Annotated in this window: 59 protein-coding genes and 1 pseudogene (1 of these 60 cut by a window edge); 36 read left to right on the top strand and 24 right to left on the bottom strand. The window is 73.5% G+C overall.

Going from position 1 to position 53,776, the window contains the following annotated elements; translation table 11 throughout:
* Positions 1-678, bottom strand: the beginning of a protein-coding gene (locus ACFQ11_RS10005; protein WP_378297722.1) for a serine/threonine-protein kinase. The gene continues 975 nt to the left of window position 1, outside the view; the window shows 678 of its 1,653 coding nt (coding positions 1-678); the start codon lies at positions 676-678; its stop codon lies beyond the left edge, outside the window.
* Positions 679-810: 132 nt separating this feature from the next.
* Positions 811-1,341, bottom strand: a complete 531-nt coding sequence (locus ACFQ11_RS10000) for an NADAR family protein (RefSeq protein ID WP_378297721.1) — start codon at positions 1,339-1,341, stop codon at positions 811-813.
* On the opposite strand from ACFQ11_RS10000, the gene ACFQ11_RS09995 reads away from it, so the two are divergent.
* Positions 1,340-3,559 (top strand): glycohydrolase toxin TNT-related protein, encoded by a 2,220-nt coding sequence (locus ACFQ11_RS09995; protein WP_378297720.1) that lies wholly within the window; start codon positions 1,340-1,342, stop codon positions 3,557-3,559. The two genes, ACFQ11_RS10000 and ACFQ11_RS09995, sit on opposite strands and share 2 nt — an antisense overlap.
* On the opposite strand, the gene ACFQ11_RS09990 is transcribed toward ACFQ11_RS09995, so the two are convergent.
* Positions 3,552-4,190, bottom strand: coding sequence for a cysteine--tRNA ligase (locus ACFQ11_RS09990; RefSeq protein WP_378297719.1), 639 nt, complete (start codon positions 4,188-4,190; stop codon positions 3,552-3,554). The two genes, ACFQ11_RS09995 and ACFQ11_RS09990, sit on opposite strands and share 8 nt — an antisense overlap.
* A gap of 31 nt (positions 4,191-4,221) precedes the next feature.
* A complete protein-coding gene (locus tag ACFQ11_RS09985) occupies positions 4,222-5,028 on the bottom strand; it encodes a class I SAM-dependent methyltransferase (RefSeq protein WP_378297718.1) in 807 nt (268 codons plus the stop codon).
* Between the two features lie 103 nt (positions 5,029-5,131).
* On the opposite strand from ACFQ11_RS09985, the gene ACFQ11_RS09980 reads away from it, so the two are divergent.
* The gene (locus ACFQ11_RS09980; RefSeq protein WP_378297717.1) at positions 5,132-5,461 is read left to right on the top strand and encodes a hypothetical protein; all 330 of its coding nucleotides are present in this window, start codon (positions 5,132-5,134) and stop codon (positions 5,459-5,461) included.
* A gap of 46 nt (positions 5,462-5,507) precedes the next feature.
* Positions 5,508-6,377 carry a crotonase/enoyl-CoA hydratase family protein gene (locus ACFQ11_RS09975; protein ID WP_378297716.1) on the top strand — a complete coding sequence of 290 codons (870 nt, stop codon included), beginning with the start codon at positions 5,508-5,510 and terminating at the stop codon, positions 6,375-6,377.
* 42 nt (positions 6,378-6,419) lie between these two features.
* On the opposite strand, the gene ACFQ11_RS09970 is transcribed toward ACFQ11_RS09975, so the two are convergent.
* Together ACFQ11_RS09970 and ACFQ11_RS09965 are read right to left on the bottom strand one after the other, a co-directional pair.
* On the bottom strand, positions 6,420-7,454 hold the full coding sequence (locus tag ACFQ11_RS09970) for a CU044_5270 family protein (RefSeq protein WP_378297715.1): 1,035 nt from the start codon (positions 7,452-7,454) through the stop codon (positions 6,420-6,422).
* Positions 7,451-8,041 (bottom strand): RNA polymerase sigma factor, encoded by a 591-nt coding sequence (locus ACFQ11_RS09965; RefSeq protein ID WP_378297714.1) that lies wholly within the window; start codon positions 8,039-8,041, stop codon positions 7,451-7,453. The genes ACFQ11_RS09970 and ACFQ11_RS09965 overlap by 4 nt, the downstream gene beginning before the upstream one ends.
* A 237-nt stretch (positions 8,042-8,278) precedes the next feature.
* On the opposite strand from ACFQ11_RS09965, the gene ACFQ11_RS09960 reads away from it, so the two are divergent.
* The gene (locus tag ACFQ11_RS09960; protein WP_378297713.1) at positions 8,279-9,124 is read left to right on the top strand and encodes a polysaccharide deacetylase family protein; all 846 of its coding nucleotides are present in this window, start codon (positions 8,279-8,281) and stop codon (positions 9,122-9,124) included.
* A gap of 18 nt (positions 9,125-9,142) precedes the next feature.
* Here the strand turns inward: ACFQ11_RS09960 and ACFQ11_RS09955 are convergent, their stop codons facing one another.
* Positions 9,143-9,397 carry a putative acetyltransferase gene (locus ACFQ11_RS09955; protein ID WP_378297712.1) on the bottom strand — a complete coding sequence of 85 codons (255 nt, stop codon included), beginning with the start codon at positions 9,395-9,397 and terminating at the stop codon, positions 9,143-9,145.
* A gap of 112 nt (positions 9,398-9,509) precedes the next feature.
* Here ACFQ11_RS09955 and fdxA point away from each other — a divergent pair, with 112 nt between their 5' ends.
* The 7 genes from fdxA to ACFQ11_RS09920 all read left to right on the top strand — a co-directional run bounded on the left by fdxA (position 9,510) and on the right by ACFQ11_RS09920 (position 14,836).
* Complete coding sequence (gene fdxA, locus ACFQ11_RS09950; RefSeq protein ID WP_131759039.1) at positions 9,510-9,836, top strand: ferredoxin; 327 nt, start codon at positions 9,510-9,512, stop codon at positions 9,834-9,836.
* A 72-nt stretch (positions 9,837-9,908) separates the two neighbouring features.
* Positions 9,909-11,012 (top strand): succinyldiaminopimelate transaminase, encoded by a 1,104-nt coding sequence (gene dapC / locus ACFQ11_RS09945; protein WP_378297711.1) that lies wholly within the window; start codon positions 9,909-9,911, stop codon positions 11,010-11,012.
* A gap of 165 nt (positions 11,013-11,177) precedes the next feature.
* Positions 11,178-11,795, top strand: coding sequence for a DUF4178 domain-containing protein (locus ACFQ11_RS09940; protein WP_378297710.1), 618 nt, complete (start codon positions 11,178-11,180; stop codon positions 11,793-11,795).
* A 2-nt stretch (positions 11,796-11,797) separates the two neighbouring features.
* Complete coding sequence (locus ACFQ11_RS09935; RefSeq protein ID WP_378297709.1) at positions 11,798-12,298, top strand: DUF2617 family protein; 501 nt, start codon at positions 11,798-11,800, stop codon at positions 12,296-12,298.
* Entirely contained in the window at positions 12,295-12,738 is a 444-nt protein-coding gene (locus ACFQ11_RS09930; RefSeq protein ID WP_378297708.1) for a DUF4247 domain-containing protein, read from the top strand. Before ACFQ11_RS09935 ends, ACFQ11_RS09930 begins: the two co-directional genes overlap by 4 nt.
* A 17-nt stretch (positions 12,739-12,755) precedes the next feature.
* Positions 12,756-13,181 carry a DUF350 domain-containing protein gene (locus ACFQ11_RS09925; RefSeq protein WP_378297707.1) on the top strand — a complete coding sequence of 142 codons (426 nt, stop codon included), beginning with the start codon at positions 12,756-12,758 and terminating at the stop codon, positions 13,179-13,181.
* Between the two features lie 104 nt (positions 13,182-13,285).
* Positions 13,286-14,836, top strand: a complete 1,551-nt coding sequence (locus ACFQ11_RS09920) for a polyamine aminopropyltransferase (RefSeq protein ID WP_378297779.1) — start codon at positions 13,286-13,288, stop codon at positions 14,834-14,836.
* Here ACFQ11_RS09920 and ACFQ11_RS09915 read toward each other — a convergent pair whose 3' ends face one another.
* Positions 14,837-15,538, bottom strand: coding sequence for a MerR family transcriptional regulator (locus ACFQ11_RS09915; protein WP_378297706.1), 702 nt, complete (start codon positions 15,536-15,538; stop codon positions 14,837-14,839).
* A 76-nt stretch (positions 15,539-15,614) separates the two neighbouring features.
* Here ACFQ11_RS09915 and ACFQ11_RS09910 point away from each other — a divergent pair, with 76 nt between their 5' ends.
* The 3 genes from ACFQ11_RS09910 (at position 15,615) to ACFQ11_RS09900 (ending at position 18,206) form a co-directional block, all read left to right on the top strand.
* Positions 15,615-16,754, top strand: coding sequence for an acyl-CoA dehydrogenase family protein (locus ACFQ11_RS09910; protein ID WP_378297705.1), 1,140 nt, complete (start codon positions 15,615-15,617; stop codon positions 16,752-16,754).
* Positions 16,755-16,857: 103 nt separating this feature from the next.
* Positions 16,858-17,724 carry a TIGR03619 family F420-dependent LLM class oxidoreductase gene (locus tag ACFQ11_RS09905; protein WP_378297704.1) on the top strand — a complete coding sequence of 289 codons (867 nt, stop codon included), beginning with the start codon at positions 16,858-16,860 and terminating at the stop codon, positions 17,722-17,724.
* A gap of 38 nt (positions 17,725-17,762) precedes the next feature.
* Positions 17,763-18,206, top strand: a complete 444-nt coding sequence (locus ACFQ11_RS09900; protein WP_378297703.1) for a nuclear transport factor 2 family protein — start codon at positions 17,763-17,765, stop codon at positions 18,204-18,206.
* Between the two features lie 105 nt (positions 18,207-18,311).
* Here ACFQ11_RS09900 and ACFQ11_RS09895 read toward each other — a convergent pair whose 3' ends face one another.
* The 4 genes from ACFQ11_RS09895 to ACFQ11_RS09880 all read right to left on the bottom strand — a co-directional run bounded on the left by ACFQ11_RS09895 (position 18,312) and on the right by ACFQ11_RS09880 (position 21,551).
* A complete protein-coding gene (locus tag ACFQ11_RS09895) occupies positions 18,312-18,857 on the bottom strand; it encodes a hypothetical protein (RefSeq protein WP_378297702.1) in 546 nt (181 codons plus the stop codon).
* A gap of 94 nt (positions 18,858-18,951) precedes the next feature.
* Positions 18,952-19,473 carry a pentapeptide repeat-containing protein gene (locus ACFQ11_RS09890; protein ID WP_378297701.1) on the bottom strand — a complete coding sequence of 174 codons (522 nt, stop codon included), beginning with the start codon at positions 19,471-19,473 and terminating at the stop codon, positions 18,952-18,954.
* Between the two features lie 100 nt (positions 19,474-19,573).
* Positions 19,574-21,181, bottom strand: coding sequence for a hypothetical protein (locus ACFQ11_RS09885; protein WP_378297700.1), 1,608 nt, complete (start codon positions 21,179-21,181; stop codon positions 19,574-19,576).
* A gap of 97 nt (positions 21,182-21,278) precedes the next feature.
* Positions 21,279-21,551 carry a WXG100 family type VII secretion target gene (locus ACFQ11_RS09880; RefSeq protein WP_026402572.1) on the bottom strand — a complete coding sequence of 91 codons (273 nt, stop codon included), beginning with the start codon at positions 21,549-21,551 and terminating at the stop codon, positions 21,279-21,281.
* A gap of 122 nt (positions 21,552-21,673) precedes the next feature.
* On the opposite strand from ACFQ11_RS09880, the gene ACFQ11_RS09875 reads away from it, so the two are divergent.
* Together ACFQ11_RS09875 and ACFQ11_RS09870 are read left to right on the top strand one after the other, a co-directional pair.
* Positions 21,674-21,811: a hypothetical protein gene (locus ACFQ11_RS09875; RefSeq protein WP_378297699.1), complete on the top strand. Its 138-nt coding sequence runs from the start codon at positions 21,674-21,676 to the stop codon at positions 21,809-21,811.
* Positions 21,812-22,267: 456 nt separating this feature from the next.
* Positions 22,268-22,429 (top strand): hypothetical protein, encoded by a 162-nt coding sequence (locus ACFQ11_RS09870; protein ID WP_378297698.1) that lies wholly within the window; start codon positions 22,268-22,270, stop codon positions 22,427-22,429.
* 42 nt (positions 22,430-22,471) lie between these two features.
* Here ACFQ11_RS09870 and ACFQ11_RS09865 read toward each other — a convergent pair whose 3' ends face one another.
* On the bottom strand, positions 22,472-24,004 hold the full coding sequence (locus ACFQ11_RS09865; RefSeq protein WP_378297697.1) for a GMC oxidoreductase: 1,533 nt from the start codon (positions 24,002-24,004) through the stop codon (positions 22,472-22,474).
* A 253-nt stretch (positions 24,005-24,257) separates the two neighbouring features.
* On the opposite strand from ACFQ11_RS09865, the gene ACFQ11_RS09860 reads away from it, so the two are divergent.
* A complete protein-coding gene (locus ACFQ11_RS09860) occupies positions 24,258-25,337 on the top strand; it encodes an NAD(P)H-dependent amine dehydrogenase family protein (protein ID WP_378297696.1) in 1,080 nt (359 codons plus the stop codon).
* Positions 25,334-25,813, top strand: a complete 480-nt coding sequence (locus ACFQ11_RS09855; protein ID WP_378297695.1) for a carboxymuconolactone decarboxylase family protein — start codon at positions 25,334-25,336, stop codon at positions 25,811-25,813. Before ACFQ11_RS09860 ends, ACFQ11_RS09855 begins: the two co-directional genes overlap by 4 nt.
* A gap of 4 nt (positions 25,814-25,817) precedes the next feature.
* Here the strand turns inward: ACFQ11_RS09855 and ACFQ11_RS09850 are convergent, their stop codons facing one another.
* Entirely contained in the window at positions 25,818-26,303 is a 486-nt protein-coding gene (locus tag ACFQ11_RS09850; RefSeq protein WP_378297694.1) for a DUF3592 domain-containing protein, read from the bottom strand.
* Positions 26,304-26,443: 140 nt separating this feature from the next.
* Here ACFQ11_RS09850 and ACFQ11_RS09845 point away from each other — a divergent pair, with 140 nt between their 5' ends.
* On the top strand, positions 26,444-27,604 hold the full coding sequence (locus ACFQ11_RS09845) for a thiolase family protein (RefSeq protein WP_378297693.1): 1,161 nt from the start codon (positions 26,444-26,446) through the stop codon (positions 27,602-27,604).
* Between the two features lie 35 nt (positions 27,605-27,639).
* Positions 27,640-28,083, top strand: a complete 444-nt coding sequence (locus tag ACFQ11_RS09840) for a winged helix-turn-helix transcriptional regulator (RefSeq protein ID WP_378297692.1) — start codon at positions 27,640-27,642, stop codon at positions 28,081-28,083.
* On the opposite strand, the gene ACFQ11_RS09835 is transcribed toward ACFQ11_RS09840, so the two are convergent.
* The 3 genes from ACFQ11_RS09835 to ACFQ11_RS09825 all read right to left on the bottom strand — a co-directional run bounded on the left by ACFQ11_RS09835 (position 28,080) and on the right by ACFQ11_RS09825 (position 31,481).
* Entirely contained in the window at positions 28,080-29,342 is a 1,263-nt protein-coding gene (locus tag ACFQ11_RS09835; protein WP_378297691.1) for an MFS transporter, read from the bottom strand. The genes ACFQ11_RS09840 and ACFQ11_RS09835 overlap by 4 nt on opposite strands.
* On the bottom strand, positions 29,321-30,505 hold the full coding sequence (locus ACFQ11_RS09830) for a glycosyltransferase family 4 protein (RefSeq protein WP_378297690.1): 1,185 nt from the start codon (positions 30,503-30,505) through the stop codon (positions 29,321-29,323). Before ACFQ11_RS09830 ends, ACFQ11_RS09835 begins: the two co-directional genes overlap by 22 nt.
* 88 nt (positions 30,506-30,593) lie before the next feature.
* Positions 30,594-31,481: a hypothetical protein gene (locus tag ACFQ11_RS09825; protein WP_378297689.1), complete on the bottom strand. Its 888-nt coding sequence runs from the start codon at positions 31,479-31,481 to the stop codon at positions 30,594-30,596.
* 43 nt (positions 31,482-31,524) lie between these two features.
* Here ACFQ11_RS09825 and ACFQ11_RS09820 point away from each other — a divergent pair, with 43 nt between their 5' ends.
* On the top strand, positions 31,525-32,358 hold the full coding sequence (locus ACFQ11_RS09820; RefSeq protein ID WP_378297688.1) for a 2,3,4,5-tetrahydropyridine-2,6-dicarboxylate N-succinyltransferase: 834 nt from the start codon (positions 31,525-31,527) through the stop codon (positions 32,356-32,358).
* Between the two features lie 101 nt (positions 32,359-32,459).
* Here ACFQ11_RS09820 and ACFQ11_RS09815 read toward each other — a convergent pair whose 3' ends face one another.
* On the bottom strand, positions 32,460-33,143 hold the full coding sequence (locus tag ACFQ11_RS09815) for a 4'-phosphopantetheinyl transferase family protein (RefSeq protein WP_378297687.1): 684 nt from the start codon (positions 33,141-33,143) through the stop codon (positions 32,460-32,462).
* Between the two features lie 34 nt (positions 33,144-33,177).
* Between ACFQ11_RS09815 and dapE the strand changes: the two genes are divergently transcribed.
* The 5 genes from dapE (at position 33,178) to ACFQ11_RS09790 (ending at position 38,331) form a co-directional block, all read left to right on the top strand.
* Positions 33,178-34,236 (top strand): succinyl-diaminopimelate desuccinylase, encoded by a 1,059-nt coding sequence (dapE, locus tag ACFQ11_RS09810; protein WP_378297686.1) that lies wholly within the window; start codon positions 33,178-33,180, stop codon positions 34,234-34,236.
* A 73-nt stretch (positions 34,237-34,309) separates the two neighbouring features.
* Positions 34,310-35,116, top strand: coding sequence for an LOG family protein (locus tag ACFQ11_RS09805; protein WP_378297685.1), 807 nt, complete (start codon positions 34,310-34,312; stop codon positions 35,114-35,116).
* Positions 35,113-35,709 carry an LOG family protein gene (locus ACFQ11_RS09800; RefSeq protein ID WP_378297684.1) on the top strand — a complete coding sequence of 199 codons (597 nt, stop codon included), beginning with the start codon at positions 35,113-35,115 and terminating at the stop codon, positions 35,707-35,709. The genes ACFQ11_RS09805 and ACFQ11_RS09800 overlap by 4 nt, the downstream gene beginning before the upstream one ends.
* Positions 35,710-35,806: 97 nt before the next feature.
* Complete coding sequence (locus tag ACFQ11_RS09795) at positions 35,807-36,877, top strand: S1C family serine protease (protein WP_378297683.1); 1,071 nt, start codon at positions 35,807-35,809, stop codon at positions 36,875-36,877.
* 128 nt (positions 36,878-37,005) lie between these two features.
* The gene (locus ACFQ11_RS09790; RefSeq protein WP_378297682.1) at positions 37,006-38,331 is read left to right on the top strand and encodes an alkaline phosphatase PhoX; all 1,326 of its coding nucleotides are present in this window, start codon (positions 37,006-37,008) and stop codon (positions 38,329-38,331) included.
* 1 nt (position 38,332) lies between these two features.
* Here ACFQ11_RS09790 and ACFQ11_RS09785 read toward each other — a convergent pair whose 3' ends face one another.
* Complete coding sequence (locus ACFQ11_RS09785) at positions 38,333-38,653, bottom strand: hypothetical protein (RefSeq protein ID WP_378297681.1); 321 nt, start codon at positions 38,651-38,653, stop codon at positions 38,333-38,335.
* A gap of 93 nt (positions 38,654-38,746) precedes the next feature.
* Here ACFQ11_RS09785 and ACFQ11_RS09780 point away from each other — a divergent pair, with 93 nt between their 5' ends.
* Together ACFQ11_RS09780 and ACFQ11_RS09775 are read left to right on the top strand one after the other, a co-directional pair.
* Positions 38,747-39,196, top strand: coding sequence for a hypothetical protein (locus ACFQ11_RS09780; RefSeq protein WP_378297680.1), 450 nt, complete (start codon positions 38,747-38,749; stop codon positions 39,194-39,196).
* The gene (locus tag ACFQ11_RS09775) at positions 39,193-39,768 is read left to right on the top strand and encodes a DNA-3-methyladenine glycosylase I (RefSeq protein WP_378297679.1); all 576 of its coding nucleotides are present in this window, start codon (positions 39,193-39,195) and stop codon (positions 39,766-39,768) included. The genes ACFQ11_RS09780 and ACFQ11_RS09775 overlap by 4 nt, the downstream gene beginning before the upstream one ends.
* 39 nt (positions 39,769-39,807) lie before the next feature.
* Here the strand turns inward: ACFQ11_RS09775 and ACFQ11_RS09770 are convergent, their stop codons facing one another.
* Together ACFQ11_RS09770 and ACFQ11_RS09765 are read right to left on the bottom strand one after the other, a co-directional pair.
* The gene (locus tag ACFQ11_RS09770; RefSeq protein ID WP_378297678.1) at positions 39,808-42,369 is read right to left on the bottom strand and encodes an FtsX-like permease family protein; all 2,562 of its coding nucleotides are present in this window, start codon (positions 42,367-42,369) and stop codon (positions 39,808-39,810) included.
* Between the two features lie 5 nt (positions 42,370-42,374).
* Positions 42,375-43,139, bottom strand: coding sequence for an ABC transporter ATP-binding protein (locus tag ACFQ11_RS09765; RefSeq protein ID WP_378297677.1), 765 nt, complete (start codon positions 43,137-43,139; stop codon positions 42,375-42,377).
* Positions 43,140-43,312: 173 nt separating this feature from the next.
* Between ACFQ11_RS09765 and ACFQ11_RS09760 the strand changes: the two genes are divergently transcribed.
* From ACFQ11_RS09760 to ACFQ11_RS09745, 4 genes are read left to right on the top strand one after another with little or no spacing between them, the layout of a single operon-like run.
* The gene (locus ACFQ11_RS09760) at positions 43,313-44,557 is read left to right on the top strand and encodes a glycosyltransferase 87 family protein (protein ID WP_378297676.1); all 1,245 of its coding nucleotides are present in this window, start codon (positions 43,313-43,315) and stop codon (positions 44,555-44,557) included.
* Positions 44,542-45,624, top strand: a complete 1,083-nt coding sequence (locus ACFQ11_RS09755) for a glycosyltransferase family 4 protein (protein WP_378297675.1) — start codon at positions 44,542-44,544, stop codon at positions 45,622-45,624. The genes ACFQ11_RS09760 and ACFQ11_RS09755 overlap by 16 nt, the downstream gene beginning before the upstream one ends.
* A 2-nt stretch (positions 45,625-45,626) precedes the next feature.
* Positions 45,627-46,907: a sensor histidine kinase gene (locus tag ACFQ11_RS09750; RefSeq protein ID WP_378297674.1), complete on the top strand. Its 1,281-nt coding sequence runs from the start codon at positions 45,627-45,629 to the stop codon at positions 46,905-46,907.
* Positions 46,895-47,542, top strand: coding sequence for a response regulator (locus ACFQ11_RS09745; RefSeq protein WP_378297673.1), 648 nt, complete (start codon positions 46,895-46,897; stop codon positions 47,540-47,542). The genes ACFQ11_RS09750 and ACFQ11_RS09745 overlap by 13 nt, the downstream gene beginning before the upstream one ends.
* A gap of 77 nt (positions 47,543-47,619) precedes the next feature.
* Here ACFQ11_RS09745 and ACFQ11_RS09740 read toward each other — a convergent pair whose 3' ends face one another.
* Positions 47,620-48,405, bottom strand: coding sequence for an enoyl-CoA hydratase-related protein (locus tag ACFQ11_RS09740; RefSeq protein WP_378297672.1), 786 nt, complete (start codon positions 48,403-48,405; stop codon positions 47,620-47,622).
* Between the two features lie 305 nt (positions 48,406-48,710).
* Here ACFQ11_RS09740 and ACFQ11_RS09735 point away from each other — a divergent pair, with 305 nt between their 5' ends.
* Both ACFQ11_RS09735 and ACFQ11_RS09730 read left to right on the top strand, forming a co-directional pair.
* On the top strand, positions 48,711-48,878 hold the full coding sequence (locus ACFQ11_RS09735) for a DUF3117 domain-containing protein (RefSeq protein WP_075898952.1): 168 nt from the start codon (positions 48,711-48,713) through the stop codon (positions 48,876-48,878).
* Between the two features lie 135 nt (positions 48,879-49,013).
* Positions 49,014-50,480: a leucyl aminopeptidase gene (locus tag ACFQ11_RS09730; protein ID WP_378297671.1), complete on the top strand. Its 1,467-nt coding sequence runs from the start codon at positions 49,014-49,016 to the stop codon at positions 50,478-50,480.
* A 48-nt stretch (positions 50,481-50,528) separates the two neighbouring features.
* Here the strand turns inward: ACFQ11_RS09730 and ACFQ11_RS09725 are convergent, their stop codons facing one another.
* Positions 50,529-51,230 carry a hypothetical protein gene (locus tag ACFQ11_RS09725; protein WP_378297670.1) on the bottom strand — a complete coding sequence of 234 codons (702 nt, stop codon included), beginning with the start codon at positions 51,228-51,230 and terminating at the stop codon, positions 50,529-50,531.
* A gap of 5 nt (positions 51,231-51,235) precedes the next feature.
* Positions 51,236-51,838 (bottom strand): O-methyltransferase, encoded by a 603-nt coding sequence (locus ACFQ11_RS09720; protein WP_378297669.1) that lies wholly within the window; start codon positions 51,836-51,838, stop codon positions 51,236-51,238.
* Positions 51,839-52,087: 249 nt separating this feature from the next.
* On the opposite strand from ACFQ11_RS09720, the pseudogene sigE reads away from it, so the two are divergent.
* Together sigE and ACFQ11_RS09710 are read left to right on the top strand one after the other, a co-directional pair.
* Positions 52,088-52,699, top strand: a pseudogene (gene sigE, locus ACFQ11_RS09715) (RNA polymerase sigma factor SigE); the annotation flags it as partial.
* 253 nt (positions 52,700-52,952) lie between these two features.
* On the top strand, positions 52,953-53,756 hold the full coding sequence (locus ACFQ11_RS09710; protein ID WP_378297668.1) for an anti-sigma factor family protein: 804 nt from the start codon (positions 52,953-52,955) through the stop codon (positions 53,754-53,756).
* The last annotated feature ends 20 nt before the right edge of the window (positions 53,757-53,776 follow it).

The raw sequence follows: 53,776 nt of genomic DNA, 5'->3' as shown, positions 1-53,776 counted from the left end.
CGCGACGCTCGTGCCGCCGAACGTCCTGCGGCCGAGGGCCGCGAAGTGGATCGTGGCGCCCCACGCGAACATGTCGGCCTCGGGCCCGGCCCGCTCGCCGCGCAGGTGCTCGGGGGCGGTGTAGCCGGGGGTGCCGATCACGGCGCTGTTGTGGGACCGGCTGAGGTCGAGGGCGCGGGCGATGCCGAAGTCGATGACGACCGGGCCGTCCGGGCCGAGCAGGACGTTCGCGGGCTTGAAGTCCCGGTGGACGACGCCCGCGCGGTGGATCGCGGCCAGCGCGGTGACGGTGTTGTGGGCGAGGCGTTCGAGGGCGGCGCCGGTGCGCGGCCCGCGGCGGGCGACCGAGTCCTGCAGGGAGGGGCCGTCGATGAACTCGCTGACGATGTAGGGCCGGCCGTCCTCGACGCCCGTGCGGAGGACCTGCGCGGTGCAGAACGGCGCGACGCGCTTGGTGATCTCGACCTCGTCGAGGAACCGGCTCCGGGCGGTCGCGTCGGTGATGAGGTGCTCGTGCAGGAGCTTGATCGCGGTCCGGCGGCCGTCGTCGCCGACGCCCCGGTAGACGGTGCCCTGCCCGCCGGATCCGAGGCGGCCCTCCAGCCGGTACGGGCCGATGGACACGGGGTCGGACGGCCGCAGCGGCGCCGTCCCGGGCGCGAGATCGTCACTGGACAACGCCGTGTTCCTCATCATTTCGATGCGTGCGGCCGCGTCCCGGCACGGACGCGCGCGGGACGGCGGCCGCACGGACATGACCTTGGAGGTCCTCCCGGCCTCGTGGCGACCCGGCGGACCATCGAAATGATCTTAAGGTCGGGTGAGGGCTTCGCGGGCTTCCATCAGGGCGAAGCCGAGCAGGTTCAGGCCCTTCCACCGGGACGGGCGCCGCGCCTCGGGCCGGTGCTCGTCGAGGCCGATGCCCCAGACGAAGTCCTCCGGGCTGGCCTCCACGAGGACCTTCCCGCGGGTGGACGCCAGGTACTCGCGCAGGTGCTCGTGCGCGGCGAACTTGGCCTTGCTGCCGCGGACGACGATGTCGTACCGGTGCGCGGCCCACGTGTCCTCGTCGAAGCCGCGGACCTCGCGTCCGATGCTCTTCGCGATCGCCGGGGACGGGTTCGCGAGGATGCGGGACTCGGCCCGCCGGTCGCCGAACAGCCGGGCCTTCTCGGCCATCATGTAGTGCTCGGCGGTGACGTACTCGACGCCGTCGACGGTGAACGGGGCATGGAGCCACTGGCTGAGCTGCCCCTTCGGCTCCGGGCCGCCCCAGAACAGGACGAACTCCGGCAGTTCCCCGCGGGCTTCCAGGTCGAGCAACTCTTCCATGGTCGTCATGCGCCCGAGCCTGCCGAACGCCGCGATGGGCCGCAATCCGGTATTCCTGGCTAATCTTCGTGGAGAGGAGATCGAGGGGGATTGCGCCGTGACGCAGCAGCGGGATCGCATCGCGGAGCTGGAGGGCCGGGTCGTCCGGCTGGTGCGGGACCTGGCTCCGCCCGGGTGGCGCCGCATCGACCTGCACTGCCTCGCGACGATCGCGGTGAGCGACGTGGCGCTGACCGTGCTGACCGGCGACGGCAGGACGGTGACGCCCGCGGACGGCGTCCCGCAGGAGCTGACCGGCGCGCTGCTGGACCTGCGCCGCGCCCACTACCTGTCCGAGCAGGGCACCTGGTTCTCGATGACGCTCATCGTCGAGCCCGGCCACGCGCGGCCGCTCTACAACTACGACTTCGACCCGGAGTGGGATCCGCCGATCCCGGTGGACTGCTGGCGCCGCGACCAGATCGTCATGCCGCGCGAGGGCGCGCACATGCCGGCGTGGCTGGCGGCCCGGCTGGACGACCGGGAACCGTCCGGCGACGACGGCGGGCCGGTTCCCGGGCCGCTGAACCCGGTGGAGCAGGCGGAGGTCCTGTCGGGGCCGCTGAGCGTGCTCGTCGCGGACAAGGCGCCGCCGCTGTGGCAGAAGGTGTTCGGCTACTACCAGGCGGCCGGCGGGCACGTCGAGTTCCCGCCGATGATGTGCTACAAGGCGGACGGGACGATGTCGACGTGGACGCCGCCCGCCGCCGCGGCCCGCGTCCTCGACCGGCTCCGGGCGGGGACGCACGGGTTCCAGGGGTCCACCTGGACGCGGATCGACTTCGAGGTGCTGTACGAGGACGGCGGCGTGCGGTGCCGGGCGTCGTTCACGTTCGACGACGAGCCGCAGTGGAACGCCGCGCCGTCCGCCGACGACGTCCGGCGGGAACTCGAACGGTTCCCGCGCGAGAACGTCCCGGAGTGGATGGCGCGGCTGCTCGGACCCGCGCCCGCCCCCGCGACCCGGTTCGTCCCGCCGGACGGGCCGGAGCGGCGCGCGCCGGGCGGGCTGCGGCGGGCCCGCATCTTCGACCGGGTCGACCCGGCGGACGGGCGCCCCGCCGTGTCGCGGCCGCCCGTCCCGCCGGAGGAGGCCGGGCCGCTCGCCGAGTACCTGAGCGGTGCGCCGCTGGTCATGGCGGCGCGGTCGAGCGCCCCCGACCGTCTCGACCCGTCGCGCGGGGACCGCGTCCCGCTGACCTTCCACACCGACGGCACGTGGGTGTGGTCGGGCGCGGTGGGCTACTACCTGCGGGAACACGGGGTGCCGCCGGAGCCGGACCTGGTCGCGCACGCCCGCGCGCAGGGGTTCCGGGTGCCGCCGGTGGACGACGACGCGATGGACGCGGCGGGCGCGTCCGTCACCGGCCGCGACACCGGGGCGAGCCCCCGCACGGTCGTGGAGCCCCCGCCGCCCGGCCCCGGCGACACCGGCCCCCGCCCCGGCGACACCGCCCCGTACACGGCGGCCGAGGCCCTCGGCGCGTACCGCGGGACCGGCGAGGCGCCCGTCCCGCCGCGGACGACCGTCGAGCCCGCGGACGTCCCGCCCGCGCCGCCGCGCACGACGGTCGAACCGGCCGACGTCCGGCCCGCGGCGCCGTCCGGGCCGGGCACGCGGGTCGAGGAGGAGTGGGCCGTCACGCTCCGGTCCCGCCTGGACGACCTCGGCATCGACCCCGGCGAGTACCGGATCCGCGGCGACGCGGACGGCGCCTGGTGCCTGCGCTACGACGGCGGCCGCTGGGCGGTGTACCGGGCGGACGGCGGCGAGCGGCAGGGCGCGGCGGCGTTCGACGACCCCGCGCAGGCCGCCGCGTACCTGCTGGGCAGCCTGCTGATGACGCCGCGCCGGGCGGGGCCGATCGACCCCCTCGACGGGGAGCCGCCGCTGACGCTGCTGCGCGACCGGCACCGCACGCGGCTGGCCGCCGGCACCGAGGTCGACCGGTACGGCCCGCCGTCCGGGAACATGACGTACGCGGCCCGCACCCCGTTCGCGCGGCGCTCGCTGCCGCCCGACTGGGAGCGGCGGCCGTACCACGCCTACCGGCTGCGGCGCCCGCTGGAGGCGCTGACGGGGACGGCCGTGCCGTGGTTCGACCAGCCGGGCGGCGGCACCGCCTACCTGTTCGCCCGGCCGATCTCCGCGCTGCTCGCCGACGGCGCCCTCATCGAGATCACCTAGCGCCGATCGCCGAGACGAGGTCGAGGCCGAGGATCAGGTCGAGGTGGACGATCGTCTCGAGCTTCGCGCCGGGCGGGACTTCGGGGTCGGCGGCGAGCCGTTCGAGGACGGCGAGGGCGCGCGGGCCGTCGAGGTCGTCGGCGAGGGCCTCCTCGGCCTCGGCGGCGTGGCGGCGGTCCATGGGACGGCCGGGGGCGGTGGCCCAGTCGGCGACGCGCGAGCGCCAGCGGTCGAGGTCGGCGCGGGCGCGGGCGACGTCGACGAGCACCGGGTCGCGGTAGCGGGCGCGCAGCAGCGCGAACCGGACGGCGAGCGGGTCGCCGGGCACGCGCCCGTCGGAGAAGACGACGAGCGAGAACCCGGGTGCGGGCGTCGGGCCGATCAGCACCGCGCCCTCGGGCGCGGCGTCCGCGACCTCGAAGTCGGGGACGCGCAGGTCGTCGAACGTGCAGCCGTCCGGCGCGACGGACGGGGCCCGCGTGACGCGGGCGGGGCGGCGGGCCCGTTCGGCGAGCCGGCGCAGCAGGTCGGCGGTGACGAGGGCGCGCGCCCCGCCGCCGTGCAGGTGGATCCGCAGCGGGCCGGGCGGCAGGTCCGCCACCCGTCCCGTTCGGTGGTCGTAGAGCCGCATGATCACACCCTACGTCCCGGCTCTCCCCAGGTCAGAGGGGTGGGTCGGTCGGCGGCGGGCCGCCGGGGACGTGCGGGGCGCCGTCCGGCTTGCGGACGGCCGCGAACCGCAGCCGCACGTAGTCGGCGACCCAGCCGGACTCGCGGCGCAGCGCGGGCGCGGCGAGGTCGTTGACGCGGGTGAGCAGCGGCTCGACCAGTTCGGGCGGGACGGCGTCGAGCGCGCGGCCCGCGTAGGCGCGGATCCAGTCGGCGGCGCCGTCGGGTCCCTCGACCATCCGGGTGGGGCGGTCGGCGTGCTCCAGCAGCCGCAGCGTGAACCCCGCGTCCTCCAGCTTGGACGCGTACTCGGCGGGGGTCGGGAAGTACCAGGGCAGTTCGGGTTCGCCGAGCCCGAACACGCGCCACGCCGTCTGCATCGCGGCGATGAGCTCCGCGCAGTTGCCCGCGCCGCCGAGCTCGCCGACGAACCGGCCGCCGGGCCGCAGCGCGGCGTGCACCTGCCCGATCACGGCGTCCGGGTCGCGGGTCATCCAGTGCAGGGCCGCGTTGGACGCCACCGCGTCGAACGACTCGCCGACCGTGAAGTCGTGCGCGTCGCCGACGATGAACGACAGCCCGGGGTGGAGGGCGGCGGCCTGCGCGACCATCTCGGGGCTGCCGTCGATGCCGAGCACGTCGGCGCCCCGCTCGGCGATCTCCGCGCTGAACATTCCGGTGCCGCACCCGAGGTCGATGATCCGCTCGCCGGGCTGCGGGTCGAGCAGGTCCACCAGGGGCGCGCCGTGCGCGGAGACGTACCCGAAGGCGGAGTCGTACGTCGTCACGGCCCAGTTCACTGTCACAAAATATCGGACAAAGCATTGCTTACACGGTCGGTTGCGGGGTGCGGACGGCCGGGGGTGATCCGTCTCACGCCCGGCCGCCCCGTACGGTGCGGACATGAGCGAGGTCCGCATCACCGGCGCCGAGGGCCCCGACGGCCTGTCCCTGCGCACCGTGGGGCTGTCCGCCCGCGGCCGTCCCGAACTGGCCGTCTCCGGCCTCCCGCCCTACCTCGGGCACGGCTGGGCGCGCGTCCTCGGCGCGCTGGCCGGGCGGGTAGCGGCCGCCCCCGAGGTGCCCGCCGAGGTGACGCTCGCCCCGGACGTCGTCGTCCGGCTGCGGCCCGCCGGGGACGCGCTCACGCCCGTCCCGCCCGCGCCGGACCGGGACCCGGGCGAGTGGCGCCGCGACATCGTCGTCGCCCTGTTCCCCGAGGCGGGCGCCTGACCGGGCGCCCTCTAGAATCTCGTTCTAAACGAGAGAGGGGTCGCGAGTGCCGTACGAAGAGATCGAGTACGAGGTCGCGGACGGGATCGCCACGATCACCCTGAACCGTCCGGACCACATGAACGCCTACACGTTCACCATGCGCAACGAGATGCTCGACGCGTTCGACCGGATCGACGCCGACGACGCCGTCCGCGCGGTCGTGGTGACGGGCGCGGGCCGGGCGTTCTGCGCGGGCGCCGACCTCAGCACCGGCGGCGGCACCTTCGACCGGGAGCAGTCGAAGGAGATGTTCGCCGGCGACGACCTCCTCGAGGACGGCACGCCCCGCGACGGCGGCGGCACCGTCGCGCTGCGCGTCGCGCGCTGCCTCAAGCCCGTCATCGGCGCCTTCAACGGCGCGGCCGTCGGCGTCGGCGTCACCATGACGCTGCCCATGGACGTCCGCCTCGCCAGCGAGAAGGCCAAGTTCGGGTTCGTGTTCGCCCGCCGCGGCATCGTCACCGAGGCCGCGTCGAGCTGGTTCCTGCCCCGCATCGTCGGCATCTCGCAGGCCATGGAGTGGGCCGCGACCGGCCGCGTCTTCACCGCCGACGAGGCCCTCGCCGGGCGGCTCGTCTCGCGCGTCCTCCCGCCGGACGAGCTGCTGCCCGCCGCGTACGCGCTCGCCCGCGAGATCGCCGACAACACCTCGGCCGTGTCCGTCGCCGCGATCCGCCGGCTGATGTGGTCCGGCCTCTCCGCGCCGTCCCCGTGGGACGCGCACATCGCCGACTCCCGCCTGATGGCCGCCCTCGGCGGCGCGGGCGACGCGGCCGAGGGCGTCACGTCCTTCCTCGAGAAGCGCCCCGCCGAGTTCCCGCTGAAGGTGACCGAGGACCTCCCGCCCGAGGTCCCCGACTGGCCCGTCCGCTGACGCGCCCCCCGCCGGGCCCGCGTCCGGGCCCGGCGGGGCGCGTCACGGCCGCACGCCCGGCTCGTCGACGACGGCCGACACCGCCAGCGCGTGGTCGCTGAGCACCGCCCCGGCGCGGATCGGCTCGCGCGGCGGACCGGGGCCCCGGCCGTCCCCCTTGAACGGGGGAGGCGTCTTCAGGACGGTGTTCACCATGCGCGTCCCCAGGTACGCGTAGGTGCCGTCCGCGATGACGACCTCCTCGCGGACGTCGTCCGCGCCGGTCCGGACGACCGCGGTGCCGGATCGTCCCATCGCGTCCGCGACGCCGCGCCGCACCCGGACGTCCGGGATCCTCGCGATCGCCCGGTAGATCGTCGCCCGCGCCGCCGCGGGCACCACCGCCCCCCGCGACAGGTAGTCGGCCAGGCGCCAGAACACCCACTGGTCGCGCCCCTGCGGGAACCGCTCGCCGCCCGTCTCCCGCACGTACGCGTCGTGCCGGCGGTAGACGGCGGCCAGCAGCGCGGACGGTTCGGAGGGGAGACCGCGCAGGTAGTCGTACCACTCGGCGGGCGTGCGCTCCTCCGAGTCGGTCCCGTAGGTCTCCTGGTGGTCGTTGTCGACGATCTCGAGTTTCTCGTCCGGGCCCGCGATCGGCGCCGCGTAGGCGGACTTCAGCCCGTCGAACCGGACCCACTGCTCCCGGTGTCCCGCCGGCCGCGCCCGCCGCGCCTCCTTCGGCGGCGGGAAGACGACCTTGGTGTAGACCCACTGGTCGTCCGCCGGGCGCCGGTCGGGCGCGCGCTCGGCGGCCTCCGCCGCGCGCTCCAGGAAGACCGTCGCGCTCACCGGACGGACGTCGGCGGGCGGCGGCCCGTCCCGCACCACCGCGAACGTCCCGGCCGCGCCCACCGCCACGGCGGCGCCGGCCGCCACCGCGAGCCGCACCGCCGGAAGCCGGAACCGGGGCCGGGACCGTCCGCCCCGCGCCGCCCGCAGCAGCCGCTCCCGGCCGGGCGCCAGCCGGTCGGCGCCCGGCTCCGGGACGTCCCCGCGGAACGCGCGGAGTTCGTCGAGCTCTTCGAGATCGTTCATTCCGTGGCCTCCTCGGTGCGTGTCGGGTCCGCGCCGCCGAGTGCTTCGCGCACCTTCCGCCGGGCCCGGTGGAGCCGCGACCGCACCGTCCCCACCGGGATGGACAGCGCCTCGCCGATCTGCTCGTAGGTCAGGTCCGCCCACGCCGCGAGCAGGAGCACCTCCCGGTCGCCGGCGGACAGCCCGGCCAGCGCCCGCGCGAGCCGCCGCGACGCCGACGACGCGCTCAGCCGCTCGTCCACCCGCTCCGTCGCGGTGTCCGCGACCGGGTCGACGCCCGTCCGGGCGAGGGCGCGCAGCTTCCGCGTCTCCGACCTGCGGTGCTTGCCGACCAGGTTCGCGGCGATCCCGTAGAGCCAGGGACGCGCGTCCGGACGGGCGGTGTCGTAGCGGTTCCGCTGCCGGAACGCCGCCAGGAACGTCTCGGCGACGACGTCCTCGGCCGCCTGCTCGCCGAGCCGCCGCCGGACGTACCGGTGGACGGCCGGCGCGTGGCGGTCGTACAGCTCCGCGAACGCCTCCGGCTCGGTGCGCGACCGCGCGACCACCCGCGCGTCGGAGGGCGCCGCGGCCCCCGCGAACCGCACGGCCGGTCCGTCCTCGGGCGGGGCGGGGGGGCGGGGCGGCGTCCGGGGACGGCGGCTCCCGGGTGCCCCGTGAACTGTGGATCATGCGGCTCCGTTCGCTGCGGTCGCCGTGCGGGTCGTCCGGCACGGTCGCCGGTCTTCACCCGCGGGGGCGCGCGGAGTTCACGAATCCGTCATGTGTCGAGATGATCGCGGAGGGTAGTAGGCGGGCGAAGCAACACGATCGGGGGGTTCGTGGTGCAGAAACGGTATATCGCCCTTGTCGCCGCACTGCTGCCGCTGCTCGCGGGGTGCGCGGGCGGCGGGCGCCCGGACCCGAGACACGCCGGACGGCACGTGGCGCTGCAGGACCGTCCGTCCGCGACGCACGCCCGGTCACCGAGCCCGGCGCCGCCGCGGCGCATCGACTGCCGCCGGGCGAGGTGCGTCGCGCTGACGTTCGACGACGGGCCCGGCCCGCACACGGCGACGCTGCTCGACACGCTGCGCCGCGCGGGGGCGCGCGCCACGTTCTTCGTGCAGGGGGTCCACGTGCCCGAACATCCGGCCGTCGTCCGGCGGATGGTCGCGGAGGGCCACGAGATCGGCAACCACACGTGGAACCACCGGAACCTCACCGCCCTGTCGCGGGAGGAGATCCGGACGCAGATCGCACGGACGCAGAAGGCGGTGCGGGACGCCGCCGGGGTGACGCCCGCCATGGTGCGCCCCCCGTACGGGGCGATCGACGCGGAGTCGGCCGCGGCCGTCGGGATGCCGCTGATCATGTGGAGCGTCGACACCCGGGACTGGCTCTACCGGGACGCCGCCCGCAGCGCGAAGTCCGGCCTCGACGACAGCGGGAGCGGCGACATCGTGCTGTACCACGACGTCCACGCCTCGACCGTCCGCGCCATGCCGGAGGTCGTCACGGGCCTGCAGCGGCGGGGCTACACGCTCGTCACCGTCTCCGAGCTGTTCAACGGCCGCAGGCTCCGGCCCGGGGAGAAGTACACCGGACTTCCAGTGGAGGCGACGCCCGTCGGCGCGGAACCGCCCCCGCCCGGCTCGCCCGCGGGCCCGGAGGCGGCCCCGCCCGGCTGAGCCGGGACGGCGCGCGGCTCAGGACGTCCGGGGCCGGCGGCGCGGCGGGGGCTGCGGTGGGACGACCTTGGCCGCGACCATCGCGTCCTCGGGGACCTCGACGAGTTCGCCGGTCCTGCGGCGCACCGCGAGCGTCTTGCCGGACCAGGATTCGAGCACGCCGACCACGTCGCTGTACTCTCCCGTTGGCAGACGGCGGCGCAGCGAGATCCGCTGACCCACGTCCGCGTCGCTGATGGACACCACCAGTCGCGCGGCGAAGCGGCCGGGCATGCGGGGACCCCCGTGTCGAATCGGCTGCGCGGTCGTGGCCATACTATTCACAGGCAGCTTGCGGTGAGCCGTGACGTGCGGCGGGGCCGGAGATCCGAGAGGAGTCACTGACGTGACCTACGTCATCGCGCAGCCCTGCGTGGACCTGCTCGACAAGGCATGCATCGAGGAGTGCCCGGTCGACTGCATCTACGAGGGGAAGCGCCAGCTCTACATCCACCCGGACGAGTGCGTCGACTGCGGTGCGTGCGAGCCGGTCTGCCCGGTCGAGGCCATTTACTACGAGGACGACGTTCCCGAACAGTGGAAGGACTTCTACAAGGTCAACGTGGAGTTCTTCGACGACCTCGGCTCCCCGGGGGGCGCCTCCAAGGTCGGCAAGATCGACAAGGACCACCCGATCGTCGCCGCGCTGCCGCCGCAGAGCCAGGACGACTGACGACGTTCGGGAGCGTGCGGCGCACCGCCCGGCCGGGGTCGGGGCGCCGCACGTCCGCATGAGAGCGTCCGTATGAGAGAGGGTGCGCAGGTGTTCACGCTGCCGGACTTCCCGTGGGATCGGCTCGCGCCGTACAAGGAGCGGGCCGCCGCGCATCCCGGCGGCATCGTCGACCTGTCGGTCGGCACGCCCGTGGACCCGACGCCCGAGCCGATCCGGGAGGCGCTGGCGGCCGCCGCCGACGCGCCCGGCTACCCGCAGACGTACGGGACGCCCGCGCTGCGCGAGTCCGTCGCGGGGTGGCTGCGGCGCCGCGCCGGGGTGACGGGCGCGGACCCCGACGCCGTCCTGCCGGTGATCGGCACGAAGGAGCTCGTCGCGTGGCTGCCGACGCTGCTCGGCACCGGGCCCGGCGACACGGTCGTGTTCCCCGAGCTGGCGTACCCGACGTACGACGTGGGCGCGCGGCTGTGCGGCGCGGAGCGCGTCGCGACCGACGGCCTGCTGGCGCTCGGGCCGGTCACGCCGAAGATCGTCTGGGTGAACTCGCCGTCGAACCCGACCGGCAAGGTGCTGCCCGCCGAGCACCTGCGGAAGGTCGTCGCGTGGGCGCGCGGCCGGGGCGCGATCGTCGTCAGCGACGAGTGCTACCTGGAGTTCGGCTGGGACGACGCCAACCCGCCGGTGTCGATCCTGCACCCGGACGTGTGCGACGGCTCCCACGAGGGACTGCTGGCCGTCAATTCGCTGTCGAAGCGCTCGAACCTCGCCGGGTACCGCGCCGGGTTCGTCACCGGCGACCTCGCGCTGGTGAAGCGGCTGCTGGAGGTCCGCAAGCACGCCGGGATGATCGTCCCGGCGCCGGTGCAGGCCGCGATGAAGGTCGCGTTCGACGACGACGCCCACGTGGTGGAGCAGCGCGCCCGGTACGCGCGCCGCCGCGCCGCGCTGCGCGCCGCGTTCGAGGGCCACGGGTTCCGGATCGACCACTCCGAGGCGTCCCTGTACCTGTGGGCGACGCGGGACGAACCGTGCTGGGACACCGTCGCGCACCTGGCGTCGCTCGGGATCAGCGTCGGCCCCGGCGACTTCTACGGGACGGGCGGCGCGCGGCACGTCCGCATCGCGTTCACCGCGACGGACGAGCGCGTAGCGGCGGCCGTCGGGCGGCTCTGATCCGTTCGGCCGCCCCCGTGTCTCCGTGCACATCGTCCGTTGACGGATGAAACCGATTGTTATTTTGTCGCGTCTGATCGCGGTATGGGCCTGTGGCGGCACAATCGGTAGGCTTCCGCAGGTCCCCGTACAGGTGCCGTGGTCGTCGTGAGGGACGGAGGAGCCGTGGGCGAAACCGCGATAGTGATCCTGCTGGCGCTGATCCTGGTCGCCCTGGTGGTGTTGATCATCGTCCTGCTGCGCCGCCGCGCCGGCGCCGCCGGGACGGCGGAGCCGGCGGCCGCGGCCCCGCGCGACCCGCTGGCGGCCGAGGACCAGGCCGGCGGCGACCCCCGGACGATCAAGGCCGGGGACATGATCGAGTACCTGGGCGTCCGCTATTTCGTCCGCGGCTCGCTGCGGATGCGCGAGGGCGGCTACACCTGGGCCGAGCACCTGCTGGACGCCGACCAGCTCGAGGGCGTCAAGGTGTGGGTGTCGGTCGAGGAGGACCCGGACCTCGAGGTCGTCTGGTGGACCGAAACCGAGATGGGCGACATGTCGCCCAGTCAGAAGACGATCACGATCGACGGCGTGGAGTACCGCCGCGAGGAGCACGGCACCGCCGACTACGACAGCGAGGGCACCACCGGCCTCGGCGTGAAGGGCCGCGTCGAGTACGCCGACTACACCGCCCCCAAGGGCCGCTACCTGTCGTTCGAGCAGTACGGCGGCGGTCAGTGGGAGGCGGGGCTCGGCGAGCGCGTGCCCGCCGGGGCGCTGACCATCTACCCCGGCGGCTGACCGTGCTTACCACCCTCGACACCCCCTACGCCGACGCGAGCGCCGACGGCCTGTCGTTCGCGCTCGGCCTGCCCCCGCTCGACGCCCTCGCCGTCCTGCCCGTCCAGCACGGCGACCTGACCGTCCAGCTCCGCCTCCTCGGCGCGTCCCACCAGGTCATCGCCGGCCCGCTGAGCGAAACCGTCGCCTGCCTGGACGGGCCCGCCGAGCCGCTGCCCGGACGCACGAGCACGACCCTGCCCGGATGGGCGTACGAATTCACCGCGACGACCGCCCGCCACGACGACGACGCCGCGTTCGGCCGGGCCGTCGAGGCGGTGTGCGCGCGGCTGGCGGACCGCGGCGACGCCCTGGCCGGGGCCTTCCCCGGCGCGCGGCACGCCGTCACCGCCCTCGCACTGGAGGAGACGGCAGAGGAGACCGGAATGGGCTGGCGGACGTGGCACGCCTATCCGCAGACCCGGGAGATCGTGATGACGCGGAGCCGGCTGGTGAGACCATGAACAGGAAGTACTGGACGATCGGCGCCGTGTCGGTCTCCATCGTCGCGGTGATCGTGCTCGTCTCGGTCCTCAGCCGGGACAAGAACCCCGACAGGTGGATCGCCGACAAGTACAAGCGGGTCTCGAACGACACCTACCGGTCGCCGAAGAAGCCGGCGGACGTCGCCCGCGAGATCCGCAAGGAGCTCAAGCCGATCGACCGCGTCAACGACATGGCGACGCTCGGCAACCGGGGCGGCATCTTCCTGCGCTACCCGAAGCACGTCGTGGCCGTCCTCCCCTTCGGGGCCGGCAGCCGCATCACCGTCGACTCGGCGAGGAGCGGCTACAGCCGCTACCACTCCCACGTCGGCGGGCACTGGAGCACCCCCGGCAGCAACGGCTGGAACAACAGGGGATCCGCGTCGTTCCGCGGCGGCGGGCCCGGGTCGGGCAAGTGAGGAGCTAGGAGCTACCGATGAACGACATCCTGCACGACGGCGGCGCCACCCTCGCCTACGGAGCGCTCGGCCTGGCCCTGATGGTGCTCGGCTACCTGGTCGTCGAGGTGACGACCCCCGGCCGGCTCGGCCACCAGATCTGGACCGAGGGCAACCGGGGCGCGGCGCTGCTGCTCGCCGTCAAACTCCTCGGCGTCGGCGCGATCGTCACCACCGCGATCGTCACCAGCGACAACGACCTCAGCGACGGGCTGCTCGGGACGGCCGTCTACGGCGTCCTCGGCATCATCATCATGATCGTCGCCTTCTACGCGATCGACGTGCTGACCCCCGGCAAGCTCGGCGCGATCCTCGTCGGCGGCGCCACCATCCACCCGGCGGGCTGGGTCGTCGCCGCCGCCGACCTGGCCGTCGCCGCGATCGTGTGCGGGGCGGTCTCCTGACGTCCCGCGATCTCGACGAGGCCGCCCCGACCGCCGACGCGGACGAGGCGGCCCGTCCCGTTTCGCCCGGCGCCGCCGCGGACGCGCCCGGCGGGCGGCCCCGCGTGCCCGCGCGCGTCGCCCGCGCGCTCGTCCTCGCGGCCGTGTTCACGTGCGCCGCCTGCGGCCTCGTCTACGAACTCGCGCTCGTCGCGCTCGGCAGCTACCTGGTCGGCAACTCGGTGACGCAGGCGTCGATCGTCCTGTCGGTCATGGTGTTCGCGATGGGCATCGGGTCGCTGCTGGCCAAGCCGCTGCAGAGCCGTCCCGTCGTGGCGTTCGCCGTCATCGAGGGCGCGCTCGCGCTCGTCGGCGGCCTGTCCGTCATGGGGCTGTACGCGGCGTTCGCTTGGGTCCACGTGTACGAGCCGGTGCTCGTCGTCGTCGCGTTCGCCGTCGGCGCCCTGATCGGCGCGGAGATCCCGCTGCTGATGACCCTCATGCAGCGCATCCGGCGGCAGGACGCGGGCAGCGCCGTCGCCGACCTGTTCGCCGCCGACTACGTCGGCGCGCTCCTCGGCGGGCTCGCGTTCCCGTTCCTGCTCCTCCCGACGTTCGGGCACATCAAGGGCGCGCTGCTGGTCGGCGCCGTCAACGCGGTCGCCGGCGTCGCGGTCGTCCTCTGGCTGTTCCGCGACCGGCTCCGCCGCTGGACCCGCGCGTCCCTGTGGGCCGGCATGGCGGTCGTTCTCGCCGTCCTCGGCGGGACGTACGCGCTCGCGGACCGGTTCGAGATCACCGCCCGGCAGGCCCTCTACAACGACCCGATCGCCGTCGCGGAACGCACGCGCTACCAGGAGATCGTCATCACCCGGAAGGTCGCCGTGTCGGGCAACGCCGACCTGCGGCTCTTCCTGAACGGCGATCTCCAGTTCTCCTCGGTGGACGAGTACCGCTACCACGAGTCGCTCGTCCACCCGGCGCTCGCCGGGACACGCGGCCGCGTCCTCGTCCTCGGCGGCGGTGACGGGCTCGCGCTCCGCGAGGTGCTGCGCTACCCGGACGTCCGCGAGGTGACGCTCGTCGAGCTCGACCCCGCGATGATCCGGCTCGCCCGCACCTACGGCCCCATCGAGAAGCTGAACGGCGGCGCGTTCGAGGACCCGCGCGTCCGGACCGTCGCCGCCGACGCCTTCACCTGGCTCCGCGACGTCCGCGCCGAGTTCGACGCGATCATCGTCGACATGCCCGACCCCGACGACGTCGCGACGGCGAAGCTGTACTCGGTCGAGTTCTACGGGATGGTGAAGCGCGCGCTCGCACCCGGCGGCCGCATGGTCGTCCAGTCCGGATCGCCCTACTTCGCGCCGAACTCGTACTGGTGCATCCGCGCGTCGATCGCCGCCGCCGGATTCGCGACCACCCCGTACCACGTGGACGTCCCGAGCTTCGGCGACTGGGGGTTCGTCCTGGCCGCGCCCACCGCCGGCGCCGCCGCCGGGCCCCCGCCCCTGGAACTCCCGCCGGACGCCCCCGGGCTCCGCTTCCTGGACGGGTCCGTCCTGCGGGCCGCGACGGTGTTCCCGCGGGACCGCGGCCCCCGCGACGTCGAGACGAACACGCTCGTCCATCCCCGCCTCGTCGACTACGAGGACGACGAGTGGAAGCTCTCCTGATCAGCGCTCGGTCGACCGCCGGATCGTCTCGTCCACCGCGCGCCGGAACGACGTCACCAGCGACTGGATGAGCAGCGGCTTGAGCCGTCCCGCCATCTCCATCAGCCGCGCGCGGTCCTCCGGCGCCCGCCCGCCCTCCCGGTAGGGGCGGACGACGCTGTCCTGGAACACCGCCTGCAGCTCGGCCGCCAGCGCCGCCGTGTGCCGGTCGACGGCCTCGTGCGCCGCGACGAGGGTCTCCAGCGGCAGCTCCAGCGCCGCCAGCTCCGCCCCGATGCCCAGCAGGGCCGGACTGACGACGCGCACCTCGTCCGCCGAGACCGGCTCGACGACGCCCAGCGCCTCCAGCCGCTTCAGCGACGCGTCGTCGAGGTGCCGCCCCACCCGGCGGTCCAGCTCGTGACGGCCGAGGGTCTCGGCCTCCTCCGGCGCCCACGGCGACAGGAGGGCCCGTTGCAGCGCGAGGTCCTCCACCGGCGCGTCCAGCGGGATCTTCTCCAGGTGCCTCTCGATCGCCGCCAGCGTCAACCCGAGGGTCTGCAGCTCCCGGACGAGCTCCACCCGCGCCAGGTGCTCCTCCCCGTACAGGCCCGTCCGCCCCCGCAGCCGCGGCGGCGGCAGGAGCCCGCGCCCCGCGTAGAACCGGACCGTCCGCACACTGACCCCCGCCCGCGCGGCCAGCTCGTCAACGGTCAGCTCCATCCCGCCCCCTCCATGTGACACCACCAGTGTTACATTAACCCTGTATCAGCAGGCACTTATCGAGGGAGACCGCCGGATGGCACGGGAGATCTTCACCGAGGAGCACGAGGCGTTCCGCGACATGGTCCGCTCCTTCATCGAGAAGGAGATCGCGCCCCACCACGAGCAGTGGGAGAAGGACGGCGTCGTCTCCCGCGACGTGTGGCTCGCCGCCGGACGGCAGGGCCTCCTCGGCATCGACATGCCCGAGGAGCACGGCGGCGGCGGGAACCCCGACTACCGCTACTACGTGGTCCTCAACGAGGAGTTCGCGAAGGCGGGCGTCCACGGCCCCGGCTTCTCCGTCCACAACGACATCAACGGCGGCTACCTGCGCCAGCTCTGCAACGACGAGCAGCAGGCCCGCTGGTTCCCCGGCTACTGCTCCGGCGAGCTGATCACCGGCATCGCGATGACCGAGCCCGCCGCCGGCTCCGACCTGCAGGGCATCAAGACCACCGCGATCAGGGACGGCGACGAGTACGTCCTGAACGGCTCGAAGACCTTCATCTCCAACGGCATCCTCGCCGACCTGGTCATCGTCGTCGCCAAGACCGACCCGTCCGCCGGCGCCAAGGGCGTCAGCCTCCTCGCCGTCGAGCGCGGCATGGCGGGCTTCGAGCGCGGCCGCAACCTCGACAAGGTCGGCATGCACGCCCAGGACACCGCCGAACTGTTCTTCGACAACGTCCGCGTCCCCGCGAAGAACCTCCTCGGCGAGGAGGGCATGGGCTTCATCTACCTCATGCAGAACCTCGCCCGCGAGCGCCTCTCCATCGGCGTCACCGCGCAGGCCGCCGCCGAAGCCGCGTTCGAGCAGACCCTCGAATACTGCAAGACGCGCGAGGCGTTCGGCCGTCCGATCGGCAAGTTCCAGCACAACCGGTTCACGCTCGCCGAAATGAAGACGGAACTGACCGTCACGCGCTCCTTCACCGACGACTGCATCGTCAAGGAGAGCAAGGGCGAACTGAGCATCGAAGAAGCGGCGATGCTCAAGTACTGGAACACCGAACTGCTCAAGAGCGTCGTCGACCGCTGCGTCCAGCTCCACGGCGGCTACGGCTACATGACCGAGTACCCGATCGCCAAGGCCTACCAGGACGTCCGCATCCAGACCATCTTCGGCGGCACCACGGAGATCATGAAGGAGATCATCGGCCGCTCCCTCATCTGACCCGCCCCCGTCTGAGCGCCCCCGGCCTCGCGCCCGGGGGCGCCTTTCCGCGGGCCGCCCTCTGAGGGTTCCCATGAACTGGAACACGTTCTAGTATTTGCCGATGAGGTTCACCTACGCCGAGGCCATGACCGACCCGTCGCACTACCTCCCGCTCGCGCGGGCGGCCGAGGCGGCCGGGTACACGAGTTTCTCCGTCGCCGACTCGCTCATCTACCCGAAGGAGTCGGACACCTCCTACCCGTACACCGAGACGGGCGACCGGAGCTTCCTCGAGGACAAGGCGTTCATCGAGACGTTCACCCTGATCGCGGCGATGGGCGCGGTGACCGAACGCATCCGCTTCACCCCGTTCGTCCTCAAGCTGCCGGTGCGGCCGCCCGTCCTCGTGGCGAAGCAGGCGATGTCGATCGTCGGGCTGATCGGCGACCGCCTCGGTCTCGGCGTCGGCCTGAGCCCGTGGCCCGAGGACTTCAAGGCCATGGGCGTCCCGTGGGAGCGCCGCGGGAAGCGGATGGACGAGGCCATCGACGTCCTCCGCGGCCTCGCGACGGGGGAGTACTTCGAGTACCACGGCGAGTTCTTCGACATCCCCGCGATCAAGCTCAACCCCGCCCGTCCCGTCCCGATCCTCGTCGGCGGGCACAGCGAGCCCGCGCTGCGCCGCGCGGTCGTGCGCGGCGACGGCTGGATGCACGCGGGCGGCGGCGACGACCTCGACACCCTGCTGACCAGGATCGACGCCATCCGCCGGGCCGAGGGCAAGGCCGACGCCCCCTTCGAGGTCCACGTCATCTCGATGGACGCCTACACGCCCGACGGCGTGAAGCGCCTCGAGGACAAGGGCGTCACCGACGTGATCGTCGGCTTCCGCAACCCCTACCAGAAGGGCCCCGACACCGAGCCCCTCGCCAAGAAGATCGAGCACCTCGAGCGCTTCGCCGAGACCGTCATCGCCAAGGCGGACTGACCATCGACGCCGAAACGAGAACAGGTTACAGTTCGCTCATGGAAGCCGTTACCTGGGACGCCCCGGACGCCGACCACCCCGCCCGCCGCGCCGCCCGCGCGTCCATGGCCGCCGTCATCGCCGGAGGCAAGGAGGAGTGGCTGGCCCTCTTCGCCCCCGACGCCCTCATCGAGGACCCCGTGGGCCCGTCCTTCCTCGACCCGTCCGGCGAGGGCCACCGCGGCCTCGCCGGCATCACGGGCTTCTGGGACAACTTCGTCGCCTCGGTCAGCGAATTCCGCTTCCACATCAAGGACTCGTTCGCCAACGGCCCCTGCTGCGCCAACGTGGCCACCATCACGACGACCATGGGCGACGGCTCCACGATGACGATCGACTGCGTCCTCGTCTACACGGTCGACGACGAGGGGCGCTTCACGTCCCTCCGCGCCCACTGGGAACCCGACCGCGCCCTGGCCACGACCACGAAGCCGGACGCCTGACCCGTCAATGCCCGTGGTGGTGCGCCCCTCGCCGGGGGCGGCGTTCCGCCGCGGAACCAGGTGCCGCACGGGCACGACCACGGGGATCGGCGTGGCGTCCGCGATTCAGCCGCTGGAGCCGTCGATCCTCGGCACCGTCTGGAGCAGCCCCCAGGAGAAGGCCGCGCTGTAGTCACCGTGAGGGCCGGGGATTCCCCACTCGGAGAACGGGTGCCACGAGTCGCCCGGCGTGAGCGGTCCGAAGTGCTCTGACACCTCGTCGAGGGTGAACTCCCAGGGGGTGAGTCCTTCGGGGTGCGCCGGCATGGCCGGCGGCTCGTCCATGGTGCGGACGAACCTCGCGTCCGTCCAAATGCCCAGTTCGTTCGCCGTTACCGTGAACGTGAACGCCCGCCAACTGTCGAAGACGCGCCGGACGACGGTGGTGAAGTGCCCATCGTCCTGAATCGTCTCCGGTGTCGTTCCCTCGCCGAGGATGTCCAGGAGTCGGTCAAGCTGGCCGGGCGCCGGCCTCGTCGCCTCGCTGACCTCGGCCTTCGTCTTTTTCGCTCGCTGGAGAGATACGTTGAGCCGCCGCAGTTCCCGATCGCGCAAACTGTCGTCGCAGGCCATGGTCAGCAGCAGGTAGATCTCAAATTCCTCGGCGCTCAATCTCGCAACCCCGCTGGTTTGCCCTAGCTCCTCTTGTCCAGTGCGACGAAGTCCATGGTGCCTCCTCGAAAAGGACTTCTCCCCTGCGCCCCGTTCAGTCGACGGTGGGGACAACAGAGACGTGAGCTCCATTACGTCGAAACCAATCCTCGAGGTGCGAACCCTCGAGGTCGACGACGCCTTCTCCGTCACGGACGATCAGTGACCCGATGATCGTTCCGGTCATGCCGGTGACCTTGGCATCGACAAAATTCACGTCAGTGAATGCGGTCATCGTTACTGAACACGATCTCAAGTCCGCGCCGCGCATGTCACTCCGCATGAACGAGGCGTTGCCGAAGATGCTGTTCCGCATATCGGCGTCGGTGAACTTTGCTCCGGCGCACTCGACGCGACGTAGGTTGGCGTCCGCCATGCAAGCATTGGAGAAATCAGCTCGGTCGATATGCGCCTTGACGAGGTCGACCGACCGAAGGTTGCCGCGACAGAATCTGGCGTCTTCACAGTGCGCTCCCCACAGAATCACATTTTCCAGGTTCACGTCCGAGAAATTGGAGCCGCTCAACCAGGCTTCGGTGAAGTCGGCCGCCATCAAATCGGCGCCGCGGAAGTCCATGTCCAATGCGTAGAGGGGTGAGCCCGGGTGCTCGATCCATCCCCGCAACACAGTAGACGCTTCCGAAGAAGGTGGCCACACGTGTGGCTTCCAAGGCCCCTCAGGGGTACCAAATGATTCGGTCACCCCACCCCTCCTCTTCGATGATGCGCTTCATGTCGTCGATGGCCCGCTGGTCGGCGTTCCTGGTGTCGAGGATAACATTCCTATGTCTGGAGAACTGACGAAGTATCATCTCTCGGAACTTTTCCTCATTGTATCCGTCTCGATAGGGCTTGGAGCGTATATGCTCCGGTACCCCCGGAGGCCAGTCGGAGTGGATGCCCTTGATGTCCCAGTGAACGCCTTTGTCTATGAAATCCCCTTGGTCTGGACCGTCGGGCCTAGAGTGTCCATCGTCAAATATGCCCCGCTGGGCGAGGTCAAGAGCTACCCTGGCCTCATCCTCCGAACCTTTTCTCACCTTGAAGCTGTGGTCCGGGTCCTTTTTGGTCTCGACATATTTATCCGGGTGTCGTCTCTGGAGACCTTTTAGGTGATTTTCAAGATCTTGTAGTTCTGTCGGCGACAGTGCGGGGTGAGGTTCATTGGGGGAGGCAGGTCTGCGTGGTAGCACCGGATGAGGCGACTGCGGACCAGAGGAAGGGGCGTCTTGGCCTGAGGAAGACGAGTCCGGTGCTTTTTGGGCCGGGTCCGGTCGCTGTGGCTCGGCTTCCGGGGTTGGAGATTGTTTCGTCTCCGCCCGCTTCTGGTGGGCGCGCTGTACGACTTTTCGGATTTTAGCAACAATGCCCGAAGTGGAGCCGGTGCCGCCGGTGAGAGCGAACATGACGGCGTTCGGAACGGCCTCGCCATAGGCCCGGACCGGATCCTCTTTCCATCCTTCCCAGTTCACAACGGCTTTGGCGAACTCGGTGGGATTCTGGACGCCGTAGTAGATGCCCGCAGCCTGGCCGACCGGGCCGTGCTCCAGCCAACTCTCCTGGTCGATGCCCATATAGAGTGGCATCGTAATCGGGTTGCCGGCGAGGGCGGTGAGGCCTATATCCTTCGTGCCTTCCCATACACCGGCAAGATAGCGGCCGGTGTACATGTTCCAGGTGTCGTCGAATGCCTCGCCGAGGACATCCGTAAGGCCCCTCTTTTCGGTAAGTGCCAACTGGGCGCCGGTGACGGCCGCATGGACAAGTCGCTGCCTCTCGCTCTTGAGCAGCTCATCCCTGCGCCTCTCGATGTCGGTGCGTTGCGCGGCCACGCGGTCGGCCGCGCGGGAGATCGTCCGCGACGTTGTGGCACTGAGGCCGAGACCGCTGAGGACGCGGGACAGTGCATCAGAGGCGTCCCGCCACGAACGGGCGGCACGGAGCAGCTCCCCCGCAAGTCGGTTGAGCGCCGCGGGCGAGCCGCTCCGCACATTGGAGGCGGCGCGGGGGGCGGCCGCCGGTGCGCCGGGGATGTACGGCGCCTGGACGCGAGGGAGTATCCCGCCTTCGTCCGCGATGCGCTGTACCGCGTCGAAGGCGGCGTAGAGGGACGACCGCACCTCGTGGTGTGCGGCCGCGAGCGTCTTGTGGAGGCGGTCGCCGCCCGGGCCGACGAGGGCGCCGTTCTGCAGTAGCGCGAAGGCTTCTTTGAGCGCGGGGCCGTGTTCCTCCGCGAGGCGCCGGACGTGCTGGAGTTGGGCGGCGGCTTGCGGCGCCCGCGTCATCGGGCCGTCCCCTCAGCCACGCAAGGCAAGGTGTGCATGCTCGGGCGATCCGAGTATTCGGGTGGCCTTGCGGGGAGAGACCACGGGGCTGGTGCGGTCAGCGGGTGGCGGCCTCGATGTTCTGCTGGGAGCGCTTGATGTCCTGGCTGCCCTGCTCCAGGGCGATGGCCATCTTGTCGAAGGCGGTCTTTGCCTCGGCCCAGGCGGCGCGGAACCGGTCGGCGCCGGGTCCCCACCAGACGGCGCTGGAACTGACCGTGCGGCCGTTGAGGTCTCTGATCAGGGCGTCGAGGTTCCGGCCGTGCTTGGCGAAGATCCGGGACAGTTCCTCGAGTTCGCCGATGTTGGCGCCGCGCTTGTCACCGCTCATCACTGTGGCCTTCCGCCGCATGGTTCGGGGAGTTCGTGGCGAGCGTAGACGGATGTGGTGGGTGTTGGTCAAGAACTTTGTCGGGGCTTTCGTCAGGTCGGAACGGCCGCTCCGAGTGGGCGGTGCGCGACGGCCGCTGGGACTCCAAGGATCCGGACGACACCGGGCTCGTCGTCCGTCGGATGTTCGGAACGCCGATCGAGGAGATCCGCGCTTACCGGTGGGCGGTGACCGCGTGGCGCTTCGGCATCCGCGTCTAGGCGGGGACGGACAGGGACGTCTCGGTGGGCGGTGCTGCGTTTGGGTGACCACATCAGGCCGTGGTCGGTGTTGTCGGTGGCTGGCCCTTGAGCAGGAAGAACAGGAATCGGTCCCCATCGATGGCCGTTGAAGTTCTCTTGACGAGTATCCAGGTCCCTCGTTGGACTATCAGGGAAGTCGCGCATTCTCGTCCGCCGCTCGGGTGCTGAACATCGATGGCGGACGCGTGGTCAATATCGTCGAGCCCACTCCTTTTCAGCGTCTATTCACCCCCTTGGGGGAAGGTGTGGTGAGTCAGCGGATTCGGCAGGCGGAGCACAGGGGGCAGGCCGCCCTTGGCGACCTGGGTTTCACGTGGGATGAGATGCGGGTGATCGAGCCGGCGGACCTGGAAGAGGAGGTCGGCTATCTCCTACAAAGGCAGCGGGTACGACCCATCGTTTCTGGTCGCCCTCATGGTGTTCAGCCGGGACGGTCGCGTGGTGCGGCTCGTGGAGATCAGCGAGGTCGACTTCGTCGGTGAGGTGATGAAGAGTCTGTACGGGCGCACGTGGAGCCCGCAGACGCGAATCATCAAGGTGCCCGACGCCCCTGGCGTGACCCTGCGGGACGGGTGAACGGGGCGCCCCGGCCACGGGTGGGTGGCCGGGGCGGGTGGGTTAGAAGTCGGTGGTGATGATCTTGTCGATGTTGCGTTCGGCCAGGGCGGTGATGGTGACGAACGGGTTGACGGTGGTGTTGCCGGGGATGAGCGAGCCGTCGATCGCGTAGAGGCCGGGGTGGCCGTGGAGGCGGCCGTGGTTGTCGGTGGCCTTGCCGAGGACGGCGCCGCCCAGCGGGTGGTACGTGAGGTGGTCGCCCCAGATCTTGTAGGCGCCGAAGAGGTCGGTCCGGTAGATCGTCCCCTCCTTGCGGTTGATCTTGTCGAAGATCGACTTGGCCATGTCGATGCTGGTCTGCTTCCAGGACCTCTGCCAGTTCAGGTCGACCTTGCTCCCGTTCCAGGTGAACTGGGCGCGGTGCGGGGTGTTGGTGATCGACAGGTAGAAGGAGGCGTACGTCTCGATGCCGGTGGGGAGGGGCGCGACCTCGGCGAAGGCGCCGCCGTCGTCCCAGTTGTCGATGCCGACCGTGGGGATGGACGACTGGAGCGAGCCGGTCGGGTCCCACATGTGGTTGGCGCGGCCGCACATGACGTTGCCGTTGTCGCCCCAGCCCTTGCCGACCTCGTTGTTCAGGTTGGGAAGCGCGCCGGTCGCCTTGAGTTTCACGAGGAGCTTGCTGGTGCCGACGCTTCCGGCGGCGAAGAAGACCTTGCCGGCGGTGATGGTCTTGGTGGACGTGACGTTGCCGCTCGTGTCGAGCTGTTCCATGGCGACCGTGTAGCCGCCGGACGCCGGGGTGACCGAGGTGACGCGGTGGAGGGGGGAGATGGTGACGCGGCCGGTCGCGGCGGCCTTGGCGAGGTAGGTCTGCTGGAGCGACTTCTTGCCGTGGTTGTTGCCGTAGAGGATCTCGGCGTCGAGGGCCGATCTGGGAACGTTCCCGAGGTCTTCGGCCTTCATGTAGCCGAAGTCGTAGACGTTCGGGACGTAGACGAAGTCGAAGCCCGAGCGTTCGGCGTGCTTCCGCCCGACGCGCGCGTACTGGTAGCAGTCGGTGGTGTCGAACCAGGCGCGGTCGATCTGGTTGACGCCCAGGCCGGCGTTGGCGCGGGGGTAGTAGACGTCGTACATCTCGTCGGCGTCCACGGACGGCAGGACGGCGCCGAACCGTTCGCGTCTCGGGGTGACGGCCATGCCGCCGTTGACGAGGGAGCCGCCGCCGACGCCGCGGCCCTGGTAGACGGTGATGCCGCTGAACTCCTCGGCGTCCAGGATCCCGGTGTACCTGGGGACGTCCTTGTCGAGGGGGAAGCCGAGGAAGTTGCTGATGGGCTGCTTGGTGCGGGTCCTGAGCCAGTAGGAGCGGTGGTCGGGCGTGCGGGTGTTGGCGAAGATCTTGCCGTCGGAGCCGGGGGTGGTCCAGGACTGCCCCATCTCGACCATGTGCACGGGGACACCGGCCTGGGCGAGGCGGAGCGCGGCGACGGAGCCGCCGTAACCGGTCCCGATGATCAGGACCGGAACGTGCGCTCCGTGGTCGATCGAGGCGGCGGCGGTCCCCGGGCGGGCGAGCAGGCCGAGTCCCACAATGGAACTGGTTCCAGCGATGAATCCGCGGCGCGAGATACCTCGAGAGTTGCTTACGGGCAGCGACGGGTCACTCATGTGAGCTCCCTCACTTTGGGGTGGGTTGGAACAGGTTCTACCTCGGGTCCCGGGGAAAAGCCACAATGTACGCGAGGGTAACTTTTGTTCGATCACTCACCCGGGGTAACCGATTACGGTCAGTTAACCAAATGCTTGCTTGGCAAGCGTGCCGGGCGCTGTTAGCCTCCGCCGTATGATCTCCACGGTCGTCTGGGGCACCGGAAACGTAGGTCGGCTCGCCCTCCGGGCCGTCGAGGCCCATCCCGCGCTCGAGCTCACCGGCGTGATCGTCCACGATCCCGGCAAGGTCGGGCGGGACGCCGGCGACCTCGGCGGCCTCGGGCGCGACCTCGGCGTCGCGGCGACCGACGACGTCGGCGCGGTCCTGGACGCGCGCCCCGCGGCCGTCGTGTACGCGGCGTCCGGCGACGTCCGTCCGGACGACGCGCTCGCCGACATCCTGCGTGCGATCCGGGCCGGCGCGGTGGTCGTCACGCCCGCCCTGTACGCGCTCTACGACCAGCGCAACGCCCCGGACGAGATGCGGGACGCCGTGCTCGCCGCCGTCGCGGAGGGCGGCGGATCCCTGTTCGTCTCCGGCGTCGACCCCGGCTGGGGCAACGACGTCCTGCCGCTGATGGTCAGCGGCCTGGGCGCGCGGGTGGACGTCGTCCGGTGCCAGGAGATCTTCGACTACACCACCTACGACCAGCCCGACGCGGTGCGGTTCCTGGTCGGCATGGGGCAGCCGATGGACTACGAGCCGCCGATGCTGGCGCCGTCCGTCCCGACGATGGTGTGGGGCGGGCAGGTGCGGCTGATCGCGCGGGGGCTCGGCGTGGAGCTCGACGAGGTCCGGGAGACGCTGGAGCGGCGCCCGCTGGACGCCACGGTGACGACGGAGCTGATGGGCGAGTTCGAGAAGGGCACGCAGGGCGCCGTGCGGTTCGAGGTGCAGGGCGTCGTCGGCGGCGAGCCCCGCATCGTGATCGAGCACGTCACCCGCATCCACCCGTCCTGCGCCCCCGACTGGCCCGTGCCGCCGGACGGCGACGGCGCGCACCGGGTGATCATCGAGGGCGATCCGCGCATCGAGGTCACGGTCGAGGCCACCGACGCGAGCGGCAACCGGGCGGCGGGCGGGAACGCCACCGCGGTCGGACGTCTCGTCGGCGCGATCGGCTGGCTCGTCGAGAACGACCCCGGACTGTACGACGCGCTGGACGTCCCGATCCGTCCGGCGACCGGCGTGCTCGGGAGGGCCGCGCGATGAACATCGACATCCCCGAGGGCAGGGACCCGATCGAGTACGTGTGGGGCGAGATGGTGCCCGGCATCGGGCCCGCCGCCGCGAACTTCTCCATGTCCGTGTACGCCCACACGACGCTCGGGCTCCGCGAGTTCGAGGCCGCGCGGCTGCGGATCGCGCAGCTCAACGGCTGCGTCTTCTGCCTCGACTGGCGGACCGAGCGGGACGGCGAGAAGGTCGAGGACGGCTTTCTCGACGCGGTGGCCGAGTGGCGGACGACCGACGCGTTCGACGACCGCACCCGCCTCGCCGCCGAGTACGCCGAGCGGTACGCCCTCGACCACCACGGCCTCGACGACGAGTTCTGGGCCCGCATGACCGCCTGCTACAGCCAGGTGGAGATCGTCGAGCTGAGCATGAGCATCGGCTCCTGGCTGGCGTTCGGCCGGCTGAACCACGTCCTCGGTCTCGACGCCATGTGCATGCTTCCCAAGCGCTGACCCGTCAGCGGCCCGGGCGGGGACGCCTGCGGGATCCGGCGGCGTGTGCGCCCTTCACGGGGTGGCGGCGGTAGTACAGGATCATGAGAACCGGGCTCAGGATGAACGTCCCGCCGGCCGCGACCATCGCGAAACCGGCCGGCGACCGGGCCGGTATCGCCCCGATGACGACGGTCTCGGGGTTCTCGGGGTCGTAGTGGACGACGACGGTCTCGCCCACGGCGGCCTCGCCGCGGTCCCAGAAGGCGTGCCGGGTCCCGTCGGCGGCGGTGAACTCGACCCGGAGTTCGGTGTAGCGGCCGCCGTTCTTGGAGTTCGTCGTCCTCTCCCGGGTGTCCAGGACGGTGCCGGTGGCGGGGCGTCCGCGATCGCGGAGCGTCGAGGCCAGGATGAGGTCGCGGCCGCCGGTGTAGGCCAGTAGGCCGCCCATCAGCACCAGGACCACTGCGAAGACGACGAGCCGGGCCAGGGCGAGGAGACGGTCGTTCACGGTGTCGGCTCCCGGGTGCGGAGGCGGTGTGCCGATCCTAGTCGGCGTCCGGAGTTTCGTCGGCTTCGTCACATGTAGAGGGTTGTGTTTTCCAACTAACTGCGGTTACCGTCGGGTCACCGCGATACGAGGAGGTCGTCATGCGCGATGCGGTGATCGTCGAGGCCGTCCGGACACCGGTCGGGAAGGGCAGGCCGGGCGGGGCGCTGCACGCCGAGCACCCGGTGGACCTGCTGGCCCGGACGCTGCAGGCCCTGGTCGAACGGTCCGGAATCGACCCCGGGACGGTGGACGACGTCGTCGGCGGCGTCGTCACCCAGGTGGGCGAGCAGGCGGTGAACGCGACGCGGACGGCCGTGCTCGCCGCCGGCTTCCCCGAGTCGGTCCCCGCCACGACCGTCGACCGGCAGTGCGGGTCGTCGCAGCAGGCCGCGCACTTCGCCGCGCAGGGGGTGCTCAGCGGCGCGTACGACATCGCGATCGCGTGCGGCGTCGAGTCGATGTCGCGGGTGCCGATGGGATCGAGCGTCCTGCCCGGCACCGACCCGTTCGGCCCCCGGCTCGCCGAACGGTACCCGGACGGGCTCGTCGGGCAGGGGATCAGCGCCGAGCTGATCGCGAGCCGCTGGAAGCTGAGCCGGACGGAGATGGACGAGTTCGCGTACACGTCGCACATGCGGGCCGCCGCCGCGTGGGACGCCGGCGAGTTCGACCGCGAGGTCGCGTGGGCCGGACGGGACGAGACCGTCCGGCCGGGCACGTCCATGCAGGCCCTCGCCGGGCTGAAGCCCGCCTACCACAGCGACGCGCACGCCGAGCGGTTCCCCGAGATCGGCTGGAACGTCACCGCCGGGAACGCCTCGCCGATCAACGACGGGGCCGCCGCGCTGCTGATCACGACCTCCGACACCGCGCGGCGGCTCGGGCTGCGGCCGCGGGCGCGGTTCCACTCGTTCGCGGTCGCCGGCGCCGACCCGCTGCTGATGCTCACCGCCATCGTCCCGGCGACCGAGAAGGTGCTGGCGCGGGCGGGACTGTCGATCGGGGACGTCGACCTGTTCGAGGTCAACGAGGCGTTCGCGTCCGTCGTGCTGGCGTGGGCGCACGAGACGGGCGCCGACCTCGCGGACGTGAACGTGCGGGGCGGCGCCATCGCGATCGGGCACCCGCTCGGGGCGAGCGGCGCGCGGCTGATGACGACGCTCGTCCACGCGATGGAGGACCGGAACGCGAGGTACGGGCTGCAGACGATGTGCGAGGCGGGCGGGCTCGCGAACGCCGTGCTCCTCGAGCGGCTCTGACCGCCGGCGCGCGGGCCGTCCCTATGCTGGGGGACATGGGCAAGGACGCCGACCCCCGCGAATGCTCGGTCGCCGACGCGCTGCAGGTCGTCGGGGAACGCTGGACGCTGCTGGTGATCCGGGAGCTGGTGTACGGGGTGCGGCGGTTCGACGGGATCGCCCGCAACACCGGCGCGGCCCGCGACATCCTCACGACCCGGCTGCGCAAGCTGGAGGACGCGGGCATCGTGCGGCGGGAACCCTACAGCTCCCGCCCGGCGCGGTACGAGTACCACCTGACGGCCAAGGGGCTGGAGCTGGGAGAGGTGCTCGCCGTCCTGATGAAGTGGGGCGACCGGTACCTCAACCCCGACGACCCGCCGGTCCGCTGGATCCACACCTGCGGCGAGCGTCTCGAGACCGAGGTCGTCTGCGCGCACTGCGGGCGTCCCGCGATGGAGGGCGGGCACCCCACCGGCCGGGGCGCCCGCACCGCCTAGCCCGGGCGCTCGTTCCGGGGGGCCCGGACCAGGACGGTCCCCGCCAGGACCACCAGGCCCGACAGCATGAGGACGAACTGGGCCGGGGCCATCCCGAACGGCGTGGCGTCCGCGCCGTCCAGGAGGTCCGCCGCCGCGCCCGACAGCAGCGCGGCCAGCGCCAGGCCGAACCGCAGCGTCGCGTGGAACGCGGTGAGGGCGAGGTTGCGGTCCCCGCCGCCGAGCCGTTCCTGCAGGTAGGTGATGCCGCCGACGAGCGCGCTCGTGGCGCCCGCGCCGAACAGGACCGCGCCGGCGAACGACCAGGCCGGGGACGCGAGCGCGCCCATCAGCGCGATCACCACGCCCTGCACGACCGTCCCGGTCCGGATCTGCGACAGCAGGTTCCACCCCTTGCGGTGGACGAGCAGCAGGCCGATGAGCGCCCCGACGCCGAACAGGACCACGAGCGCGCCGAACCCGACCGCGCCCGCGCCCAGCACGTTCCGGACGAACACCACGCCGAGGGAGAACAGCGCGCCGAGCCCGAGGGCGATGACGGCGACGCCCGGGATGACGCCGCGCACGGTCGGCAGCCTCAGCGCCGCGAAGAACCCGCGCTGCGTCTCGGTCTCCCGCTCCGCCGCCCGCCGCTCGTGCGGGCCGGGCCCGAGGTCGGGGATCGAGCGGACCGCCACGTAGGACGCCAGATACGTCAGCGCGTTGAGCCAGAACACCACGACGTACCGCCAGTGGCCCTCCCAGCCCGCCTGGTTCGACGCCCACAGGATCAGCCCGAACGCGCCCGCGCCCACCGGGATCATCCCGTACGAGGTCGCCATCGTGATGCCGTTCGCGACCTCCAGGACGCTCGTGTCGTGCTCGTCCTCGTCGTCCTCGATGAGGAACGGGACGGCCGCGTCCCTGGCCGGCAGGAAGATCAGCCCGACGACCTCGATGAGGAACGCCCAGAAGTACACCCACCACAGGAACGGCAGCAGCGGCAGCGTCAGCGCCATCCCGGCCCTGATCAGGTCGGACGTCATCATCACGCTGCGCCGCCGCCACCGGGTCACCACCCGGGCGGCGAGCGGCGCGCCCAGCGCGGACGGCAGCAGCCGCAGCACCAGCACGCCGCCGACGGCCGTCGTGGAGCCGGAGATCTCCAGCACGAAGTACATCAGCGCGAGGGTGCCCATCCAGTCGCCGAACGACGAGATGGCCTGGCCGACGATGAGCCGCCGGAAGTCCCGGCGGTTCAGCCGATCCTTGAGTCCCATGCGGGCTCCGTCCCCGGTCGGTGCGGTTCCCGCTCGTCGTGCGCGCCGAGGGGGGAGCCGCGGAGCAGGGCGGCGAGACGGTCGGCGGCGCCGTCCCAGCTCCATTCCGCGCACGTCCAGCGGCGTCCGGCGGCGCCCAGCGCGCGGGCGCGGCCGGGGTCGGCCAGCAGCCGGTGCAGCGCGAGGGCCAGCTCGTCCGGGCCGCGGGACGCGTCGACGAGCACGCCGGTCCGCCCGTCCACGAGCGATTCGGGGCTGCCCCCGGACCGGCCGACGACCACCGGGAGCCCGGACGCGGACGCCTCGAGCGTCGACAGCCCGAGCCCCTCGGTCTGCAGCCCGCGGCGGTCGTCCCGGCAGGGCAGCGCGAACACGTCGGCGGCCGCGTAGTACAGCGGCAGGTCGTCGGCGGACACCGGTCCCGTCACGGTGACGGACCCGGGCGCGGTGCGGTCGCCCAGCTCGGTGAGGCGGCGCAGCATCGGGCCGTCCCCGACGATGACGAGCCGCGCGTCCGGCCGCCGCCGCACGACGTCCGCCCACGCCCGGATCAGCGTGTCGTGGCCCTTGCGGCGGACGAGCCGCGCGACGCTGAGCACCACGGGACCGGTCCCGAGCGCGTGCCGCCGCCGGATCGCCGTCCCGTCCAGGCCGGGCCGGAACCGGCCGGTGTCGACGGCCCCCGCGAGCCGCACGAGCCGGGTGCGGCCGCCGAGCGCGTCCTCCAGTTCGGGCAGCGTGGACGCGCACAGGTGCGTGAGCGCGTCGAACGACCCGGCCGCCGCGCGCAGCGCCGCCCGCGTCGGCGCCGCCCGGAACCAGCCGAGCTCCTGCCCGTGCGTCGACCCGACGAGCCGCCCGACCCCCGCCGCCCGGACGAACGGCGCGTACATCGCGAACGGGGCGGCGGCGGTGATCCACCCGGCGTCGATCCGGTGCCGCGCGACGAGCCGCCGCAGCCCGCGGAACAGCAGGTAACCGCGCCGCCGGACGACCGGGAACGGCAGGCCCGCGTCGAACTCCGCGGCCCCCGCCCACGCGGGCGCCACCACGAGCAGCCGGTCGGCGGGCAGCCGCCGCACCAGCTCCCACGTGAACGTCTGCACCCCGCCCGGTTCCGGGGGGAAATGCCCGGTCAGCACCAGGGTCCGCGGGATCTCCATGCCGGAACGCTTCCCCCGCAGCCGCCCGCCATGCACGCCCCGCACGGACTCGGCGACCGAGCGTCGCCGCCGGTGCGGGCGCGTCCGGTCAGCGGATGATCACCTTGTCCTTCGGGGCGTCCGGGTCCGGCTTCCAGCCGTCGTGGCCCGTCTCCGCCCGCCACACGCGGCCCGCGTGCCGCACCTCGGTCAGCCCGTACATCTGCGCGTGCGTCACCGCCCACGACGCGACGGCCCAGCCGATCCGCTCGCCGGACACCGCCAGCGCCGTCCACGGCTCCGCACCCCCGCGGGACGCCTTCAGGCCGCCGCCGAACGCCCGCCGCATCTCCCGCACGGCCTCGTCCCGGCGCGGCTCGGTCCGCTCGCCCGGCGGGAACCAGCACCGCGCGGTCGCGGGCTCCTTCCCCGTGAACGCCGCCGCCAGGAGCTCGCCCTCCGGCTCGTGCTGCTGGTACAGGCTGCCGTCCGCGCTGCGCTGCACCTCCTGCGCGGCGATGTGCAGGTCCTTGTCGAGGTAGTCCTTCACCTTGACGAGCCCGTCGTAGAACTTGCTCGTCGACACCACCGGGTCGCGGAGCTGCTCCGGCGTGCCCCAGCCCTGCGACGGGCGCTGCTGGAACATGCCGACCGAGTCGCGGTCGCCGCCCGCCAGGTTCCGCAGGTGCGACTCCTGGATCGCGGTCGCGTACGCGATCACCACGGCGCGTTCCGGGAGCTCCTTGCGGAACGCCACCGCCGCGATCGTGGCCGAGTTCGCGCCCTGCTCCAGGCTCAGCGACATCTTCCCCGCGGTCGTGCTCACTTCGCAGCCCGTCCCGTGCAGGTACGGACGCGTCCACTGGTACGTCACGTACGCGCCGCCGCCGAGCACGACGAGGAGGACGGACGTGATGACGGCCCAGCGCCGGCGGCGCCGCGGCACGCCGCCCGGTCCCTCCGCGGGACGCGACTTCGACCTCGCCCATACAGCCACGCGAAGACCGTACCGGCAACAGGCCGAAGTAAGCTCAGGGAGCATGACCGAAACGTTCACCAGCCCGATCTCCGACGTCATCGACGAGCTGTGGGAGCGGCGCGCCGACCTCACGCCGGACGACGCCGACGCGCGCGCCGCCATCACCGCGGCCGTCGACCAGCTCGACACCGGCGAGGCCCGCGTGGCCTTCGTCGACCCATCGACCGACGAGGTCGTCGTCGACGAGCGCGCGAAGCGGTCGATCCTGCTCAGCTTCAAGGTGCTCGGCATGGTGCGTTCGCAGGTCGGCGACTTCCAGTACCACGACCGCATCCCGCTGAAGAGGCGCTTCGACGGCGTCCGCGTCGTGCCCGGCGCGATCGCCCGCTGGGGCGCGTACCTGGCGCCGGGCGTCGTCCTCATGCCGTCCTTCACGAACTTCGGCGCCTACGTCGACTCCGGCACGATGGTCGACACCTGGGCCACCGTCGGCTCGTGCGCCCAGATCGGCAAGAACGTCCACCTGTCCGGCGGCGTCGGCATCGGCGGCGTGCTGGAGCCCCCGAACGCCAAGCCCGTCATCGTCGAGGACGAGGCCATGATCGGCAGCCGCTCGATGATCGTCGAGGGCGCCCGGGTGGGCAAGGGCGCCGTCGTCGGCTCGGGCACGAACCTGTCGGCGTCCATGCCGGTCATCGACGTCGAGACCGGCGAGGAGATCAGCCGCGGCCGCATCCCCGACTGGTGCGTCGCCGTCGGCGGCACCCGCACCAAGGAGTTCAAGGGCGGCACCTTCGGCCTGCCCGCGGTGCTCATCCTCAAGCGGCTCGAAGAGGGCCAGCGGCACAACAAGGCGGAACTGAACGACATCCTCCGCGACCACGGCCTCGGCTGAGCCGGCCCGCCGCGCGGCCTCCGGCGGCCGGGGGCGCCCACGGCCGCGCGGGGGCGCCCCGGCGCCCGGGTCGGCGGCTGGGCGCTCCGGGCGGCCGGCGGTCAGGGGCGGGGGTGTTCGGTGACCTTCAAGGGATGGGGGGTCAGCGCGGCCAGGGACGCGGCGTAGCCGGGGCCCGGGGTCAGGTCGGCCAGCCGGACGGACGGGACGGCCGCGTCGCCGTCCCAGGCCAGGACCTCCGGGTCCGCGCCGGGCGCGGAGAGGTGCAGGGCGGTCATGGGGGCCGCCAGGCCGTGGCCGGTGGCCTTCAGGACGGCCTCCTTGCGGCTCCAGTAGGTGTGGAAGGCGCGGCGGCGCCGCTCGGGCGGCAGCGCGGCGAAGGTCTCGCGTTCGGGGGCGGCCAGGACCATCTCGGCGAGGCGGTCGATGTCGCGGTCGCTCTCGCGCTCGACGTCCACGCCGACCTGCACGCCCTCGGCGACGGCGAGGACGACGCGGTCGCCGGAGTGCGAGAGCGAGAAGTCGACGTCGTGGCCCGGGAGGCGGGGCTTGCCGTGGTCGGCGCCGCAGTGCGGGCACTCGGTGGTGAACGCGAGCGACTCGGGGGCGAGCCCCGTCCGGGCGGCGAGGACGGTGCGGGCGAGGAAGCGCCCGGTGACGAAGCGGGCCTTGTCCTCGGGGCGGGCGAAGCGGTCGTAGCGGGCGCGTTCGGCGGCGGGCAGCAGGTCGCGCATGTGCGGCTCGTCGGCGGGGGCCGACCAGTGCACCTGGATGGGCGTCTCCACGCCGGTGATCCTATGCCGCGTACGCTTGTCGGCCATGCGGCTTGATCTGTTCTCGGACGTGACGGACCTGACGGCGGCGATCGTCGACATCGTGTCGGTGAGCGGCGGGGAGGGGCCGCTCGCGGACGCGGTCGAGGAGGCGCTGCGGGCGCTGCCGCACCTCGCCGTCGAGCGGGTCGGGCACAACGTCGTGGCCCGCACGCGGCTGGGGCGCGCCGAACGGGTCGTCCTGGCCGGGCATCTCGACACCGTGCCGCTGAACGGCAACCTGCCGTCGCGGGTCGAGGGCGACCGGCTGTACGGGTGCGGCACCACCGACATGAAGAGCGGCGTCGCCGTGGCGCTCAAGCTGGCCGCGGCCGTGCGCGAGCCGACGCGCGACATCACGTTCGTGTTCTACGAGTGCGAGGAGATCGAGGCGGAGCGCAACGGGCTGCGGCGGCTCGCCGCCGAACGCCCCGAACTGCTCGCGGGGGACTTCGCCGTCCTGATGGAGCCGACGGGCGCGCTGATCGAGGGCGGCTGCCAGGGCACCATCCGGGTCGAGGTGACGGCGACGGGGGAGCGGGCGCACAGCGCGCGCGCCTGGATGGGGTCGAACGCGATCCACTCGGCCGGACGCATCCTGGACGTCCTGCGCGCGTACGAGCCCACGCGTCCGGTCGTGGACGGGCTCGAATACCGGGAGGGCCTGAACGCGGTGTTCGTCCGCGGGGGCGTCGCGGGGAACGTCGTGCCGGACGAGTGCGTCGTGACGGTGAACTACCGGTTCGCGCCCGACAAGTCGCTGGATGAGGCGGAGGCGTACCTTAGGCGAATCTTCGACGGGTTCGCGGTGAAGGTCACGGACGCGTCGCCCGCCGCGCGTCCCGGGCTGACGCACCCGGCGGCGGACGCGTTCGTCCGGGCCGCCGGTGCGGAGGTCCGGGCGAAGCTCGGCTGGACGGACGTCGCGCGGTTCGCCGAACTGGGCGTACCGGCCGTCAACTACGGGCCGGGGGAGCCGACGCTCGCGCACACCAAGGACGAGTACGTCGAGATCCCGCTGATCGCCGACTGCGAGCGCCGCATGCGCGCCTGGCTCACCGCCTGATCCGCCGGGCCCGCCCGCGCAGCGCGCCGTAAAGGTGAGGTGGCGGAGGTCATGACGCCATTACGGTGGGGTCATGACATCCGAAGACACTCGCCGATCCCGGCGGCAGGGGCCCGCCATGCTGCGCGGGAGCGCCGTCCCGCAGACCACCACCGACCAGCGGCTGCTCGACGCGCGCGGCCCGGCCGACTGGGTGCACGCCGACCCGTGGCGGGTGCTGCGCATCCAGGCCGAGTTCGTGGAGGGCTTCGGGCTGCTGGCGGAGCTGCCGAAGGCCGTCAGCGTGTTCGGCAGTGCCCGCACCAAGCCGGGGACGCCCGAGTACGAGATGGCGGTCGACATCGGCGCCCGGCTGCACGACGCCGGCTACGCGGTGATCACCGGCGGCGGCCCGGGGATCATGGAGGCGGCGAACAAGGGCTGCAACGACAGCGGCGGCCTGTCGGTCGGTCTCGGCATCGAGCTGCCCTTCGAGCAGAAGATGAACGACCACATCGACATCGGCCTGGAGTTCCGGTACTTCTTCGTCCGCAAGACGATGTTCGTGAAGTACTCGCAGGCGTTCGTCGTCCTGCCGGGCGGGTTCGGGACGCTGGACGAGCTGTTCGAGGCGATCACGCTCGTCCAGACCAAGAAGATCACCCGGTTCCCGATCGTGCTCGTCGGCACCGAGTTCTGGGGCGGCCTCCTCGACTGGGTCCGCGCCGTGATGCTGCCGTCCGGGAAGATCTCCGCCGAGGACATGGACCTGATCCACCTCACCGACGACCCCGACGAGGTCGTCAAGGTGATCGTCGAGGGGCACCTCGAGCAGGAGCGGCTGCTGGAGGAGAAGGCCGCGGTCCGGGAGACGGGTGAGCAGGGGGTCGACGGCACGTGAGCGGCTCCCTCGCGGTCTGCGTGTTCTGCGCGTCGAGCAGCCGGATCGACCGCCGTTTCGTCGACCTGGCCGCCGAGGCCGGCGCCGAGCTGGCCCGGCGCGGCCACAGCCTGGTCAGCGGCGGCGCACAGGTGTCGTGCATGGGCGCCGTGGCGCGCGCCGCGCGGGCCGGCGGCGCCCGCACCGTCGGGGTGATCCCCGAGGGCCTGGTCGACCTCGAGATCTCCGACGAGGAGAACGACGAACTGATCGTCACCCCCGACATGCGCGCCCGCAAGGGCGAGATGGACCGCCGCAGCGACGCGTTCCTCGTCCTGCCCGGCGGCATCGGGACGCTCGAGGAGCTGTTCGAGATCTGGACGGCCCGCACCCTCGGCATGCACGACAAGCCGATCGTCCTCCTCGACCCCGTCGGCGTCTACGAGCCGCTGCGCGAACTGATGAAGGGCCTCGCGGAGCACGGCTTCACCCGCCCGGGGGCGTTCGACGCGATCAGTTGGGCCTCGACCGTCCCGGAGGCGTTCGACCTGCTGGAACGCTCCCAGGTCCGGCTCGAGGCCACCCCCGAGGACTACGCCGAAGCCGAACTGTAAAGCGCGCGGCCCGCGGCGTTCGTGGCCGGATCCGGTCTGGACGCGTGTTCTTCGCTGGGTGGGAAGAAGCCTCTGCGGAGGTGGATCCTTGAACGGCGTGACCAGGGTGAAGACGTGTGCGGTGGCGGTCGCGGGCGGGATGCTGCTCGCGGGGTGCACCGGCGGGGACGACGCGGGCGGCGGCGCGACGACCGCCGGTGCGGGCTCGTCCGTCCCGGCGACGGGCGCGGCGGCGGACCTGCAGGAGCAGTACCAGCGGATCGTGGACGCCGTCCTGCCCTCGGTCGTGAAGATCGAGACGGACCGGGGCGAGGGCTCCGGGGTCGTGTTCGACGGCCAGGGGCACATCGTCACGAACGCGCACGTCGTCGCGGGGGCGCGGCGCATCCGGGTGACGGCGGCGAGCGGCGGCGAGCGGATGGACGCGCGGCTCGTCGGGGCGTTCCCGCCGGACGACCTCGCCGTGGTGAAGGTGGACGGCGCGTCCCTCAAGCCCGCGAAGTGGGCCGACTCGAGCAAGGCGCGGGTGGGGCAGATCGTGCTGGCCATGGGCAACCCGCTCGGGCTCGCCGGGAGCGTCACGAACGGGATCGTGTCCGCGCTGCACCGGACTGTGTCGACGCGGGGCGAAGGCGACTTCCAGGGCTCCACCATCGCCGACGCGATCCAGACGAGCGCGCCGATCAACCCCGGCAACAGCGGAGGCGCGCTCGTCACGCTGACCGGCGAGGTGATCGGGATCCCGACCGCGGCGGCGTCCGACCCGTCCATCGGCGGCGCCGCGAACGGGATCGGGTTCGCGACGCCGAGCAACACGGTCAAGCGGATCGTCCCGCAGCTGATCCGGAGCGGCGAGGTGACGAACTCGGGACGGGCGGCGCTCGGCGTCGTCGTCCGGACGATCGTCGACCCGGAGAGCGGGCGCGCGTCCGCGGTCGCGGTGGTGGAGGTGCTCGAGGGCGGCGGCGCCGCCCGGGCCGGGATCGAGGAGGGGGACCTGATCCTCGCCGTGAACGGGACGCCGACGCCGAACCAGACGGCGCTGACGACCGTGCTCGCGAACCTGGAACCGGGGCGGACCGTCACCGTGCGGATTCGCGAACCGGACGGGACGGAGCGGGAGGTGAAGGTGACGCTCGGTGAGCTGCCGGCGTCCGAGCGGCCCTGAGGACGTCACGAGAACAACTGTGTCCTGGGGGTTTCCCGATCGGCGTGCGCTCGTTCACGTCCGGTTAAGCACGGCGGAGAAGGCTCCCGCGTGATCCCCTCACGCGATCCCCTCACTAAGGAGCGTTCATGTCCGTCACCCGTCGTGGAGTGATGAAGGGCGGCGCCGCAGGCGCGATGTCCATCGCGATGGCCGGCAGCCTCGACGCCATCTTCCAGACCTCCGCGGTCGCCGACACCGGCGCCGGCGAGGCCTACGGTTACGGCCCGCTCGTCCCCGACCCCAAGGGCGTTCTCGACCTGCCCCGGGGCTTCTCGTACAAGGAGCTGTCGGTCGAGGGCGACACCATTTCCGACGGCGTCCGGGTCCCCGGCCGTCACGACGCCATGGGAACGTTCCCGACCGGCAAGAACAACGAGCTGCTGGTGGTCCGCAACCACGAGCAGACCCGCAGCGGCGTCAAGGCGATCGCCCCGGACGAGCTGGTGTACGACCCGGAGGCGTTCGGCGGCACCACCACGATGCTGCTGAAGAACGGCGACGAGCTGAAGTCGCAGTACGTCAGCCTCGCCGGGACGTCCACGAACTGCGCGGGCGGCGTCACCCCGTGGGGCACCTGGCTGACCTGCGAGGAGACCGAGGGCTTCAGCGGCGAGAGCAAGAGCCACGGCTGGGTGTTCGAGGTCGACCCGTACGGGCGCCGCACCAAGCCGGAGCCGCTGAAGGAGATGGGCCGCTTCGCGCACGAGGCCGTGTGCGTCGACCCGCACACCCTCACCGCGTACCTCACCGAGGACGCGTCCCGCCCGTTCGGCATGTTCTACCGGTTCCGTCCCCGCGCCCACCGCGGCGACTACCACGCGTACATGCAGGGCGGCCGTCTCGAGGTCGGCTACGTCCGGGACGTCCCGGACCTGTCGCTCATCGACGAGCCCGGCACGAAGCTGCACGTCCGCTGGAAGGCCATCCCGGACAAGTACGCCAAGCAGACCCCGATCCGCCAGCAGTTCGGCCACGAGATCACCCGCACCCAGAAGCTCGAGGGCTGCTGGTGGGGGCACGGCAAGGCGTGGTTCACGGCCAGCTTCGCGTACAAGTCCGACGGCGCCGCCCGCGACCACAAGGGCCAGGTCTGGACGTACGACCCGAAGACGAACGAGTTCGAGCTGCAGCTCATCTTCAAGGCCGACTCGAAGTTCGACGGCCCGGACAACATCGTCGTCTCCCCCTACGGCGGCGGCGTGATCATCGCCGAGGACGGGGACGGCGCGCAGCACCTCGTCGGCACCACGAAGGACAACAGGCCGTTCACGTTCGCCCGCAACGCCGCCAACGGCAGCGAGTTCTGCGGCGTGACGTTCTCGCCCGACGGCCGCACCCTCTACGCCAACCGGCAGAGCGGCCCCGGCGTGACGTTCGCCATCACCGGCCCGTGGAACAAGATCCGCGGCTGACCTAGGCCAGCCCGCGCCGCGTCTCCGCCGGGGGCCGCTCCCCCCGGATGGAGGCCACCATGTCCAGGACGTCGCGCACGGCGGCGGCCTGGGACGCGGGGACGCGCAGCGCCCGCGCTCCCGCCCACGCGTAGACGGACGCCGCGGCCAGCAGCCCGGGATCGGGCTCCCGCGCGTCCGTCTCCAGCGTGACCAGCACCTTCTCCCCGGCGGCGGCCAGGTCCGCGACCCGGCCGGGCGGCGGCGCCGTGCCCGCGTCCACGATCCCGTCCGGCACCCGCGCGTCCGGCGCGAGCAGCGCCACCGGCTCATGCTTCCCCATGCTCCCAAGCGTGGCACGATCTGTACGGGGACGATCCCGCGCCCCGGGCGGCCGGGCCGCTCCGGCGGCACCGACGCGTAGACTGATCGGAGCATGATCGTGCTTGTGGTCCTCGGGCTGGCGGCCGTCGCCGTGCTGGGCGCCGTCGTCGTGCTCGCCATGGGCAGGGGCGGGGAGCTCGCGGCGACGCACCCCGACCACCCGCAGCTCACCCTCGGTGCCGACGGGTGGCCCATCACGCAGGCGGACGTGGCGTACCTGCGGCTGCCGCGCACCCTGTGGGGCTACCAGCCCGACCTGACCGACGAGGCCGTGCGGCGGTTCGCCCGCGTGCTGGCGGACCGCGACGCCGAGATCGACGCGCTGCGCCGGGAGAACGCCGCGCTGCGGCTGCGCGGCGGCGAGTCGGTCGGCGCCCTGTACGGCCTGCGGGAGAGCACCGGACCCACCGCCCTCCCGTCCGACGAGGTCCCCCCGGACGCCGGGGAGCCGCGCGACGACCGGACGGCGGACCGCGCGGAGGAGGAGGGGGAGCGGCCGTGACGACGGCGATCACCGGTGCGGACGGCCTGGCCCGCTGCCCGTGGGGTGCGGGCCCGCCCGACTACCTCGCGTACCACGACGAGGAGTGGGGCCGTCCCGTCCGCGACGACCAGGGGCTCTACGAGCGGCTCTGCCTGGAGGCGTTCCAGTCGGGGCTGTCGTGGCTGACGATCCTGCGCAAGCGCGAGGGGTTCCGGGCCGCGTTCTGCGGCTTCGACCCCGAGAAGGTCGCCGCGTTCGGGCCGGACGACGTGGAGCGGCTGCTCGGCGACGCGGCGATCGTCCGCAACCGGGCGAAGATCGAGGCGGCCATCGGCAACGCCCGCGCCGCCCTCGACCTGCCCGGCGGGCTCGCCGCGACCGCCTGGCGCTACGCCGACCCCGACGCCCCCGGGCACGCCGACACCGCCGACGTGCCCGCCTTCACCGACGGCTCGAAGGCGCTCGCGAAGGAGCTGAAGCGGCACGGGTTCCGGTTCGTCGGCCCCACCACCGCCTACGCCCTCATGCAGGCGTGCGGCCTGGTCGACGACCACCTGATCGGCTGCCACCGGCGCGGCGCCCACCGCTGAGCCGCCCACCGCCGAGCCGCCCACCGGGCCGCCCGCGGGTCACTCCGCCTTCGCGGCGGCCAGGACCGGGACGCCCGACGCGCGGCGCGCGGGCAGCGCGGACGTCGCCAGGGTCACCGCGGCCGCGCCCGCGGCGATCAGCGCGAACAGCCACCAGGGCGCCGTCGGGCGCAGGAACGAGCTGCCGGTCGCCGCGTGCAGCACGCCCATCGTGCCGAGCGCGGCCCCCAGCCCCAGCAGGCCGCCGAGCAGCACGACCGTGGCGGCCTCCCACCGGACGATCGTGCGGATCTGCGGCGCCGTCGCGCCGACCGCGCCGAGCAGCCCGAACTCGCGGGTCCGCTCGCCGACGCTCATCGACACGGTCGCGGCCATCCCGAACAGCGCGAGGACGAGCGCCATCCCGATGAAGCCGTACACGACCGTCAGCCCGTTGGTCATCCCGTCGGCGGCCGCGTCGATGTAGGCGTCCCGGCCGAGGACCTCCGCGCCCGGGACGTCCGCGACCGCGCGGGCGAGCGCGGCCCGGTCGCCGCCGCGCACCAGCACCGCCTGCGCCGCCGCGTTCGGCGCGAGCCGCGCCATCGTGGCGGGCGCGACGAGGGCCTGGTCGGCGAACAGGTGCGACGGATCGTGGTAGCCGCCCGCGACCGTCAGCGCCACCCGGCCCCGCTCGCCCCGCAGCACCAGCCGGTCGCCCGCCCGCAGGCCGTGCGTCTCCATGACCGCGGACGACAGGCCGATCTCGCCGGGGGCGAGCGGGCGCAGGTTCCCGCCGAGGTCGAGCGTCGCGCGCAGGTCCCGCTGGTCCGCGCCCGTCACCGCCAGGTACGGCACCGTGAGCTCCGCCGCGCCGACGATCGTGGCGGTGGTCGTGGTCAGCGCCGTCGCGGACGTCACGCCCGGGACGGCCGCGGCGCGCCCGGCGAGGTCGCGGGGCAGCGAACCCCCGCCGCCGGGCGCGGCGGCGGTGGCCGCGATCGCGTGGTCGGCCCGCAGCACCTCCCGGCCCGCCTCCGCGAACCGGTCGTTCACCGACAGCGTCAGCAGCGCGGTGGCGGCGACCAGCGCGACGCCGAGCATGAGGGACGACGCGGCGGACGCCACGCGGCGCGGGCTGCGGGTGATCGTGGCGCGCGCGAGCCGCCCCGCCTCGCCGCTCACCGCCGTCCCGGCCCGTCCGACGAGGCCGCCGAGCGGGCCGACGAAGAACGGGGCGAGGACGGCGAGCGCGGCCACGGTCGTCATGCAGCCGAACAGCACGAGGACCGCGACGCCCATCGTCCGCTCCATCCCGGGCGGCTCCGCGTACCGCACGGCGAGGGCCGGCCCGAAGAACATCCAGGCGCAGGCGAACACGGCGAGGGCGCCGGCGAGGCGGGGCCACCGCCGGCCGCCGGTGCCGGTGCTCGCCGCCCGCAGCGCCCGCATCGGCGACACCGCGGCGGCCCGCCGCGCCGCCCGTCCCGCCGCGAGCTGGGTGACCAGCAGCCCCGACGCGACGGGCACCGCCAGCGCGACCCAGCCGACCTGCGGGTCGGCGGCGGAGATGTCGAAGCCGTCCGCGGCGAACGCACGGGTCAGCAGCGCCGACACCGGGTAGCCGGCGAGTAGCCCGCCGAGCGACGCGACGGCGCCCACGGCTAGCGCCTCCAGCCGGATCAGCCGCTTGAGCTGCCGCGGGGTGGCGCCGATCGCGCCGAGCAGCGCCAGCCGAGGCGTCCGCTGCCGGACGAGCGCGCCGAACGTGTTCGCCACCACGAACAGGCCGACGAACACCGCCACGGACGCGATCGTGCCGATCGCGCCGCCCACCGACGCCCCGGTCGACCGCAGGTCCGCCGAATGCGACTCCAGCACGTCCTGCGCCGTCCGGACGGTCGCGTCGCCGCGCAGGTCGCGGGCCAGCCGCCCGCGCAGCTCGCCCGCCGACACCCCGGGCTCGGCGTCCGCCCACACCGCCTGCCACACGCCCGGCTCCAGCCCGGCCGCGCGCCGCACCGTCTCCGGCGGCGCCAGCACCAGGTCGCCGGACGCGACCGCGTCGCGGCCCTGCACGGTGACGATCCCGACGACCGTCATCGTCCGGGCGCGATCCGGCAGCAGCACCGAGAGCGCGCCGCCGACGCCGATCTTCCCGGCCCGCGCGACGTGCCGGGTGACCGCGACCTCGCCGTCCCGCGCGGGCGCCCGTCCCGACTCGAGCCGGTACGCGTTCAGCGACGGTTCCGCGATCCACGGGCGCAGCGTCGTGCCCGCACCGGCCGGCGGGACGACCGGGTCGCCGTCCCGCCCGCTCACGGTGACCGGCACCCGCGCGTCCCCGGCCGCCGCCGCGACTCCCGGGCGGCCCGCGACCCGCTCGAGCGCGATCCGTCCGTCCGGCGCCGCGTACAGGTCGCCCGGGTCGCTCTCGCCGGCCTGCACCAGCACGTCCGCCCGGGCGAACTCGCCGGCGTCGCTGCCCGACACCGCCGCCTGCGCCCGCAGCGCGAACTGCAGCGACCCGGCGATCAACCCGATCGCGAACACGCCCGCGAGCAGCGTCGCGACGAGCCGTCCCCACCCCTCCGCGAACGAGCGCCGCGCGATGAGCCACATGGCGGTCAGCCCTCCATCCGGCGCATCACCGCGTGGACGCCGTCGATCGTCGGGTCCGCGAGCTCGTGCACGATCCGGCCGTCCGCGAGGAACAGCGCCCGGTCCGCGTGCGCGGCCGCCGCCGGATCGTGCGTCACCATGATCACCGTCTGCCCGTAGTCGTCGACCGCCGCCCGCAGGATCCCGAGCACCTCGCCGCCCGAACGGGAGTCGAGGTTGCCCGTCGGCTCGTCCGCGAACAGGACGTCCGGGCGCGTCAGCAGCGCCCGCGCCACCGCGACCCGCTGCTGCTGCCCGCCCGACATCTCGCTCGGGCGGTGCGCCAGGCGCCCCCGCAGGCCGAGGGCGTCCACGAGGGCGCCGAACCACGCGGGGTCGGCCTTCCGGCCGCCGAGCCGCCCGGTGAGCCGGATGTTCTCCTCGGCCGTCAGCATCGGCAGCAGGTTGAACGACTGGAACACGAACCCGAGCCGGTCCCGCCGCAGCCGCGTCAGCTTCGTCCGCGACAGCCCGGTGAGCTCGACCCCGCCGATCCGGACCGACCCCGACGTCACGGTGTCGAGCCCCGCGAGGCAGTGCAGGAACGTCGACTTCCCCGACCCGGACGGCCCCATGATCGCGGTGAACCGGCCGCGCGGGAACGCCGCCGAGACCCCGCGCAGCGCCGTCACCGCGCCGTCGCCCGTCCCGTACCGCTTGACAAGGTCGATCGCCACGGCCGCGTGCTCGGCGGTGTCCGCGCCGGGCGGCGCGGCGGATGTCTGCGTCATGCCCTCAAGCCAACCGGCGCGGGCCCGGCACCGCACTGGCGCGCACTCCCGGATCCGGGGTGGGGTTACCCGTAGCTCCACCCAGGTGGAGACCCGAGGTAGACCTGGCCCCACCCCGGATCCGTCGGCCCGCGCCAATGATCCGCGAGCCGCGCCGCGATTGCCTTGAACGCGTGAAAGCGCAGTTCAGAACCCCCGCCCTCTACGCCCTCTGCGCCGCCTTCGCCGCGGCGACGGCGGCCGTCACCCACCTCCCCCCGCACCGGACGTGGGGAGCCCTGGCCGCCGCGGCCTACACCCTCGCCGCCCTGGCGTCCGCGGCCCCCCGCCTCCGCGCCCGCCGCGGCGTCCCTCTCCGGGCCCACCGACCCGGCGCCGCGCGGCCCGGGCCGGACGCGCCGCCTCCGGGCTCCCGGCTCGGGGCGGCGGCAGGCCGGTTCCGCCCCCGCGCCGGAGCGGTCGCGGGGTTCGCGTTCGCGGGGGCCGCGGTGGCGCCGCTGGCGGTGCTCGTGGCGACCGGGCAGGCGCAGCCGGAGGCCGGGGTCGTCGAGCGGTCGGCCGCGCACCTCCTCGACCACGGCACGCCCTACCGCGTCCCGGAGCCGGGGGAGGGCTACGAGGCGTACAACCCCTACCTTCCCGCGATGGCGGTGCTCGGCCTGCCGTCCGCGCTGACCGGCGTGGACGTCCGCGTGGTGTTCACCGTCGCGTTCGTCGCGCTGTTCGCCGCGAGCGCCCTCCTGCTGCGCGGCCGGACGGCGCTCGGCCCGCTCACGCTGCTCGCCGCGTCCCCGCTGGTGGCGCTGCCGCTCGCGGTCGGCGGGGACGACCTGCCGGTGCTCGGGCTGGCGTGCCTCGGGCTCGCGCTCGCCGCGCGGGGGAACCCGGCGGCGGCCGGGGCGGTGCTGGGCGTCGCGGGGGCGATGAAGCCGACCGCGTGGCCCGTGCTCGCCGTCTGCGCGGCGCTGCTCGTCCACCGCCGGTCCGGCGGGCGGCGGTTCGCCGCGGCGGCCGGGATGGTGCTCGCGGCCGGGGTCGCCGGTCCGGCGCTCGCCGACCCGCGGGGGTTCCTCGAGAACGCGGTGCGGTTCCCGATGGGGCTTGCGGGCGCCGCGTCGCCCGCGGACAGCCCGCTGCCCGGGCGGCTCCTCGCCGACCTCGGGGCGGGCGGGCACGCGGCGGCGCTCGCGGCGCTCGTCCTCGCGGCGGCGGCCATGGCGGTGTCGCTGGCGGTGCGGCCCCCGGCGGACGTGCGGGCGGCGGCGCTGCGGGTGGCCGCGGGACTCGCGCTGGCGACCGCGCTGATGCCCGCGTCCCGGTGGGGCTACCTCGTGTACCCGGCGGTGCTCGTGCTGTGGGCGCGGATCGCCGCGCGTCCCCGCGTGCGGACGGAGGCGGAGCTGTGGCTCGCTGCCTGATCGTCACCAACGACTTCCCGCCCCGGCGCGGCGGCATCGAGACGTTCGTGTTCGAGGTGGCGCGCCGGTTCCCGCCCGACGAGGTCGTCGTGTACACGTCGGCGGAGCCGGGCGCCGCGGAGTTCGACCGCGGGCTCCCGTTCCCGGTGGTGCGGGACCGGGCGCGGACGCTCCTGCCGACGCCCCGCACGGCCCGGACGGCCCGCCGGCTCATCGACGTCCACGGCTGCGACCGGGTCTGGTTCGGCGCGGCGGCGCCGCTCGGGCTGCTCGCCGGACGGCTCGGCGTGCCGTCGGTCGCGACGACGCACGGGCACGAGGTGTGGTGGGCCGCGGTGCCGGGCGCGCGGGGCGTCCTGCGGAGGATCGGCGAGCGCGCCGACGTCGTCACGTACCTCACCGAGCACACCCGCCGCCGGATCGCCCCCGCGCTCGGCCCGGGCGCGCGGCTCGAACGGCTCGTCCCCGGCGTGGACGCCGGGGTGTTCCGCCCGGACGCGGACGGGACGGACGTGCGCCGCCGGTTCGGGCTCGCCGATCGCCCGGTCGTCCTCACCGTGTCGCGGCTCGTCGCCCGCAAGGGGCAGGACCGGCTGATCCGCGCGATGCCGCGCGTGCGCGAGGCGGTTCCGGGCGCGACGCTGCTGATCGTCGGGGGCGGGCCCCGCGAGGCCCGGCTGCGCCGGGCGGCGGGGGAGGGCGTGGTGTTCGCCGGGTCGGTCCCGCACCGGGAACTGCCGCCCTACTACGCGGCCGCCGACGCGTTCGCGATGCCGTGCCGGTCGCGGCGGCTCGGGCTGGAGACCGAGGGCCTCGGCATCGTGTTCCTGGAGGCCGCGGCCGCCGGTCTGCCGGTGCTCGCGGGCGACTCGGGCGGCGCGCCGGAGACCGTCCGGCACGGCGAGACCGGGTACGTGGTGGATCCCGCGTTGGTGGACGAGATCGCCGCGCGGCTCGTCGAGCTGCTCGTCCGTCCGGGCGCGATGGGGGAGAAGGGACGGGCGCGGGCGCGTGACGAGTGGAGCTGGGACCGTACGTACCGCACGCTCCGGGAGCTTACGGTCTGAGCATGCGAAGTCCGTGGCGTGCGATGGCGGGGAACCCGCTGCGGTTCCTGCTGTCGGCGTGGCCGTGGCGGTCGCTCGCCTACCTGCTGAGCGGCCTGGTCACCGGGATCCTGTGGACGCTGCTGGCGATCGTGCTGGTGGTGGTCGGGGCGCTCCTCGCGCCCGTCGGGATCGGGATCGTCCTGCTGCTGTGCGTGCCGCTGTCGGCGATCGGGCTCGGCGCGGTGGACCGGCGGCGGCTGCGGCTGCTCGATGCGCGCCCGGCGCCGTCCCCGCACCGCGACCCGCGGGAGGCGGGGCTGCGGCCCTGGCTGCGGTTCCGGCTGCGGGAGACGGCGACGTGGCGGGAGCTGGGGCACGCGGTGCTGGCCGGCCTGCTGTCGGTGGTGGCCGTCATGGCGCCCCTCGTGCTGTTCGTGGGCGGCGTCGTGCAGGCGGGCGCGCCGATGCTCGTCGGGCACGGCGACCAGATCGAGTACGGGACGGCCGGGACGGTCGACACGAGCGGCGAGGCGTGGCCGGTGGCCGTGTTCGGGGGGCTGATGGTCGTCCTCGGCTTCTACGCGATGACGGTCGCGGCGGCGGCGCGGGCCGCGCTCGACCGGGCGCTGCTCGTCCGCCCGGTCGAGGAGGAGCTCGTGGCCGTCCGGGCGTCCCGGGCCCGGATGGCGGACGCGTTCGAGGCCGAGCGGCGGCGCATCGAGCGGGACCTGCACGACGGCGCGCAGCAGCGCCTCACCGGGCTGATCATGACGCTGGGCCTGGCGAGGCTGGACGGCGGCGGCGCGTGGGCCGCGAAGGCGCAGGACGAGGCGCGGGCGGCGCTCGAGGAACTGCGCGACCTCGTGCGCGGCATCCACCCGTCCGTGCTGACCGACCGGGGCCTGCGGGCCGCCGTGGAGTCGCTCGCCGAACGGTCGGCCGTCCCGGTCGAGGTGGACGTCGACCTGCCCGGACGGCCGCCGGAGGCGATCGAGTCGGCCGCGTACTTCGTCGTCGCCGAGGCGCTCGCGAACGTCGCCAAGCACAGCGGGGCGAGCCGCGCCCGGGTGACCGTGCGGCGGAGCCGGAGGTGCCTGCACATCGAGGTGCGCGACGACGGGACGGGCGGCGCGGCGGCCCACGGCGGCGGTGGCGACGGCGGTGGCGACGGCGGCGACGGCGGGGGCAGCGGCCTGCAGGGGCTCGCCGACCGCGTCGCCGTGTACGACGGGACCGTCCGGCTGTCCAGCCCGCCCGGTGGGCCTACGATCCTGCGGGTGGAGATCCCATGCGAGTCGTGATCGCCGAGGACTCGGTGCTGCTGCGCGAGGGCCTCGGCCAGATCCTCGGCCGGTTCGGGCACGAGGTCGCCGCGGCCGTCGCCGACGCGCCCGCGCTGGCCGCCGCCGTCGCCGAGCACGCCCCGGACCTCGTGCTGACGGACGTCCGGATGCCGCCCGGCTTCCGCGACGAGGGCCTGCGGGCGGCGCTCGCGCTGCGCGCCGCGAATCCCGGCCTGCCGATCCTGGTGCTGTCGCAGTACGTCGAGCAGTCCTACGCCGCGGACCTCCTGCAGACGGGCGGGGCGGTCGGCTACCTGCTGAAGGACCGGGTCGGGGAGGTCGCCGAGTTCGTCGACGCCCTCGACCGGGTCGCCGCGGGCGGCACCGTGATCGACCCGGAGGTGGTGCGGCGGCTGCTCGCGCGGCGGCGGGACCGCTCGCCGCTGGAGCGCCTCACCGCGCGCGAGCGGGAGGTGCTGGCGCTGATGGCGGAGGGACGCTCCAACGGCGCGATCGCCCGCGCCCTCGTGGTCGGCGAGGCGGCGGTGGTCAAGCACGTCGGGTCGATCTTCGGGAAGCTCGAGCTGCACCAGACGTCCGACGACCACCGCCGCGTCCGCGCCGTCCTCGCCTACCTGCGCGAGGAGTCCTAGCGCCCCGCGTCAGCGGCCCTCGTCTCAGCGGCCCTCGTCTCAGCGGCCCTCGTCTCAGCGGCCCTCGTCTCAGCGGATCAGCGGCCCTCGAACGCCGGCTGCTCCTTCTTCAGGAACGCCGCGGTGGCGTTGCGGTGGTCGGACGTCCGGACGGCCTCGTCCTGCAGGTCGGCCTCCTTGGCGAGCGCGGACGCGAGGCCGTGCGTCGCCGCGTGGCCGAGCGCCGCCTTCACCGCGGCGTACGCGGCGGTGGGGCCGGCGGCGAGGCGCCGGGCCAGCTCGACGGCCGCGGGGGCGAGCTCGTCCGCCGGGACCACCCGGTTGACCAGGCCCAGTTCGAGCGCCTCGGGCGCCTTCAGGGGCTCGCCGAGCAGCAGCAGCTCGGCGGCCTTCGCGCGGCCGACGAGCCGCGGCAGCGTCCACGACATGCCGCTGTCGGGGCCGAGCCCGATCCCGGTGAACGCCGTCGCGAACCGGGCCTTGTCGGACGCGACGACCAGGTCGCAGGCCAGCGCCAGCGACGCGCCCGCGCCCGCCGCGACGCCGTTCACCGCCGCGACGACCGGCTTGCCCATGTTCGCGATGCCGAGCACGATCGGGTTGTACTGCTCGCGGACGGTGTTGTTCAGGTCCCGCCCGGCGGCGAGGTTGTCGGCGTGCTCGCGCAGGTCCTGGCCCGCGCAGAACGCCCGCCCGGCGCCGGTCAGGATCACCGCGCGGGCCGCGCCGTCGGACGCCGCGCGCTCGACGGTCCCGCGCAGGGCGTCCTTCATCTCCGACGTCAGCGAGTTCATCCCGTCGGGACGGTTCAGCGTGATCGTCGCGACGGCATCGGTCACGTCGTACAGCACGGTGTCGGACATTCGGCGCCTCCAGCTCTTTCGTAGATCTTCTCCGGCAACCATCGACGAACCGGACGTCGCGGGCAAGGGCCGATCCCGCCCGCACGGCGGTCCCGGCGCCATTCCCGCAACCTCGTGGTCCTTCCCCGAAAAGGGCCGCGGACCTGCGGCGAGCACGATCTGGAGGCTGATCGTTACCACTTCGCGCCCAGAAGACGAGATAATGGACCACTACTGATGACGCTTGTTGCGACTGGCGGCCGTGCGGCCACCGCTGAGCACACGCTGGGCGAGGTCGCGGCCCTACGCAGGAAGGGGATACACGCATGGCGGCGATGAAGCCGCGGACGGGAGACGGTCCGCTCGAAGTGACCAAGGAGGGGCGCGGAATCGTCATGCGGGTCCCGCTCGAAGGCGGCGGCCGCCTTGTTGTCGAGCTCTCCGCAGACGAGGCCAAGGACCTCGGCGAGGCCCTGAAAGACGTCGTGGGCTGACGCCCCGCCGCACCCGGCTTGCCGGCGACGGTCCCGGCGACGCCGCCGGGGCCTTCGCCGTTTCCGCGGCCCGGCGCACGCCGTCTCGCACGTCGCATCACCTAGACACGCGTCACCACAGGGGGGATCGTCGTCATGCCCATCGAAACCCGTGTCCGCGGAGCCGGCGGCACCGTCTCCGGGACGGCCGCCGAGCTCGGGGCCGAGGCCGCCGCGGTGCCCGTCCGCTCCGGCCCGGACGGCCCGGTCGCGCCCGCGGCGGAGATCGCCGGGCTCCTCCCGTTCGGCCTCGACGAACTGCTGACCCTGCACCGCGCCAAGGGCGAGCCGGGCGAGATCGTGTCCGCGCACGTGCCGCTGGACGGCCGCGTGCGCGAGCTGCTGCTGTACGGCGTGGGCGAGGCGCGCCCGGCCGACCTGCGCCGGGCCGGCGCCGCGCTGGCCCGCCGCGGCAGGGGCCGGGCCGCGCTCGTCGCGGGCGTCCCGGACGGCGACCTCGCGGCGTTCGCGGAGGGCGCCCTGCTCGCCTCCTACCGGTTCACGGTCGGCGAGCCGTCCGGCCCCGGCCCCCTCGGGGAACTGGTCGTGCTGACCGAGGCCGGTCCCGGCGCCGGTGCGGACGCCCTCGAACGCGGCGCCGCGCGCGCCCACGCGACCGCGCTCGCCCGCGACCTCGCCAACACCCCGTCCGCCGAGAAGGACCCCTCCTGGCTCGCCGCGCGGGCCGCGCGCGTCGCCGACGACGCCGGGCTCGGCATCCGCGTCCGGGACGAGAAGGAGCTCGCCGAAGGCGGGTTCGGCGGCCTCCTCGCCGTCGGGGCCGGGTCGGCCCGGCCGCCCCGGCTGATCGAGCTGACGTACGTCCCGGACGGGACGCCCGACCGGCACGTCGTCCTCGTCGGCAAGGGCATCACGTTCGACACCGGCGGCCTCCAGCTCAAGCCCAGCGAGGGCATGAAGACGATGAAGACCGACATGGCGGGCGGCGGCGCCGTCATCGCCGCCATGAGCGCGCTGCGCGCCCTCGGCGTCCGCGCCCGCGTCACCGGTCTCGTCGCCGCCGCCGAGAACATGCCGTCGGGGTCGGCCATGCGCCCCGGCGACGTGATCACCCACTTCGGCGGCCGGACGTCGGAGGTGCTCAACACCGACGCCGAGGGACGGCTCGTCCTCGCCGACGCGCTCGCCTACGCCGCCGCCGAACTGGACGCCGACGCCGTCGTCGACGTCGCGACCCTCACCGGCGCCGCGAAGGTCGCGCTCGGGCTGAGGCACGGGGCCCTGTTCGCGTCCGACGACGCCCTCGCCGCCGCCCTCACCGCCGCCGGGGACGCGGCCGGGGAGCCGCTGTGGCGGCTGCCGCTCACCGACGAGTACCGCGCCGCGCTCGACTCCGACGTCGCCGACCTCGCCAACCTCGGGCGCGGCGGCTACGGCGGCGGCGCGATCACCGCGGCGCTGTTCCTGCGGGAGTTCGCGGGCGACCGCCCGTGGGCCCACCTGGACATCGCGGGCCCCGGCCGCGCCGCGTCCGACGACGCCGAGATCACCCGCGGCGCCACCGGGTACGGCACCCGGCTGCTGCTGGAGTGGCTGTCCTGACGGCGCCGGCGGCGCCCGGCCCGCGCGGCCGCCGCGCGGTCACTTCGGTCACTTCGTGCGGCGGTCGATCACCGGGATCCGGCGGCGCCGCCGCGCCTGCTTGACGACCTCCGCGAGGGACGCGTCCCAGCCCGGCTCCACGGAGAACGCCCACGGTTCCGCGGCGGCCGTCGCCGGGACGTCCCGCAGCGTCAGCGCCACGAGCGCCGGGCGCTCGGCCGTCCGCGCCAGTTCCGCCAGCTCCGGCGTCGGCAGGAACACCAGGTGGTCGCGGACGCCGCCGCGCGCCCCCGTGACCCCGCGCCGGATCGCCGCCATCGCCGCGACGTCGTCCCACGGCAGCGTCCGCGCCGCCCGCTTCGGCAGCGGCCAGCGCGCCGGGCGCCGCACCCCGGCCGCGTCGAACTCCAGGACGGGACGCCGCGCGGTCAGCTCCCCGAGCGCCACCAGCAGGCCCCACCCGAACAGGACGACCCCGGCGGCCCCGAGCACGACGAACACCGCGCTCCCGAAGCCGAGTCCGCGCACCACCCCGCCCGAGGCGAAGCCCACCGACGCCAGGAACAGGATCGCCAGCGCCAGCGCCCGCCAGACGCCCCGCCACCCGGTCCGGTCGCGCACGGCGAACACCCCGTCGGCGTCCGCGCCCGCAGCGGTGCCCGCGGTCCTGCCGGTGTCGCCGGTGTCGTCGCGGGCGGTGTCGTCGCGGGCCGTGTCGTTGCGAGCGGGGTCGGCGTCGGTGCCGTCCATGGCGGTCAGCCGCGCTTGACGGCGCAGAGCAGGCCGTCGCCGACCGGGATCAGCAGCGGGACGAGCCGCTCGTCGTCGGCGATCATCCGGTGCACGTCCCGGATCGCCTCCGTGACGGGGTCGCGGACCTGCGCGTCGGCCACCCGGTGGTGCCACAGCGCGTTGTCGAACGCGACGACGCCGCCTGGCCGCAGCAGCCGCAGCGCCGCCGTCAGGTACTCGGGGTACTCCTGCTTCACCGCGTCGCAGAACACCATGTCGTAGGCGCCGTCGGTGAGCCGCGGCAGCACCTCCAGAGCCGGGCCGCTGATCATGCGGGTGCGGAACGAGCCGAGGCCCGCCTCCCGGTACGCCTGCTTCGCCAGCCGCTGGTTCTCGGGCTCGATGTCCACGCTCGTCAGCACCGCGTCCGGCGGCATCCCGCGCATCAGGTACACACCGGACACGCCGCAGCCCGAGCCGACCTCCACGACCGTGCGGGCCCCGAGCAGCGTCGCCAGGAAGCGCAGCGCCGCGCCGCCGGCCGCACCGATCGGCTGCGCGCCGACCTCCTCCCCGCGCCGCCGGGCGTCCCGGAGCGGTTCGTCCTCGGGGTGGAAATCCTCCACGTAGGCCAGGGTGGCCTGAATGGCGTCGATGGCTGCCTCCTCGCGGGACCCCCGCCTGGCTCATGCTGGAAAGACCATATCGTTGACAGGGAACCAACTGGCGTTTCAGCGCGTTGTAACCAGCGAACGCGTCCACCCCTGATGGACGGGAGAACAGCCGTCGAACCGGCGCAGCCGCCCAGCCCCGGCGAGAGCGTGCCGTACCAAGACGACGTCTTGGATGACACCAGAGAGGAACAGCCCGGCACCATGGGAGTCGCAGCACTCAGTTTCCGAAGCGCTGTGGGCGTCGGCGCCAGGCAGGGGCTCAACAGCGCCGCCCGCACGCGCGAGAACGCCCCCGAGGCCGAGTGGGCGCCGCCGTCCTGGGACGAGGTCGTCCGCGAGCATTCCGGCCGCGTGTACCGGCTCGCCTACCGGCTGACCGGCAACCAGCACGACGCCGAAGACCTCACGCAGGAGGTCTTCGTCCGTGTCTTCCGGTCCCTGGCGAACTACACGCCCGGCACGTTCGAGGGCTGGCTGCACCGCATCACCACGAACCTGTTCCTCGACCAGGCGCGCCGCAAGCAGCGCATCCGGTTCGAGGGCCTCGCCGACGACGCCGCCGAGCGGATCCAGGGCCGCGAGCCGACCCCGGCGCAGGCGTACGACGACACCAACTTCGACGCCGACGTCCAGGCCGCGCTCGACGCCCTCGCGCCCGAGTACCGCGCCGCCGTCGTGCTCTGCGACATCGAAGGCCTCTCCTACGAGGAGATCTCCGCCACCCTCGGGGTGAAGCTCGGCACCGTCCGCAGCCGGATCCACCGGGGCCGCGCGCAGCTCCGCGAGGCGCTCGACCACCGCGCGCCGACCCGCCGCCGGCCCGGCACGCGGAACGAGCGGTTCCCGGTGGCCGCCGCGGCGGACGCCGCAACGGAAGACCCGGCCGACACGCCGGTCGACACGGTCGCGCACGCGGGGGCGTCCGCGGCCGGCGTCACCGCGGCCGCGCCCGGCGCGGGGACGCACGGGGGCATCACCGCCGCGGGCCACCGGCCGGAGGACGCGTAAGCGAACCGGCGCACGGAGCCGCGCCGCGCACGACCTGACAGAACGACGAGGGAGCCGCGTGAGTTGTCTGGGGGAACGTCTGACCGCCCTGGTCGACGGTGAGCTGGGACACGACGAGCGCGAGCGGGCCCACGCCCATCTCGCGGTGTGCGCCCGCTGCCGGGCGGAGGCCGCCACCCTGCGCAGCCTCAAGGGACGCCTGCGCGGGCTCGGGGGAGCCCCCGAGCCCGGCGCCGACGACCTTCCCACCGACGACTTCCTCACCCGGCTCCGCGCCCTGGGCGAGACCGCCGCGCCCTCCGGGTCCCCGCCGCCCGGCGCGTCCGAGGTTCCGGACCCGTTCGCGATTCCCGGGCGGTCCGGCGAACCCGGCCCGCACGGCGAACCCGGTGGCCCGTTCGGCGAACCCCCTGCCACGCGAGGACGTCCCGCACGGCCGCGACGATCATCCGGCCGCCCGTCCCGTCCCGTCCGCGCCGCGGCGTTCGCGGGCCCGCGCGACACGCGTCCCGCCGGGCACGCCGCCGCCCTCGCCCGTCCCCGCCGCCGCTTCCTGGTGATGGGCGCGGCGACGCTCGCCCTCGGCCTCGGCACCGCCTCGTACGCGGCGGGCGGCGGCCGGCCGGGCCCCGCGATCACCCCCGAGTTCGACCGGTTCGCCGTCGAGCACGCGATGACCTCGGGCGACGCGCCCGTGACCGGCACCGATCCCCGGCCGCTCGGCCGCACCGGCTCCCCGGTGCCGGCCGACGCGTCGCCGGGCGCGGTCGTGCCCGCCGCCCCGACGCCGGGCGCGACGACCCCGGGCGCGACGCCGATCGCCTCCCCGGTCACGTCCGTTCCGGTCCCCGCGGGGCCGTGACGGCCGCGTCCAGCGCGGCG

This window comes from Actinomadura sediminis, from assembly GCF_042675525.1.
Classification (GTDB): domain Bacteria; phylum Actinomycetota; class Actinomycetes; order Streptosporangiales; family Streptosporangiaceae; genus Spirillospora; species Spirillospora sediminis.
Note: the sequence above shows the minus strand (reverse complement) of the source record. Positions and strands in the feature narration are given on the sequence as shown.

Coding starts and splice junctions, on each gene's coding strand:
- dapE (WP_378297686.1), top strand. CDS start 33,178: ATGCGGCTTGATCTGTTCTCGGACGTGACGGACCTGACGGCGGCGATC.
- ACFQ11_RS09970 (WP_378297715.1), bottom strand. CDS start 7,454: ATGAACGATCTCGAAGAGCTCGACGAACTCCGCGCGTTCCGCGGGGAC.
- ACFQ11_RS09725 (WP_378297670.1), bottom strand. CDS start 51,230: ATGGACGGCACCGACGCCGACCCCGCTCGCAACGACACGGCCCGCGAC.
- ACFQ11_RS09885 (WP_378297700.1), bottom strand. CDS start 21,181: ATGACGCGGGCGCCGCAAGCCGCCGCCCAACTCCAGCACGTCCGGCGC.
- ACFQ11_RS09790 (WP_378297682.1), top strand. CDS start 37,006: ATGTCCGTCACCCGTCGTGGAGTGATGAAGGGCGGCGCCGCAGGCGCG.
- ACFQ11_RS09980 (WP_378297717.1), top strand. CDS start 5,132: ATGAGCGAGGTCCGCATCACCGGCGCCGAGGGCCCCGACGGCCTGTCC.
- ACFQ11_RS09930 (WP_378297708.1), top strand. CDS start 12,295: ATGAACAGGAAGTACTGGACGATCGGCGCCGTGTCGGTCTCCATCGTC.
- ACFQ11_RS09955 (WP_378297712.1), bottom strand. CDS start 9,397: ATGCCCGGCCGCTTCGCCGCGCGACTGGTGGTGTCCATCAGCGACGCG.
- ACFQ11_RS09745 (WP_378297673.1), top strand. CDS start 46,895: ATGCGAGTCGTGATCGCCGAGGACTCGGTGCTGCTGCGCGAGGGCCTC.
- ACFQ11_RS09910 (WP_378297705.1), top strand. CDS start 15,615: ATGGCACGGGAGATCTTCACCGAGGAGCACGAGGCGTTCCGCGACATG.
- ACFQ11_RS09995 (WP_378297720.1), top strand. CDS start 1,340: ATGCGCCCGAGCCTGCCGAACGCCGCGATGGGCCGCAATCCGGTATTC.
- ACFQ11_RS09740 (WP_378297672.1), bottom strand. CDS start 48,405: ATGTCCGACACCGTGCTGTACGACGTGACCGATGCCGTCGCGACGATC.
- ACFQ11_RS09785 (WP_378297681.1), bottom strand. CDS start 38,653: ATGGGGAAGCATGAGCCGGTGGCGCTGCTCGCGCCGGACGCGCGGGTG.
- ACFQ11_RS09925 (WP_378297707.1), top strand. CDS start 12,756: ATGAACGACATCCTGCACGACGGCGGCGCCACCCTCGCCTACGGAGCG.
- ACFQ11_RS09880 (WP_026402572.1), bottom strand. CDS start 21,551: ATGAGCGGTGACAAGCGCGGCGCCAACATCGGCGAACTCGAGGAACTG.
- ACFQ11_RS09735 (WP_075898952.1), top strand. CDS start 48,711: ATGGCGGCGATGAAGCCGCGGACGGGAGACGGTCCGCTCGAAGTGACC.
- ACFQ11_RS09780 (WP_378297680.1), top strand. CDS start 38,747: ATGATCGTGCTTGTGGTCCTCGGGCTGGCGGCCGTCGCCGTGCTGGGC.
- ACFQ11_RS09900 (WP_378297703.1), top strand. CDS start 17,763: ATGGAAGCCGTTACCTGGGACGCCCCGGACGCCGACCACCCCGCCCGC.
- ACFQ11_RS09845 (WP_378297693.1), top strand. CDS start 26,444: ATGCGCGATGCGGTGATCGTCGAGGCCGTCCGGACACCGGTCGGGAAG.
- ACFQ11_RS09835 (WP_378297691.1), bottom strand. CDS start 29,342: ATGGGACTCAAGGATCGGCTGAACCGCCGGGACTTCCGGCGGCTCATC.
- ACFQ11_RS09855 (WP_378297695.1), top strand. CDS start 25,334: ATGAACATCGACATCCCCGAGGGCAGGGACCCGATCGAGTACGTGTGG.
- ACFQ11_RS10000 (WP_378297721.1), bottom strand. CDS start 1,341: ATGACGACCATGGAAGAGTTGCTCGACCTGGAAGCCCGCGGGGAACTG.
- ACFQ11_RS09840 (WP_378297692.1), top strand. CDS start 27,640: ATGGGCAAGGACGCCGACCCCCGCGAATGCTCGGTCGCCGACGCGCTG.
- dapC (WP_378297711.1), top strand. CDS start 9,909: ATGAGAGAGGGTGCGCAGGTGTTCACGCTGCCGGACTTCCCGTGGGAT.
- ACFQ11_RS09990 (WP_378297719.1), bottom strand. CDS start 4,190: ATGCGGCTCTACGACCACCGAACGGGACGGGTGGCGGACCTGCCGCCC.
- ACFQ11_RS09820 (WP_378297688.1), top strand. CDS start 31,525: ATGACCGAAACGTTCACCAGCCCGATCTCCGACGTCATCGACGAGCTG.
- ACFQ11_RS09860 (WP_378297696.1), top strand. CDS start 24,258: ATGATCTCCACGGTCGTCTGGGGCACCGGAAACGTAGGTCGGCTCGCC.
- ACFQ11_RS09805 (WP_378297685.1), top strand. CDS start 34,310: ATGACATCCGAAGACACTCGCCGATCCCGGCGGCAGGGGCCCGCCATG.
- ACFQ11_RS09870 (WP_378297698.1), top strand. CDS start 22,268: ATGGTGTTCAGCCGGGACGGTCGCGTGGTGCGGCTCGTGGAGATCAGC.
- ACFQ11_RS09915 (WP_378297706.1), bottom strand. CDS start 15,538: ATGGAGCTGACCGTTGACGAGCTGGCCGCGCGGGCGGGGGTCAGTGTG.
- ACFQ11_RS09750 (WP_378297674.1), top strand. CDS start 45,627: ATGCGAAGTCCGTGGCGTGCGATGGCGGGGAACCCGCTGCGGTTCCTG.
- ACFQ11_RS09730 (WP_378297671.1), top strand. CDS start 49,014: ATGCCCATCGAAACCCGTGTCCGCGGAGCCGGCGGCACCGTCTCCGGG.
- ACFQ11_RS09765 (WP_378297677.1), bottom strand. CDS start 43,139: ATGACGCAGACATCCGCCGCGCCGCCCGGCGCGGACACCGCCGAGCAC.
- ACFQ11_RS09830 (WP_378297690.1), bottom strand. CDS start 30,505: ATGGAGATCCCGCGGACCCTGGTGCTGACCGGGCATTTCCCCCCGGAA.
- ACFQ11_RS09905 (WP_378297704.1), top strand. CDS start 16,858: ATGAGGTTCACCTACGCCGAGGCCATGACCGACCCGTCGCACTACCTC.
- ACFQ11_RS09890 (WP_378297701.1), bottom strand. CDS start 19,473: ATGGACTTCCGCGGCGCCGATTTGATGGCGGCCGACTTCACCGAAGCC.
- ACFQ11_RS09770 (WP_378297678.1), bottom strand. CDS start 42,369: ATGTGGCTCATCGCGCGGCGCTCGTTCGCGGAGGGGTGGGGACGGCTC.